Annotated in this window: 58 protein-coding genes (2 of these 58 only partly in view); 30 read left to right on the plus strand and 28 right to left on the minus strand. The window is 67.4% G+C overall.

From position 1 onward, the window contains the following. The 5 genes from CXY91_RS27215 to CXY91_RS27235 form a co-directional block, all read left to right on the plus strand. Positions 1-669, plus strand: the 3' portion of a protein-coding gene (locus tag CXY91_RS27215) for a dipeptidase (protein ID WP_158673605.1). Its footprint begins 474 nt before the window's first position; 669 of the gene's 1,143 nt are visible here — the last part of the coding sequence; its start codon lies off the left edge, out of view; the stop codon is at positions 667-669. Between the two features lie 134 nt (positions 670-803). After that, positions 804-3,320 carry a methyl-accepting chemotaxis protein gene (locus CXY91_RS27220; RefSeq protein ID WP_158673606.1) on the plus strand — a complete coding sequence of 839 codons (2,517 nt, stop codon included), beginning with the start codon at positions 804-806 and terminating at the stop codon, positions 3,318-3,320. Between the two features lie 127 nt (positions 3,321-3,447). Then, positions 3,448-5,625 carry a methyl-accepting chemotaxis protein gene (locus CXY91_RS27225; RefSeq protein ID WP_100965018.1) on the plus strand — a complete coding sequence of 726 codons (2,178 nt, stop codon included), beginning with the start codon at positions 3,448-3,450 and terminating at the stop codon, positions 5,623-5,625. A 76-nt stretch (positions 5,626-5,701) separates the two neighbouring features. Further along, positions 5,702-6,502, plus strand: a complete 801-nt coding sequence (locus CXY91_RS27230) for an RNA methyltransferase (protein ID WP_100965020.1) — start codon at positions 5,702-5,704, stop codon at positions 6,500-6,502. A gap of 94 nt (positions 6,503-6,596) precedes the next feature. Further along, entirely contained in the window at positions 6,597-6,923 is a 327-nt protein-coding gene (locus CXY91_RS27235; protein WP_100965022.1) for an Imm53 family immunity protein, read from the plus strand. 123 nt (positions 6,924-7,046) lie between these two features. Here the strand turns inward: CXY91_RS27235 and CXY91_RS27240 are convergent, their stop codons facing one another. Next, the gene (locus CXY91_RS27240; protein ID WP_158673607.1) at positions 7,047-9,263 is read right to left on the minus strand and encodes a TonB-dependent hemoglobin/transferrin/lactoferrin family receptor; all 2,217 of its coding nucleotides are present in this window, start codon (positions 9,261-9,263) and stop codon (positions 7,047-7,049) included. A 407-nt stretch (positions 9,264-9,670) separates the two neighbouring features. Between CXY91_RS27240 and CXY91_RS27245 the strand changes: the two genes are divergently transcribed. The 3 genes from CXY91_RS27245 (at position 9,671) to CXY91_RS27255 (ending at position 12,602) form a co-directional block, all read left to right on the plus strand. Beyond that, positions 9,671-10,987 (plus strand): flavin monoamine oxidase family protein, encoded by a 1,317-nt coding sequence (locus CXY91_RS27245; protein WP_100965026.1) that lies wholly within the window; start codon positions 9,671-9,673, stop codon positions 10,985-10,987. A gap of 96 nt (positions 10,988-11,083) precedes the next feature. After that, positions 11,084-12,094 (plus strand): hypothetical protein, encoded by a 1,011-nt coding sequence (locus tag CXY91_RS27250; protein WP_100965028.1) that lies wholly within the window; start codon positions 11,084-11,086, stop codon positions 12,092-12,094. A gap of 10 nt (positions 12,095-12,104) precedes the next feature. Next, a complete protein-coding gene (locus CXY91_RS27255) occupies positions 12,105-12,602 on the plus strand; it encodes a hypothetical protein (RefSeq protein WP_100965030.1) in 498 nt (165 codons plus the stop codon). On the opposite strand, the gene CXY91_RS27260 is transcribed toward CXY91_RS27255, so the two are convergent. Next, complete coding sequence (locus tag CXY91_RS27260) at positions 12,526-13,452, minus strand: bifunctional helix-turn-helix transcriptional regulator/GNAT family N-acetyltransferase (protein ID WP_100965032.1); 927 nt, start codon at positions 13,450-13,452, stop codon at positions 12,526-12,528. The two genes, CXY91_RS27255 and CXY91_RS27260, sit on opposite strands and share 77 nt — an antisense overlap. Before the next feature lie 148 nt (positions 13,453-13,600). Here CXY91_RS27260 and murI point away from each other — a divergent pair, with 148 nt between their 5' ends. Both murI and rpsD read left to right on the plus strand, forming a co-directional pair. After that, a complete protein-coding gene (murI, locus tag CXY91_RS27265) occupies positions 13,601-14,458 on the plus strand; it encodes a glutamate racemase (protein ID WP_100965169.1) in 858 nt (285 codons plus the stop codon). A gap of 185 nt (positions 14,459-14,643) precedes the next feature. Further along, positions 14,644-15,261, plus strand: a complete 618-nt coding sequence (gene rpsD, locus CXY91_RS27270) for a 30S ribosomal protein S4 (RefSeq protein WP_091841016.1) — start codon at positions 14,644-14,646, stop codon at positions 15,259-15,261. Between the two features lie 90 nt (positions 15,262-15,351). Here rpsD and CXY91_RS27275 read toward each other — a convergent pair whose 3' ends face one another. Together CXY91_RS27275 and CXY91_RS27280 are read right to left on the minus strand one after the other, a co-directional pair. After that, positions 15,352-16,320: a hypothetical protein gene (locus CXY91_RS27275; protein ID WP_158673608.1), complete on the minus strand. Its 969-nt coding sequence runs from the start codon at positions 16,318-16,320 to the stop codon at positions 15,352-15,354. A gap of 234 nt (positions 16,321-16,554) precedes the next feature. Then, on the minus strand, positions 16,555-17,493 hold the full coding sequence (locus CXY91_RS27280; RefSeq protein WP_100965036.1) for a heparin lyase I family protein: 939 nt from the start codon (positions 17,491-17,493) through the stop codon (positions 16,555-16,557). A gap of 199 nt (positions 17,494-17,692) precedes the next feature. On the opposite strand from CXY91_RS27280, the gene CXY91_RS27285 reads away from it, so the two are divergent. Beyond that, complete coding sequence (locus CXY91_RS27285; RefSeq protein ID WP_158673610.1) at positions 17,693-18,199, plus strand: DUF3060 domain-containing protein; 507 nt, start codon at positions 17,693-17,695, stop codon at positions 18,197-18,199. Positions 18,200-18,208: 9 nt separating this feature from the next. On the opposite strand, the gene CXY91_RS27290 is transcribed toward CXY91_RS27285, so the two are convergent. After that, positions 18,209-18,925, minus strand: a complete 717-nt coding sequence (locus tag CXY91_RS27290) for an MgtC/SapB family protein (protein ID WP_100965040.1) — start codon at positions 18,923-18,925, stop codon at positions 18,209-18,211. A 281-nt stretch (positions 18,926-19,206) separates the two neighbouring features. Between CXY91_RS27290 and CXY91_RS27295 the strand changes: the two genes are divergently transcribed. Beyond that, entirely contained in the window at positions 19,207-19,452 is a 246-nt protein-coding gene (locus CXY91_RS27295) for a hypothetical protein (protein WP_100965042.1), read from the plus strand. A 204-nt stretch (positions 19,453-19,656) separates the two neighbouring features. Here CXY91_RS27295 and CXY91_RS27300 read toward each other — a convergent pair whose 3' ends face one another. Then, positions 19,657-20,325 (minus strand): Spy/CpxP family protein refolding chaperone, encoded by a 669-nt coding sequence (locus CXY91_RS27300; RefSeq protein WP_158673611.1) that lies wholly within the window; start codon positions 20,323-20,325, stop codon positions 19,657-19,659. 241 nt (positions 20,326-20,566) lie between these two features. Here CXY91_RS27300 and CXY91_RS27305 point away from each other — a divergent pair, with 241 nt between their 5' ends. Genes CXY91_RS27305 through CXY91_RS27315 form a run of 3 tightly spaced genes read left to right on the plus strand, consistent with a single transcriptional unit; the run spans position 20,567 to position 22,781 of the window. Then, positions 20,567-21,565 (plus strand): P1 family peptidase, encoded by a 999-nt coding sequence (locus tag CXY91_RS27305; RefSeq protein WP_100965046.1) that lies wholly within the window; start codon positions 20,567-20,569, stop codon positions 21,563-21,565. Between the two features lie 32 nt (positions 21,566-21,597). Then, positions 21,598-22,386 carry an ATP12 family chaperone protein gene (locus tag CXY91_RS27310; RefSeq protein ID WP_100965048.1) on the plus strand — a complete coding sequence of 263 codons (789 nt, stop codon included), beginning with the start codon at positions 21,598-21,600 and terminating at the stop codon, positions 22,384-22,386. Between the two features lie 5 nt (positions 22,387-22,391). Further along, entirely contained in the window at positions 22,392-22,781 is a 390-nt protein-coding gene (locus CXY91_RS27315) for a DUF1801 domain-containing protein (RefSeq protein ID WP_100965050.1), read from the plus strand. Positions 22,782-22,963: 182 nt separating this feature from the next. On the opposite strand, the gene CXY91_RS27320 is transcribed toward CXY91_RS27315, so the two are convergent. Genes CXY91_RS27320 through CXY91_RS27335 form a run of 4 tightly spaced genes read right to left on the minus strand, consistent with a single transcriptional unit; the run spans position 22,964 to position 24,931 of the window. Further along, on the minus strand, positions 22,964-23,572 hold the full coding sequence (locus CXY91_RS27320; protein WP_092161998.1) for an ATP-dependent Clp protease proteolytic subunit: 609 nt from the start codon (positions 23,570-23,572) through the stop codon (positions 22,964-22,966). Between the two features lie 56 nt (positions 23,573-23,628). Continuing rightward, positions 23,629-23,970, minus strand: coding sequence for an SRPBCC family protein (locus CXY91_RS27325; protein ID WP_100965052.1), 342 nt, complete (start codon positions 23,968-23,970; stop codon positions 23,629-23,631). Then, positions 23,967-24,278 carry an ArsR/SmtB family transcription factor gene (locus CXY91_RS27330; RefSeq protein WP_091840987.1) on the minus strand — a complete coding sequence of 104 codons (312 nt, stop codon included), beginning with the start codon at positions 24,276-24,278 and terminating at the stop codon, positions 23,967-23,969. The genes CXY91_RS27325 and CXY91_RS27330 overlap by 4 nt, the downstream gene beginning before the upstream one ends. A gap of 56 nt (positions 24,279-24,334) precedes the next feature. Next, positions 24,335-24,931: a LysE family translocator gene (locus CXY91_RS27335; RefSeq protein ID WP_100965054.1), complete on the minus strand. Its 597-nt coding sequence runs from the start codon at positions 24,929-24,931 to the stop codon at positions 24,335-24,337. A gap of 98 nt (positions 24,932-25,029) precedes the next feature. On the opposite strand from CXY91_RS27335, the gene CXY91_RS27340 reads away from it, so the two are divergent. Together CXY91_RS27340 and CXY91_RS27345 are read left to right on the plus strand one after the other, a co-directional pair. Then, complete coding sequence (locus CXY91_RS27340; RefSeq protein ID WP_100965056.1) at positions 25,030-26,409, plus strand: aminotransferase-like domain-containing protein; 1,380 nt, start codon at positions 25,030-25,032, stop codon at positions 26,407-26,409. A 118-nt stretch (positions 26,410-26,527) separates the two neighbouring features. Next, the gene (locus tag CXY91_RS27345) at positions 26,528-28,057 is read left to right on the plus strand and encodes an acyl-CoA carboxylase subunit beta (protein ID WP_091840980.1); all 1,530 of its coding nucleotides are present in this window, start codon (positions 26,528-26,530) and stop codon (positions 28,055-28,057) included. A gap of 60 nt (positions 28,058-28,117) precedes the next feature. On the opposite strand, the gene CXY91_RS27350 is transcribed toward CXY91_RS27345, so the two are convergent. The 3 genes from CXY91_RS27350 to CXY91_RS27360 all read right to left on the minus strand — a co-directional run bounded on the left by CXY91_RS27350 (position 28,118) and on the right by CXY91_RS27360 (position 29,749). Continuing rightward, on the minus strand, positions 28,118-28,525 hold the full coding sequence (locus CXY91_RS27350) for a type II toxin-antitoxin system VapC family toxin (RefSeq protein WP_100965058.1): 408 nt from the start codon (positions 28,523-28,525) through the stop codon (positions 28,118-28,120). Positions 28,526-28,528: 3 nt separating this feature from the next. Further along, the gene (locus CXY91_RS27355; RefSeq protein ID WP_100965060.1) at positions 28,529-28,786 is read right to left on the minus strand and encodes a type II toxin-antitoxin system Phd/YefM family antitoxin; all 258 of its coding nucleotides are present in this window, start codon (positions 28,784-28,786) and stop codon (positions 28,529-28,531) included. Positions 28,787-28,852: 66 nt separating this feature from the next. Next, on the minus strand, positions 28,853-29,749 hold the full coding sequence (locus tag CXY91_RS27360; RefSeq protein WP_100965171.1) for a LysR family transcriptional regulator: 897 nt from the start codon (positions 29,747-29,749) through the stop codon (positions 28,853-28,855). 103 nt (positions 29,750-29,852) lie between these two features. On the opposite strand from CXY91_RS27360, the gene CXY91_RS27365 reads away from it, so the two are divergent. Further along, a complete protein-coding gene (locus CXY91_RS27365) occupies positions 29,853-30,842 on the plus strand; it encodes a zinc-dependent alcohol dehydrogenase family protein (RefSeq protein WP_100965062.1) in 990 nt (329 codons plus the stop codon). Positions 30,843-31,028: 186 nt separating this feature from the next. Here the strand turns inward: CXY91_RS27365 and fabF are convergent, their stop codons facing one another. From fabF to CXY91_RS27395, 6 genes are all read right to left on the minus strand, one after another. Then, complete coding sequence (gene fabF, locus CXY91_RS27370; RefSeq protein ID WP_100965064.1) at positions 31,029-32,294, minus strand: beta-ketoacyl-ACP synthase II; 1,266 nt, start codon at positions 32,292-32,294, stop codon at positions 31,029-31,031. An 11-nt stretch (positions 32,295-32,305) separates the two neighbouring features. Then, on the minus strand, positions 32,306-32,809 hold the full coding sequence (locus CXY91_RS27375; protein ID WP_100965066.1) for a winged helix-turn-helix transcriptional regulator: 504 nt from the start codon (positions 32,807-32,809) through the stop codon (positions 32,306-32,308). Positions 32,810-32,882: 73 nt separating this feature from the next. Beyond that, positions 32,883-34,025, minus strand: a complete 1,143-nt coding sequence (locus tag CXY91_RS27380; RefSeq protein ID WP_349236608.1) for an ABC transporter permease — start codon at positions 34,023-34,025, stop codon at positions 32,883-32,885. 5 nt (positions 34,026-34,030) lie between these two features. Further along, a complete protein-coding gene (locus CXY91_RS27385) occupies positions 34,031-34,963 on the minus strand; it encodes an ABC transporter ATP-binding protein (RefSeq protein ID WP_100965068.1) in 933 nt (310 codons plus the stop codon). Continuing rightward, entirely contained in the window at positions 34,960-35,916 is a 957-nt protein-coding gene (locus CXY91_RS31055; RefSeq protein WP_100965070.1) for an HlyD family secretion protein, read from the minus strand. The genes CXY91_RS27385 and CXY91_RS31055 overlap by 4 nt, the downstream gene beginning before the upstream one ends. After that, positions 35,913-36,584, minus strand: coding sequence for a CerR family C-terminal domain-containing protein (locus CXY91_RS27395; protein WP_100965072.1), 672 nt, complete (start codon positions 36,582-36,584; stop codon positions 35,913-35,915). Before CXY91_RS27395 ends, CXY91_RS31055 begins: the two co-directional genes overlap by 4 nt. Before the next feature lie 64 nt (positions 36,585-36,648). On the opposite strand from CXY91_RS27395, the gene CXY91_RS27400 reads away from it, so the two are divergent. Beyond that, on the plus strand, positions 36,649-36,993 hold the full coding sequence (locus CXY91_RS27400) for a hypothetical protein (protein WP_100965074.1): 345 nt from the start codon (positions 36,649-36,651) through the stop codon (positions 36,991-36,993). On the opposite strand, the gene CXY91_RS27405 is transcribed toward CXY91_RS27400, so the two are convergent. Then, positions 36,961-37,731, minus strand: coding sequence for an NIPSNAP family protein (locus CXY91_RS27405; protein ID WP_100965076.1), 771 nt, complete (start codon positions 37,729-37,731; stop codon positions 36,961-36,963). The two genes, CXY91_RS27400 and CXY91_RS27405, sit on opposite strands and share 33 nt — an antisense overlap. Before the next feature lie 53 nt (positions 37,732-37,784). Here CXY91_RS27405 and CXY91_RS27410 point away from each other — a divergent pair, with 53 nt between their 5' ends. The 4 genes from CXY91_RS27410 to CXY91_RS27425 all read left to right on the plus strand — a co-directional run bounded on the left by CXY91_RS27410 (position 37,785) and on the right by CXY91_RS27425 (position 40,221). Next, positions 37,785-38,441: a TetR/AcrR family transcriptional regulator gene (locus CXY91_RS27410; RefSeq protein WP_199777581.1), complete on the plus strand. Its 657-nt coding sequence runs from the start codon at positions 37,785-37,787 to the stop codon at positions 38,439-38,441. A gap of 187 nt (positions 38,442-38,628) precedes the next feature. Next, positions 38,629-39,027, plus strand: coding sequence for a nuclear transport factor 2 family protein (locus CXY91_RS27415; protein WP_100965080.1), 399 nt, complete (start codon positions 38,629-38,631; stop codon positions 39,025-39,027). 11 nt (positions 39,028-39,038) lie between these two features. Further along, positions 39,039-39,551 carry a DUF3237 domain-containing protein gene (locus CXY91_RS27420; RefSeq protein ID WP_100965175.1) on the plus strand — a complete coding sequence of 171 codons (513 nt, stop codon included), beginning with the start codon at positions 39,039-39,041 and terminating at the stop codon, positions 39,549-39,551. Positions 39,552-39,705: 154 nt separating this feature from the next. After that, on the plus strand, positions 39,706-40,221 hold the full coding sequence (locus CXY91_RS27425) for a winged helix-turn-helix transcriptional regulator (protein WP_091840944.1): 516 nt from the start codon (positions 39,706-39,708) through the stop codon (positions 40,219-40,221). 114 nt (positions 40,222-40,335) lie between these two features. Here the strand turns inward: CXY91_RS27425 and CXY91_RS27430 are convergent, their stop codons facing one another. The 3 genes from CXY91_RS27430 to CXY91_RS27440 form a co-directional block, all read right to left on the minus strand. Next, the gene (locus CXY91_RS27430) at positions 40,336-40,743 is read right to left on the minus strand and encodes a VOC family protein (protein ID WP_100965082.1); all 408 of its coding nucleotides are present in this window, start codon (positions 40,741-40,743) and stop codon (positions 40,336-40,338) included. Between the two features lie 138 nt (positions 40,744-40,881). Next, complete coding sequence (locus CXY91_RS27435) at positions 40,882-41,481, minus strand: Crp/Fnr family transcriptional regulator (RefSeq protein ID WP_100965084.1); 600 nt, start codon at positions 41,479-41,481, stop codon at positions 40,882-40,884. Between the two features lie 49 nt (positions 41,482-41,530). Continuing rightward, complete coding sequence (locus CXY91_RS27440) at positions 41,531-42,238, minus strand: GntR family transcriptional regulator (RefSeq protein ID WP_248307660.1); 708 nt, start codon at positions 42,236-42,238, stop codon at positions 41,531-41,533. A gap of 170 nt (positions 42,239-42,408) precedes the next feature. On the opposite strand from CXY91_RS27440, the gene CXY91_RS27445 reads away from it, so the two are divergent. The 4 genes from CXY91_RS27445 (at position 42,409) to dksA (ending at position 46,756) form a co-directional block, all read left to right on the plus strand. Continuing rightward, positions 42,409-43,383 carry a tripartite tricarboxylate transporter substrate-binding protein gene (locus CXY91_RS27445; protein WP_100965088.1) on the plus strand — a complete coding sequence of 325 codons (975 nt, stop codon included), beginning with the start codon at positions 42,409-42,411 and terminating at the stop codon, positions 43,381-43,383. A gap of 70 nt (positions 43,384-43,453) precedes the next feature. Beyond that, positions 43,454-44,530 carry a tartrate dehydrogenase gene (locus CXY91_RS27450; RefSeq protein ID WP_199777582.1) on the plus strand — a complete coding sequence of 359 codons (1,077 nt, stop codon included), beginning with the start codon at positions 43,454-43,456 and terminating at the stop codon, positions 44,528-44,530. A gap of 95 nt (positions 44,531-44,625) precedes the next feature. Then, positions 44,626-45,999, plus strand: coding sequence for an MBOAT family O-acyltransferase (locus CXY91_RS27455; RefSeq protein WP_100965092.1), 1,374 nt, complete (start codon positions 44,626-44,628; stop codon positions 45,997-45,999). 334 nt (positions 46,000-46,333) lie between these two features. Beyond that, complete coding sequence (gene dksA / locus CXY91_RS27460; protein ID WP_091840932.1) at positions 46,334-46,756, plus strand: RNA polymerase-binding protein DksA; 423 nt, start codon at positions 46,334-46,336, stop codon at positions 46,754-46,756. Positions 46,757-46,852: 96 nt separating this feature from the next. Here the strand turns inward: dksA and CXY91_RS27465 are convergent, their stop codons facing one another. The 5 genes from CXY91_RS27465 to CXY91_RS27485 all read right to left on the minus strand — a co-directional run bounded on the left by CXY91_RS27465 (position 46,853) and on the right by CXY91_RS27485 (position 51,489). Further along, positions 46,853-47,614, minus strand: coding sequence for an HpcH/HpaI aldolase family protein (locus CXY91_RS27465; protein WP_100965094.1), 762 nt, complete (start codon positions 47,612-47,614; stop codon positions 46,853-46,855). Between the two features lie 14 nt (positions 47,615-47,628). Then, entirely contained in the window at positions 47,629-48,411 is a 783-nt protein-coding gene (hpaH, locus tag CXY91_RS27470; protein WP_100965096.1) for a 2-oxo-hept-4-ene-1,7-dioate hydratase, read from the minus strand. Between the two features lie 91 nt (positions 48,412-48,502). Continuing rightward, positions 48,503-50,008: a 2-hydroxymuconic semialdehyde dehydrogenase gene (locus tag CXY91_RS27475; protein WP_100965098.1), complete on the minus strand. Its 1,506-nt coding sequence runs from the start codon at positions 50,006-50,008 to the stop codon at positions 48,503-48,505. A 27-nt stretch (positions 50,009-50,035) separates the two neighbouring features. Continuing rightward, positions 50,036-50,776, minus strand: coding sequence for an SDR family NAD(P)-dependent oxidoreductase (locus CXY91_RS27480; RefSeq protein ID WP_158673612.1), 741 nt, complete (start codon positions 50,774-50,776; stop codon positions 50,036-50,038). Further along, a complete protein-coding gene (locus CXY91_RS27485; RefSeq protein ID WP_100965102.1) occupies positions 50,773-51,489 on the minus strand; it encodes a GntR family transcriptional regulator in 717 nt (238 codons plus the stop codon). Before CXY91_RS27485 ends, CXY91_RS27480 begins: the two co-directional genes overlap by 4 nt. Before the next feature lie 255 nt (positions 51,490-51,744). Here CXY91_RS27485 and CXY91_RS27490 point away from each other — a divergent pair, with 255 nt between their 5' ends. The 3 genes in view from CXY91_RS27490 to CXY91_RS27500 are tightly spaced (at most 21 nt apart) and all read left to right on the plus strand, a layout consistent with a single transcriptional unit that may run on beyond the window. Further along, positions 51,745-52,947 carry an ABC transporter substrate-binding protein gene (locus CXY91_RS27490; protein WP_100965104.1) on the plus strand — a complete coding sequence of 401 codons (1,203 nt, stop codon included), beginning with the start codon at positions 51,745-51,747 and terminating at the stop codon, positions 52,945-52,947. Positions 52,948-52,968: 21 nt separating this feature from the next. Further along, a complete protein-coding gene (locus tag CXY91_RS27495; RefSeq protein WP_100965106.1) occupies positions 52,969-53,838 on the plus strand; it encodes a branched-chain amino acid ABC transporter permease in 870 nt (289 codons plus the stop codon). Then, on the plus strand, positions 53,835-54,181 hold the beginning of the coding sequence (locus CXY91_RS27500) for a branched-chain amino acid ABC transporter permease (RefSeq protein ID WP_100965108.1). It continues 673 nt past the right edge of the window; only the first 347 of its 1,020 coding nucleotides appear in the window; its start codon is at positions 53,835-53,837; the stop codon falls past the right edge of the window. Before CXY91_RS27495 ends, CXY91_RS27500 begins: the two co-directional genes overlap by 4 nt.

Raw genomic sequence — 54,181 nt, forward strand, 5'->3', positions numbered from 1 at the left:
TGCCACAACGACACTCATGACTGGTGCGACTCGGCCACCGACGCCCCGCGCCACAACGGGCTCGCCGCCTTCGGCAAGGAAGTCATCGGCCGGATGAACCGGCTCGGCATGATCGTCGACCTCGCCCATGTCTCGCCCAAGGTGATGCACGACGTGCTCGACGTCAGCACGGCCCCGGTGGTCTGGTCGCATTCCAACGCCTTCTCGCTCTGCGACCATCCGCGCAATGTCCCGGACGACGTGCTCGATCGGGTCGCAGGGAACGACGGGCTGGTGATGGCGACCTTCGTGCCCGACTTCATCAGCCAGGCCTCGCGCGACTGGCATCGCCCGGCCAAGGACCAGTACGGCAAGACGCCGGACGGGCTCGACTACAGGAAGGCCGAGGCCGAGATCGTCCGCACCGCCGGCCCTCGCCCGAAGGCGACGCTGGCTGAATATTGCGATCATGTCGAATACCTCGCCAAGCGGATCGGCCACGACCATGTCGGCATCGGCTCCGATTTCTTCGGCGGCCTCAATCCCGAGGGCCTCGAGGATGCCTCGACCTTCCCGCGCGTGATCGCCGAGCTGATCCGGCGCGGCTGGTCGGCCGAGAACCTCGCCAAGCTCGCCGGCGGCAACATGCTCCGGGTGATGCGCTCGGTCGCGAGCGCAGCGGCGCGCTGAGCGCGGCAATCGGCAAGGCCGAAATGAGGCAAAATTTTAAAGGTATGCTGGCAAGGCTGCCGGACCCGACATTGCGAACGGGGGCGGAGCGCTAACTCCTCCCTGTCCGCGCCAGAACAGCCCGGACAGTGCCAGTGAATCTTTTCCCCGCTTCGATCAGGAACTACCTCGTCGCCACTATGGCCTGCCTGTGCGTGCCCGGCCTCGGCGCGCTCGCCTTTCTCGCCGGGCAGGCTGTCGATGACGTCCTGACCAGCAGGCGGCTCGTCGAGCTGGTCGCCGCCGACGAAGCCCTCCTCAACGCCGGCAACACGATCCGCTCCAATCGCGGCCAGGCCCAGACCGCGATCCAGGTCGCCGACGATCCGGCGCCGACGCTGAAGAAGATCGAGCAGGCCAATCGCGACGCGCTCGCCAGCGCCATGACCCTGCTGCGCAGCACCGATCTTTCCGACCGCAAGGCGCTCGCCGACGCGATCGACCAGAAGGAGAAGGCGACTGCCGCCAAGCTGCCGGAGATGTACGCCGAGGCTGGCAAGCCGAAGGCGCAGCGCAGCCTTGCGGCGACGATGCCCTGGTACAACGGCGTCGGCGATATCGAGACCGCAATGACGACGGCCTCCGACGCGACCTCGACCGCAGTCCGAATGTCCGATCCGGCGCTCGCCGACCTGCAGAACTTCAAGGCGGCCGGCTGGCGTGTGCGCTCAAACTACGGCACGCAGTGCTCGGTGCTCCGCCCCGTCTTCGGCAGCAACAAGCCGATGGACGCCGCGCAACTGCGTCGGCTCGGCGAGATGCGCGGCGCGTCCGACTCCAGCGTCGCGCAGCTGACCCAGCTGGCGGCGCGCCCGGGCGTCAGCCCCGAGCTTGTGCGCAAGGTCGGCGCCATGAACAGCGAGGTCACCGCCGCCAACCGCCTGATGGACGAGCAGCTCGGCCGCGTCGGCCAGGGCAGCAGCCCGGTCGTCGCCGCCGAGGACTGGACCAAGCAGTGCAACGGCCCGTTCAACACCATCCTCGCGGCCGTCGGCCAGTCCTTCGACGAGATGGAGAACGTGACCCGGGCGACGCTGACGCGGGCCTGGACCCGGCTCGCGATCACCGGCGGCCTCTTCCTCGCTCTGCTTGCCATCTGCGTCGTGAGCTGGCGCGGCGTGCAGCGCCGTATCGCCCGGCCGCTGGTCCAGCTGCAGACCGCCTTGGCCGGCATGCAGGCCGGTGACTTCGCCCAGAAGATCCCCGCCCCGCCCTGCCCCGACGAGATCGGCACGCTGAGCGGCGCGCTCGAGGACTATCGCCAGAACGCGCTCGCGCTCGAAACCAACCGGCGCGACCGCGAGGTCGCCATGCTGGCCGACGCCGAGCAGGCGGCCAAGGTCCGCACCCTCGTCGGCGAGGTCGCAGGCATCGTCGCGGCGGCCCGCGCCGGCGATTTCTCCGGCCAGGCCGAGGCCGGCGATGTCGACGGCCCGCTGCGCGAGCTGGTCGAGGGCGTCAACGAGATCAACGCCGTCGTCGATGCCGCGACCACCGAGTTCGCCGATGCGATGCAGTCGCTCGCCGCCGGCGACCTCACCCATCGCGTGACGACCGGCTATCGCGGCCGCTTCGCCGCGCTGCAGGAGGCGATCAACCAGACCGCCGAGCGGCTCTCGACCACGATGCGGACGATCCAGGCCAACGCCTCCGATGTCGGCCTCTCCGCCCGCGAGATCTCGACCGGCGCCGACGATCTCTCCAAGCGCACCGAGGAGCAGGCCTCGTCGCTGGAGGAGAGCGCTGCGACCACCGAGGAGCTCGCCGCCTCGGTCAAGGCATCCGCGCAGTCGTCGCAGCAGGCCGTACGCCAGGCCGGCCAGGCGATGCAGGTCGCCCAGGATGGCGGCGTGATCGCCGGCGAGGCGGTCGCCGCCATGGCCCGGATCGAGGAGGCCTCGAAGAAGATCTCCGAGATCGTCTCGGTGATCGACGGCATCGCCTTCCAGACAAACCTGCTAGCGCTCAACGCCGCGGTCGAGGCCGCCCGCGCCGGCGACGCCGGCAAGGGCTTCGCGGTCGTCGCCTCCGAGGTGCGTACGCTCGCCCAGCGCTCCGGCGAGGCAGCCAAGGACATCTCCGGCCTGATCTCCTCCTCGAACAATGAGGTTGAGGCCGGCGTGAAGCTGGTCCGTCAGGCCGGCGATGCCCTGACCCGCATCGTCGAAGCCTCGCGCGGCGTCCAGACCACCATCTCCGAGGTCGCGACCGCCTCGGCCGAACAGGCGAACGGCATCGAGGAGATGAGCCAGACCGTCGCGCATATGGACGAGATGACCCAGGCCAACGCCGCGCTCGCCGAGCAGAGCGCCGCCTCGGCCAATGCGCTCGCAGGCAAGATCGCCGAGCTCAATGCACTGGTCGCGACGTTCAGGACCGGCGACGAGCTTGCGCCGGCTGCCAGGGCACCAGCCGCGGCCGCTCCCTATGGGCCCCCGCCCCTGCGCACCGCCGACCTCGCGGCGATCGCCACCGGCCAGGGCGCTGAGCCGCAGCGGCTGCGCAAACTCGCGGCTGCGATCGCCGAACAGAAAAAGGCAGCGCCGCGCCAGGCTCCCGCCCGCAGGCAGGTCAATACCCGCTCGGACGAGTCCGGCTGGGAAGCGTTCTGAGGTACACAGGCCGTCTCATCGAAAAAGCGGGCGCAGCCGCGAGGCCGCGCCCGTCTTCGTTTAGGGGAACATTAAGCCTGTTTTGGCAGGCTCTCGCCCGATCTCGACAGGCGTGAGGGCTATTGCGTTGTCTACCGAACACTCGCGCTCGGCCGCATCGCGCCTGACGATCCAGCTCCGGATCGCGCTGGTCAGCGTCGTCTTCGTTCTCGGCCTCGTGCTGATCGGCGCCGCATCCTGGACCGGCAGCGGCCGGCTCACCGCCGCCTTCGAGGATCACAAGGCCTATTCAGCCCTCGCCGCCCGCTCGCGCGAGGTGCGTGCTGCGAGCTTCGCGCTGAAAGCGCAGAGCCGCGATGTCCGCTTCCGCCAGGAAGCCACCGATCTCAAGGACTTCGGCACCGGTCTTGAATCACTGAAGGAGGCGATCGCGCGCCTCGGCAACGCCAATGGCGGCGAGCGCGTGCGCGACAGCATCGCCGCGCTCGATACGCCGATGAAGGCGATCGAAGCCGATTTCCAGGCGATCAGCACGATGCAGCTCGCCCTCCGTTCGGCTGCTCCGGACGGTCTCGCGGCCAGGTTGGAAGACGCCGCCGAGGCTCTGGAGACCAAGGTCCGATCCAACAGCATGGGCTCTGATTCGCCCGACCTTGCGCGCCTTCCCGGCATCCTCGCGGCCCTGCGCCGCATCGACGCCGCCTATCGACTCTCCCTCGACGAGAGCCTGCTCGGCCAATGGGAGGTCGAGCAGGGCCGCTTCGAGCGCGCGCTCGGCCGCCAGGGCGTTCCAGCCGAAGCCAAGGCCGAGATCGAGCCGGCCTTCAAGGCCTATGCCGAGATCGTTCCCGCCTGGAGCAAGGCCGAGAAGGACTTCATGCTTGCCGGCGACAAGCTCTCCGGCGAATTCGACCTGATCGCGCCGCCGCTGCAGGAGCTCGAAACCCGGCTCTCTACGGAGGAGGCCCAGGCGGGCGCCCGCCTCGCCGAAGCGCAGAGCTGGACGCAAGGGATCATCCTGGGGACGATCGCGGCCGCGCTGGTGCTCGGCCTGATCGCCGCCTACATCGTCGGCCGCACCACCGCCGTGCCACTGCGCCGCCTGCGCGATGCCATGCTGAAGCTCGCCGCCGGCGACTACGAGGTCGCGATTTCCGGCCTGTCGCGCCGCGACGAGATCGGCCAGATGGCGCAGGCCGTGCAGGTGTTCAAGGATAACGGGCTTGCCGTGCAGCGGCTGGAGGCCGAGACAAGCGAGGGCCGGGCCGCAGCCGAGCGCCAGAACCTCGCCATTGCGCGGCAGCGCGAGGAGGCCGCCGCGGCACAAGGCTCCCTGCTCGCCGAGCAGCGCGAAATCGTCGCCTTGCTGGCCGATGCGCTCGCCCGTCTCTCGCAGGGCGACCTCACCGTGCGGATCGAGGATGCCGTCGCGCAGGACTATGAGACGCTGAAGCAGGACTTCAACAGCGCGATCGAGCGCCTCGCCGCCACCGTCGACGCGATCAAGGCGACCTCGGCCGAGGTCGCGATTGCCGGCCGCGAGATCACCAGCGGCGCCGACGACCTCTCGAAGCGCACCGAGGAGCAGGCCTCCTCGCTGGAGGAGAGCGCCGCCACGACCGAGGAGCTCGCCGCCTCGGTCAAGGCCGCGGCCGACGCCTCGAGGCAGGCCGCCAATCTTTCCCACGAGGCGAGCGGCATCGCCCGCAAGGGCGGCGCCATCGTCGACGACGCGGTCCAGGCGATGACCCGGATCGAGGACGCCTCGAAGAAGATCTCCGACATCACCTCAGTCATCGACGAGATCGCCTTCCAGACCAATCTGCTGGCGCTGAATGCCGCGGTCGAAGCCGCCCGCGCCGGCGATGCCGGCAAGGGCTTCGCCGTCGTCGCCAGCGAGGTGCGCACCCTCGCCCAGCGCTCGGCCGAAGCCGCCAAGAGCATTTCCGCGCTGATCAAGGCCTCGAACACGCAAGTAAGCGACGGCGTCGAGCTGGTGCGCTCGGCCGGCGCCGTGCTCGGCCAGATCGTCGAGGCCTCGCAACGCGTCGCGACGACGGTCACCGAGGTCTCCTCGGCCTCGTCCGAGCAGGCCAGCGGAATCGACGAAATGAGCCAGACCATTGCCCATATGGACGAGATGACCCAGGCGAACGCCGCGCTCGCCGAGCAGAGCGCCGCCTCGGCCACGGCGCTGGGGCAGCAGATCGAGCGGTTGAACAGCCTGGTTGCGGCCTTCCGGACCCATGACAGCGGCCGGGGGGGCCCGGTCGTCGACTTCTCCCGCGAGCGCCGCCGCGCCTGATCCCGGCGCGGCGGTTGACGGGAGCGGCACAGCCGGCGCATGGCTGCGCGCTCTTTCAGGACGCAGCCTTGATCACATGACCGGTTCCGGCACCGACCGCACACGCCCGTCCATCGCGGGACAGGCCCCCATCGTCATCCTCGTCGAACCGCAGCTCGCGGAGAATATCGGCATGTGCGCCCGCGCCATGGCGAATTTCGGCCTGACCGAGCTGCGGCTGGTAGCGCCGCGCGACGGCTGGCCGAGCGGCGGCGGCCTGAAGAAGGGCGCGACGGCGGCTGCCTCCGGCGCCACCCATATCCTCGACAATGCCCGGCTCTTCCCCGATGCCGCCGCGGCGATCGCCGACCTCAACCATGTGCTGGCGACGACGGCGCGCGAGCGCGGCCAGATGAAGCGCGTCGTCACGCCGGCCGAGGCGATGCCCGGCCTCTCCGAGCGCATCGGCACAGGAGAACGCGTCGGCATCCTGTTCGGGCGCGAGCGCATCGGGCTGACCAATGAGGAGATCAGCTTCGCCGACGCGATCCTGACCTTCCCGGTCAACCCGGCCTTCGCCTCGCTCAACCTGGCGCAGGCGGTGCTGCTCTGCGGCTATGAATGGCTGAAGGCGAGTGGCGGCGAGCCGCCCTTTCGCGAGAACAACCCCTCCCCGCCGGCAAGCCGCGCTACCGTCCTGTCGATGTTCGACTATCTTGAAGGCGAGCTCGATCGCTGCGGTTTCTTTCCGCCCGGCAAGAAGCCGATCATGACAGCCAATCTGCGCGACATCCTGCACCGGCTCGACATGACCGAGCAGGAGGCACGGACCTTGCGCGGCGTGTTCAAATCATTGGCCGAGGGACCGAGAGCCGGCCGCGGAGAGCCGAAAGCCTGAAGGGGCATGCAAGACTACGCCGTCGCAGCCACAAAGCCCAGAAGTCCGCTTTCGACCCATTGCAGCCGTCAACCATGCCGAGCATACTTCGCGCATGGATGACGGCTTGAACTGGCTAATGGCGTGGTATTTTCGCCAATGCAACGGGCGCTGGGAACACTTTTATGGCGTTAAAGTCGAAACGCTGGACAATCCAGGCTGGTTGCTAAGGATCGCTCTTCGCGAGACTCCGCTTCACGGCCACAAGTTCATTCCCGTTGTCCACGGAACGGCCGCGGCTGATTTTGAAGAGTGGCAACAGACAGGTGGTTGGTGGACCGCCAAGGTAGAAGGAGACATGTTCGAGGCGGCCTGCGGACCGCTGGACCTAAACTCAGTCATCGCCGTATTTCGCCAGTGGGCAGAGGCGTCGAATCATTGAAGTTCTGTGTGTCCGCTTCCGACCCGTAACCGGCAGTCCCCGAGCCCCGCCCGAGCACGCCATCCCACAAAAAAGGCCGGCCCCGAAGGACCGGCCTAAGTCAGGCCTCGAAACCTCCGACGCTCAGAACTGGTATTTGAGCGTCGCCTTCACGGTGCGGCCGGGCTCGCTGTAGTAGTCGCGCGGCTGCGGGCGGGAGAGCGGCACGTTGGCGGCATCCCAGTACTTGCGGTCGAAGATGTTGTAGACGCCGATCTGCAATTCGAGGTCGGCGATCTCCGGCATCGGGCGCCACCAGGCCGACGCGTTGAAGAGCGTATAGCCCGGTGCCTTGAAGCCGGTTCCGGCCTGGACCGTCGAGACGTCGTCGCGCTTGCCGGCCATCTTTGCCGAGACCTCGGCGCCCCAGCGATCCGTGCCGTAGGCGATGGCGACGATGCCCTGCATCGGCGGGATCGAGTTGAGGAAAATGTCGTCGGTCTTGTTGCGGCCGCGGGTATAGGCGAAGGAGCCGCGCACCAGCCAGTTCGGCGCGAAACCGTATTGCCCGTTGACCTCGACGCCCTGGATCTCGGCGCGCGGGATGTTGCGCAGGCCGACGATGCCGCCCTGCGGGTAAAGCCCGCCCACGCCCGCGGCCTGCTGCTGGTACTGCTCGATATAGTTGCGGTAGCTGGTGTGGAAATAGGTGATCGAGCCGCCGAGCTGCTTGTCGCCCAAGCGAAGCCCGACATCCACGCCATTGCCTTCCTCCGGACGCAGGAGCGGATTGCCGGCGCGCAGATAGGTGCTTGGTCCGCCGAACCGGCCATAGAGCTCATCTGCCGTCGGCGCGCGGAAGCTCTTGGCCCATTGCGCGAACACGGTGACATCCTTCACCCAAGGCGCGTTCTTCAGGATGTCGTATTCCAGCCTGATGCGCGGCGACCAGGCCGAGTCGCTCGAGGACGGCGGCAGGCCGACCGGGCGCGAGCCGCCGGCCGAATAGGCCGGCGTCGACTGCGGCTTCTCCTCATACCAGTCGAAGCGCACGCCGGGCGTGACGCGCAGGCGGTTTTCAAGCAGGCCGATCTCGTCCTGGACGTAGACGCCGACGAGCCGCCCATCGATGTCGGGCTGGTCCGACTGGTTGGTGAAGAGGTTGTTGCAGGTGGTGAACGCCCCCGTATAGGAGCCGCTCGCCGGCCGCGCCGGGCAGTTGTCCACGCCGGAGGAATACTGCTTCAGCGACGACATGCGAAGCTCGGTGCCGAGAAGGACGCGATGCGAGAGCCCGCCGGTCTGCAGGTTCTTGATGACGTGGCCGTTGAAGCCGTAGGCGGTCTGCTCGTTCTCGTTGTCGCGGCCATAGGGCCCGACGATGCTGGTGTAGCGATAGGCGCTGACCAGGTCGTTGCGCTTCAGCCGCTGCCAGTAGAGATTGGCATGCGCCTCGTCGATGAGGAGGCCGCCGGGCTGCTTGTAGTCATAGGTCAGCGAGACGCGGTTGCGCTCGACATCCTCGCCGGTCTGATAGGCGCCCGGGCGGAAATTGCCGGTCAGCGACACCGTGCTGGTCCGGGTCTGGATCCGGTCGGCGCGCTTGAAGAACTCGCCGGTGATGCCGAAGCGATGGGCTTCGCCGACCTGCTGGTAGATCTTGCCGAGGAAGCTGTACTGATTGAAGTCGGCCGGGTTCGGCGCGGTGCGGGTGGCGCCGATCGACTTGTCATTGCCCTTGCTGTCGATCTCGTTGCCGTTGCGGAAACCGCCCTGCAGCATAACTGAAGTGCCGCCCATGCGGGCCGCCGCGGCAGCGCTGCCGAACCAGGCCCGATCGGTGCTGTCATAGCCGGTCTTGGCGAGCGCGCCATAGGAGCGGCCATTCCGGATGATGTCCTCGGGGTCGAGCGTGCGCACCGCCAGCGCGCCGCCCAGCGCGCCGCCACCCAGGGTGGCGCCGCCGCTGCCGCCGCGCAGCAGGTCGAGCGAGGACAGCGAGTCGAAGTCGAAGGCGTTTGTGCCGGCGCGGTTGATGCGGGTGTCGATCAGGAAGGGCTGGCGGATGCCGTCGATCGTCGTCAGCACGCGCGCGCCGTCGAGGCCGCGAATGTTGAGCGAGCCGTTCTGGCGATTGAAGGTGATGCCCGCCTCGACCCGGTTCGACAGGTCCGTCAGGCTCTGCACCTGCTGGCGGTCGAGCTCGGCGCGCGTCGTCGTCGTGGTCGTCGGCCCTTGCAGCAGCGGCGCAGCCTCACGCTCGCCCTGCACGTTGATCTGGTCGAGCTGCAGCTGCTCGGTGGCCGCAGGCGGAGCGGAATTGCGTTGCTGCTGCGCCAGCGCCGGCGCTGCCGCCAGCATCAAGGCTCCAAGCGCTACGCCCCGGCGCAGCCCACTGCCATTCGTCCCCATCGCCCATGTCCTGTCGCTGACAAGCAGATCGACCCGTCAAACTGACTTGCCAAGTCGAAATGCTTTTTATAATCCATGAAAACTAGGCCTTGCGCCTTACTTTCACCATCAGCGGTTATTAAATCCCAATTTAACTGTCAATAGACTCGCGCTTGCGTGATAGATTACTTATTTATTGGAATTCTAAACTGAATTTATCATTGGTCTAAACTGAAAGGCGGAGAGCGGCCGAGACGGACATGCGATCGGCCTCGCAAAGCTGTGATGGCCCTGCTCCCGCCACACGCGTGCTCGTGTATTGCAGCGCGAAAAGCGGCTGGCATCATCGGCCCGCGCAGACACACGGACTTTTCTTCATGCTCGACCGCCGGACATTGCTGACAGGCGCTGGCGCGCTGGCGATGAGCGCCGCCAGTGGGCACTCGCCCGCCCGCGCCGCCGAGCCGGACGCGGTGGTGATCGGTGCCGGAGCGGCCGGCATCGCCGCGGCGAAACAGCTCCAGGCCGCCGGGCGCTCCGTTGTCGTGCTCGAAGCCCGCGATCGCCTCGGCGGGCGCACCTTCACCGATTCCTCGCTCGGCCCGGCCTATGACGCGGGGGCGATGTTCATCCACTGGGCCGAGCGCAACCCGTGGACCGAGATCGCCCGCGAGCTCGGCGTACAGACCCCGAGCGAGAGCCGCGGCGGCGGCTTCCAGCTCTTCCAGAGCGGCAAGCCCATGCCCGCCGGCGACCGTGCCCGCCGCCGCGGCGCCTTCGGCGAGATCGACCGGCGGCTCGACAATGCCGACCTGGACGATCGCGACCTCTCGGTCGCGCAGGTGCTGGCCGATCTCGGCCCCGATCTCGCGCCGGTCGCGGCGTCCGGCATGCTGCTCTCGATCGGCGAGGAATCGGCGCGCATCTCGGCCCGCGACTATCAGCGGCTCTGGGCGGGCGAGGACTACGTCGTGCCGAGCGGCTACGGCAATCTCGTCGCCCGCTATGCCGAAGGTCTCGACATCCGCCTCGGCCAGCCGGTCACTGCGATCGACTGGAGCGGCTCGCGCGTCGCCGTCACCACCGCCGCGGGAACGCTGCGGGCCCGCGCCTGCATCGTCACCGTGCCGGTCGGCGTGCTGAAATCGGGCGCGATCCGCTTCACGCCCCAGCTTCCAGCCCGCACCCGTGACGCGCTCGCCGGCATCGGCATGGGCGCGCTCACCAAGATCGCGCTCAAGGTCGCAGGCGATCGCTTCGGCATCGTCCCGGGTACGACCTATTTCGAGGCCGGCTCGGCGGAGCGGCTGATCAGCTTCGATCTCTTCCCCGACGATCGCGACCTGGTCATCGGCTATTGCGGCGGCGATTTCGCCCGCGATCTCTCGAGCGCCGGCCCCGCTGCCGCCCGCGAGCAGGTCGTCGACCTGCTCGCCGCGATGGTCGGGACCGAGTTCCGCAAGGCGGCCGGCCCGGTCTCCTTCCCGGCCTGGTGGACCGACCCGTTCTCGCACGGCTCCTATTCCGTCTGCCGGCCGGGCCATGCCGATGCGCGCGAGATCCTGGCCGAGCCGATCGGCGGCAAGCTCTGGCTCGCCGGCGAGGCGACCGCCGGCGGCGGCGCCATGACCGCGGGCGGCGCGACTCTCGCCGGGCGCACAGCCGCCGCGGCGGTGGCCCGCCTCAAGGTCTAGGCGCTCCCGAGACCGGCTCTGGCACGGACAAGGCTTGCCCAACCCGGCAGGTTTTTGCCACCATGGCTGCGCTGGGGATCGATGCGGAGCCTGATAATGCGCCTGTCGCTCGTTCTTGCCGGTGTCCTGCTGGCCTCGCCTGTGCTGGCTGCCGGGCCTTATGCGAAGTTCTCGGTCGGCAACTGGGCCGGCGGCGCCTTCACCAACAACGAAACCGGCGTGTTCTCGCATTGCGCGGTCTCGGCAAGCTACAAGAGCGGCGTCACCATGCACGCCTCGCTCAATGGCAATTACGGCTGGAACCTCGGCTTCTCCAACCGCTCCTGGGGTTTGAAGCCCGGCACGGACGTGCCGATGGAGATGGCCTTCGACCGCAACGACATCGTCCGCATCAACGCCAAGGCAGTGCAGCCGCAGCTCGTCGTCGTCACCATGCCGGCGAACTCCAACATCGTCCGCGCCTTCCGCGGCGCGCAGTTCCTCGAAGCCAACATGCTCGGCGCGCGCTACACCTTTCGCCTGACCGCGACCGCCGAGATCATGCCGGCGCTGCTCGACTGCGTGAAGGCCAACGCCAGCCTGAAGGTCGCGCCCGGCACGCCGGCGCCCGCGCAGGGCGGCGGCACCACGACCGCCGCGGCAACCGATCCGGCGATCCAGCTCGAGGCGGTGACGCTCGCGACCAATTTCCTGCTCAAGGCACAACTGCCCGAGCCGAAGGTGCTGAGCGGCGCGGAGGCGCCCTCCGGCATCGGCGGCAACGGCGCCGGCTGGCAGGCCAAGGGCGCGACCGGGCTCGTGCGCGTCCTCTCCAATCCGAACCAGAAGGATGTCGACGTCGCCGCCGCGGTCTCCGCCGCCGACGCGCGCGGTTGCCAGGGCCGGTTCGCTTCGGGCCGGACCACCGACACCGTCGAAGGGGCGAGCGTGCTGCGCGGCTTCTCGTCCTGCGAGAATGGCGGCGATGCCAAGTATTCCGAGTTCTATGTACTGCCGCGCAAGCAGGGCGGCTTCGTGATGTTCTCGGTCGTGACGACGGGAGACGGCGCGCTGCACCAGCAGCGCCGCACCGACTTCCAGCGGGCGGCGCTGACCTCGGTGCAGTGACGGCGAACGCATGCTCTCCGGCTTCTCCCGCCTGTGGCGGCTCGATGGCAGGCTCGGGCGAGGCAGATTCGCGGGCTATCTGCTGCTGGCTTGCGCGCTGCTGCTCGTCGTCGCCGTCATCGCCGAGCGGCTTCTCGGCCTGACCTGGGCGGAAGACGCCGACCCCCGCCTCTTCGTCGAGCCAATCCCCAACGCCGCGATCCAGGTCCTGCTCTATTGGACGCTGCTGGCGCTTGCGATCCAGCGCATTCGTGACACCGCCTTTCCGGTCCTGCCTGTCATCGCCGTGATGGCTGCGATCGAGCTGCTCGAATATGCCGTGCTACCGATGCTGATGCAGGCGCGCCTGCCGGCGCCACTCGAAACGATGACGCCGGTCGGCGGCGCGCTCTCGATCGCCTACCTGCTGTTCCTGCTGCTCTGGCCGAGCGCTACAGATCGCGCTCCCAGTTCTGCCCAACCAGGTCCTTCCCGAAGGAGTGATGCTGCTCCTCAGCCACCAGCCTGAAGCCCTCGGCGATGTAGATGGCGCGGGCGGCGTGCAGGATGTCGTTGGTCCACAGGACCATGCGGCGATAGCCGGCCGCACGGGCGAAAGCGATCGCCTCGCGCACCAGCTGCTTGCCGAGGCCGAGCCCCTGCGCCCGCGTCTCGACCAGCACGAGCCGCAGCTTCGCCACCTCCTCGCTCTCCTGCACCACGAAAGCCGAGCCGACCGGCTCGCCGTCGAGCTCGGCGATAAAGCAGCGCTCCTGCCCCGGCTTGAACTCGCGCAGAAACTTCGCCGCGATTTCGGCGACCAGCGCCTCGAAGCTGATGTCCCAGCCATAGACCTCGGAATAGAGCCTGGCATGCGCCGAGATCACCCAGCCGATATCGCCCGGACGATGCTCGCGGATCACAACCGCCGGCTGCGGGCCGGCGGCGCCCGACAGCAGCGTCTGCGCCCGCTCCAGCGCGCAGACGAGGCTCGCCTGCTCGCCCGTGCCGAGTCGGCACAGGATCATGTCGGCCTGCCGGCGCGAGGCCTCGTCGAGCGGCGCGAAGGCGTCGTGCCCTGCGGCCGTCAGCTTTAGCTCATAGGCGCGCCCATCGCCGTCCGCCCTCGCCCGCCCCAGCCAGCCCAGTGCGGTGAAGCGCTTCAGCAATCGCGAGAGATAGGCCGGGTCGAGCCCAAGCTCACGCGCCAGTTCGCCGGCCCGCCAGCCATCGCGCTGCGCCAGCTCGTAGAGCACGCGCCCTTCCGTCAGCCCGAATCCGGAGCCATGCAGGTCGCCGCCCAGCGCTCCGATGAAGCGGGTGTGGAAACGGCCGAAACGGCGGATCGCCGCGATGGCAGGCGTGTCTGTGGCGGGCATGGCTGACCTACTCATCCCGCGATGAGAAATGCCAGTTAATGGACAGAGTCAACTAAATTATCAAACGGCGCGTAGCGAAGCGTTCACCGCTCCTTAACTCGCCAGGCGTCCAATCGAGAGCTTACCGGGCGCGACGGGTATGAGTGCGATGCGGGTCGATCTTCTGGCCGGAGCCGGCTATGCCGCGCCGGTGCTCTGCTTGCGAACCCCGACCATCCTCGTCTTCGATTCCGGTCTCGGCGGCCTCACCGTGCTGCGCGAGGTTATGCGCCAGCGCCCCGATGCCGACATCGTCTACGCTGCGGACGATGCCGCCTTCCCCTATGGCCGCCTCGGCGAGCAGGCGCTGGTCGATCGAGTACTGTCTGTGATGGAGCGTCTGGTCGACCGCTTCCATCCCGATCTCGTCGTCATCGCCTGCAACACCGCCTCCACTTTGGTGCTGCCGGCGCTCCGGGCCCGCTTCGCCATCCCCTTTGTCGGCACGGTCCCGGCAGTGAAATCCGCGGCGGAGCGCACGCGCAGCGGACTGATCTCGGTGCTGGCGACGCCCGGCACCGTCGCCCGCGACTACACGCACGACCTGATCGAGCGCTATGCCGCCGGCTGCGAGGTCATTCTGGTCGGCGCCGGCAACCTCGCCGCTCTGGCGGAAGCGGTGCTGAAGGGCGAGCCGGCCGACGATGCCATGATCGCCGCCGAGATCGCGCCCTGCTTCGTCGCCCGCGAAGGCCGGCGCACCGATGTGGTGACGCTCGCCTGCACGCATTACCCGCTGCTGCTGCCGCGCCTGCAGCGTCTCGCGCCCTGGCCGGTCGAGTGGATCGACCCCGCCCCTGCGATCGCGCGGCGCACGGAACAATTGCTCGGACCGGCGCAGCCGCGCCCGGAGGCGGCTTCGACGGTCGCCGTCTTCACCGACGGTACCAGCCTCTCCGGCCCGGCCCATATCGCGCTCGCCGGCTTCGGCCTGGCGCGCATCGACACCGAGCCGCTGCCGCTCTGACGCGGAAAGGTTTGACAAATCACGCCGGCAGTGCTTGTAAGCCGGCGTCGCGCGGCTCCTCATGGGGCCGCGTGGCTTTTTCCGCACCCGTGATCCGCTCGTCTTCTCGAGCCGGATCTGTCGCCCCGGAGACGGGGAGGAGGAGGGCGCGGTCCTCAACTCGCGAACCATAGAGGACACGCGACATGTCGAAGCGCCATGAGGCGAAATACAAGATTGACCGCCGTCTCGGTCAGAACATCTGGGGCCGCCCGAAGTCCCCGGTCAACCGCCGCGAATACGGCCCCGGCCAGCACGGCCAGCGCCGCAAGGGCAAGCCGTCCGACTTCGGCACCCAGCTGCGCGCCAAGCAGAAGCTGAAGGGCTACTACGGCTCGATCTCCGAGAAGCAGTTCCGCCGCTACTACGCCGAGGCGATCCGCCTCAAGGGCGACTCGGGCGAGAACCTGGTCGGCCTGCTCGAGCGCCGTCTCGACGCGGTGATCTACCGCGCCAAGTTCGTCCCGACCGTCTTCGCCGCCCGCCAGTTCATCAATCACGGCCACATCACCGTGAACGGCAAGCGCGTCAACATCGCCTCGTACCAGGTCAAGCCGGGCGACGTGATCGCGATCAAGGAGAGCTCGCGCCAGCTCGCCATCGTGATCGAGTCGGCCGCCCTCGCCGAGCGCGACGTGCCTGACTACATCGACGCCGACCACACCAAGTCGACCGCCACCTACACCCGCACCCCGACCCTGTCGGACGTGCCCTATGCGGTGCAGATGGAGCCGAACCTGGTCATCGAGTTCTACTCGCGCTGATCGTTCGGACCGGTTTGCACGGTCCGGCAGCTGTCAACGTTTCAGGAGAGGGCGAAACATCGCCCTCTCCTTTTTTATCGGCTCGCTGTCTCAGCGCTGCTGGTATTCCACGGCCGACCAGTCCCGCGGTGTCTTGATCCGGATTCCGCCGCCCTTCATCACGCCGATATAGACCGAGCCGGAAACCGGGTTCGGCGGGCTGCCGTCTCCGCCAAGCTGGAAGATCGCGCCACCACAGAAGCCGAACTTCCGGTTCGTTTCCGTCATTTCCTTGCGGAGTTCCTTCTCCTTGGCCACGATCGCCTTGGGATCGCTGTTCTGCTGCTTGAACTTGGCCATCGCGGCCCGGAATGCTTCGACGGGGAGGTAGCTGCCGCCGCCGGGGCGGAGCAGGACGCCGCCATTGAACTGCGGCCCGTATCCCTTGCTTGAATCAAATGCGCCGGCCCAGCTGGCCGACTGGCAGAGATCGACCTTCAGAGTACCGTTCGCCAGAAGCTCATAGTCGTTGATCATCTGGATGTGCTGGCCGTCAGCCTTCATCACGACGCTGTACTGCTCGATCTCGTCGACATCCTTGATCGGCGGAAACTTGGCCGTGTAGTCGAGCGGTCGCCCGCCGGGATAGCTCGGCTCGAGGCAGGATTCCGACATGTACGTCCCGACGAAGCCGATGCAGTCCATGCCGAAGACGCCCCTGTCGCAGAGCTCCTGCAGATAGTTGCCCTTCTTCAGCGGCTCGGCCAGCGCCTTGGTCTTCATGAGCTCCTCGCGCAGCTCGACGACGAGGCTCATGACATTGATGAAACCGTCGGGATCGCCCTGCCCGGTGAAGACGCGAGCATAGCCGTCGACCTTCGTCTTCGCTGCCAGATCGGTACGCTTCTTCACCGCGGCGGCGATTGCGTTCAGCAAGTCGGCCGGGCGGGCATTACCGCCATAGGCAGGATTAGCCGACATGTATCGCGTTATTGCGACAGTTCCATCATAACCAGGAACTGAAAGACTATGCAGGCGCTTGATGTAGTCGACCGGCGTGAACTGCGCGATGTTGCCCATGACGAGACTCCACGTGAAGCATATTCGGTCTCGATACGCAGCAGCCGTCTAACAAAGCCGTTTTTCCACGATCGATCCGCCCCGGACCCAACGGAATGCTAGAGCATCGAGCCGGAATGTGGACTCCTCATTTTGGCATGTCGCTCTTCCGGCAAGGAAGGGCCGCCGCCTCGCACCCGGTCGAGGGCGCGGGCGATCCTGCATGGTGGATGACCGCTCCAGCCGCGATGCGAGCTAGCGATTGGCCTGCACCATCGGCTGATCGGGACGCGTATCGGCGATCCCGTCCCAGCCCGGATGGCCGGCCGGGTCCTGCGTCCAGAAGGCGATGTCGTCGAACAGGATCGTCTGGCTGACATCCGGCAGCGCATCGCGATAGATGCCGAAGCGCGGCTGCGTGTCGATGAAGGGCTTGCCGTCCTTCACCGTGCCATAGCGCGGATAGCCGAGCACGCCGCGGAACTCGGGGCAGGCGCGCCCGTCGAGCCAGAGCCTGAGGCGGCTGTCGCCTGCCTGCTGGCTCGGCCGGATCATGACGTTGACGCGGTGCCAGCGATCCGGCTCGACCGGCCAGTCGCCGCAGAACTGCGCCTGGCCGACACTGTCGCCGCAGGTTTCGGTCCCCGCCGTCTTGGCCCGGAACACCGGCTTGCCGTTGTCCGAGTCGACCTCGATCTTGAACAGCGGGTTGGCGGCGTCGCAGATCTCCTCGCCGCCCCGGCCCTTCTCGTAGCGCAGGTCGATGTTCTGCTTGATCTGCTGGATCACCGTGCGGTTGCGCCGCGGCGCCCACGGGCTCTCGACCCGAAAACGGAAGCTGTACCAGCTCGTCGCATCGAAACGGATCAACTCGGCGGTCATCTGGACTTCCGAGCGCTCGGTCGGCGTCGAGCCGGGATTGGGGTCGTAGGCGTCGCCGGGCTTCACCGTGATCGCGAGCGCCGGCCTCTCCTGCCCGGCCCGCTCGCCTTCGACGCAGCGGATGCGATCGGCCCGCACCGCCTTGTCGAGCTGCCCGGAAATCTTCCAGTCTTTCGAGCTCAGGCAGTTCGTCACGAAGCTCGTCTGGAACGCAGGGAGCGGGCCGTCTGCGAGGCTCGCGCCCGGGGCAAGAGCCAAGCCGAAAAGGAGCGCCGCAGCTGCCAGGCTGCAGTCCTGCGCGATAGGCTTCATTCCGTCCCCACCTCTCTAATGCTCCGGAGCGGACGTTACCGTCGTTCCCACGCTGATCAACCTCCGATTGCGCCGGCGCACCCGACAGCGAACGCCACCCGCCTGCTCGGGAGCCTCCTCATCACGGCCATAGTTCGCCGTCAGGCAGGCTGATGGCAGCCGCCCTGGGCTGCCTGGTGGTCGCCAAAGGAGAAGGCCCTTGAAACCGACCCTTTCCATCCTGCTCGTTGTGCTCGCCGCCCCGACACTCGCTGTTGCAGGAGAAATCAGCATCGCCGGCGTCGGCCAGTCGCGCGACTTCACCTGCAATGGCGAAGATGTCGCCATCACCGGCCAGGGCCATACGGTCGAGCTCAAGGGAAGCTGCGGCGCGATCGGCATCCACGGCAGCGGCCACAAGGTCAGTTTCGAGGATTCGACCTCGCTCGCGGTCAGCGGCGCTCAGAACAAGGCGAACGGCGGCTCGACCGGCAGCCTCACCGTCGAGACGGCCGAGAACACGGTCTCGACCAAGGTCCACGCCGGCGAGACCGCGGCCGAGATCGATGTCTCAGGCGCCGATCATACGATCGATCTGGAGCTGACCGGACCGGCGAAGATCGAGGTCGGCGGCGTCAAGAACAGCCTGAGCTGGACGGCCGCCGCCGATGTCCGGGAACCGAGCATCTCGACCTCGGGCGTCGAGAACCGCATCGTCAGGCGCTGAGGGCAGCGCTCAATCGCTGGTGCTGCTCTCCCAAGTCGCGTGGGTCACGCCATCCACGCGTTCGATCCGCTCGACGACGGCATCGAGCTCCTTGCGCTCGACCGCCGTGCTGATCAGCGTCGCGACGATCTCGATGGCATCCTCGCCGCGCTCGACGGTCTTGACGTCGCCGACAGGATAGTTTGCCTGCTCGAGCAGCTCGACCATCTTTTCGCGCACCGAGGGCAGTGCCTCGGGATCGGTGGTGACGACGACCTCATAGGTCGCCTCCGAGGCCTTCTCGTTGATCGGGATGCGGTTGATCGCGTTGACCAGCGGCCGCAGCAAGGTGTTGCCGGCGATGACGAAGACCGTCACCAGCGCCCCTTCCGCCACCATGTCGGCGCCGGTACAGGCGCCGACCGCGGCCGCGCACCAGAGCGTCGCCGCGGTGTTGAGGCCGCGGACGTTCATCCCCTCCTTCATGATCACGCCGGCGCCGAGGAAACCGATGCCGGAGACGACATAGGCGATGACGCGGATCGCGCCATCCGCCCCGGCGAGCCGCATGGCAAGATCGACGAAGGCGGCGGCGCCGACCGCGACCAGCACGGTGGTGCGCAGGCCCGCGGTTCGCTGGCGATATTGACGCTCGGCCCCGATCAGCGCGCCCAGCACGAAGGCGGCAAGCAGGCTGACGACCGAATCGAGGAAGGGATAGAGCTCGAAGGTCTGGATGAAGCGCATGCGCCTGCCCCCGGTAACGGCGGCGCGCTTCCGACTGCCGCGACCGGCCGCCTATAGCGGGCAGGATGTGACGGTTCAATGAAGGGGACCCGATCTTGCCGGCAGGCGCGGTCGCTTGCGCCTCGGATATTGATTCAACCTCTCAGCCGAACGCGGCAACGCTCTGGCCCGATTCGCGAAATCGGCGCGCTGGACCGACGACCTGCGCATTCTGCCTCCGCGATGACGCTGCGTCGCGACTCAGGTTAGCATCCTTGTCCCGCCACAGGGATCATCCCGCCATGAAGACGCTCATCCTCGCTGCCCTCGCCATCGGCCTGTCCAGTGCCGCCGTCGCCCAGAGCCCGAGCTGCAATGCGCAGGCCGCAGAAAAGAAGCTCGCCGGTGCGGCCAAGACCAGCTTCGTGACCAAATGCGAGAAGGACGCCGGCGCGGCTTGCGACAAGCAGGCGGCCGACAAGAAGCTGGCGGGCGCCGCCAAGACCAGCTTCACGACGAAATGCGTCAAGGACGCTGTCGGCACCTGAGCAGTCCGAATACTCACCTCAAGCCCTCATCCTGAGGAGCAGGCTTCGGCTGCGTCTCAAAGGATCGTCCAGGAAGCTCCGGAACCAGCTGGAGCATCCTTCGAGACGGCCGCTGACGCGATCTCCTCAAGATTAGAGCTTGTGGGGCTCAAACAAAAAAGGGCGGCCCCCGGGGCCGCCCTTCTCATTTCCAACAGCGCGCAATCAGCCGCGATCGTCGTCGTCATGGCCGCGGTCGCGCCAGCGGCGCGGTCCCCGATCGTCATCGCCATAGCGGTCACGATCGCCGCCCCGGCCATGCCATTCCATCGAGCGCCCACGCATCTCGCGCATCCGCTCGCGGCCTTCCGACATCGCCTGGCGCACGGCCCGGCGTGCCACGGTCTTCTGCTCGTCCGACAGTGTCGACCAGAGCGGGCGCACCGCATCCGCCATCTCCTTGCTGCGGGCCGCGCGCTCGCCCTGGCGGTTCGCCATCATGTCGAGCCGCTCCATGATGTCGGCGTCGCGGAAGGTCTCGCGCTGCTCGCGCATCTTGGCGAAGCGCTCCTGGCGCTGCTCGGCATTGCGCTTGATCAGCGCTTCCAGCTTCTCGAAGGCCGGCACCTGCTCGGGCTTGAGCTTGAGGTCGGTGCGCAGCTGGGCGAGGCGCTCGTTCATCCGTGCGGTCGCCCGCTCGGCGCGGCGCTGGCGCCATTCCTCGCGCCGGTCGGTGCGCTCGCCGCGATCCGCACGATCACCGCGCGTCTCGTTCTGCTGCTGCCCCGGCGGATTGCTGCCCGGAGCGGGCGGGATCGGCTGCGGCTGTGCGATCGCCAGTGTCGCAGCGACAGCCGCAGCGCTGGAGGCGACGATGAGGGCGATACGTTTCATGCGAGGTCTCCGATTGTGGTGTCTACAACAACGGGTCGCTTTGCGGGTCTCGAAGCCGGGTCGCGATGTCGCCACGATGCCTCGGACGGCCTGACCCGGCCATGGCGCACGCATGACAAGATCGTAATGTCGGCACGACGCGCCGACGAGCGGTAAGTTCCATCAGGGTCGCCGCGCTACGCCGAATCGGCGCAGCATGCCGGCAATGATCACCGCGCCGAATCCGCAACGAGCTTCAGCCATGCGCAACCTCATCACCGACGTTCGTGGCGTCCTCGTGGGCAATGCCGAGGATTCCGCTGCCGCGACCGGGGTCACCGTCGCCCTGTTCGAGCGGCCGAGCATCGCTTCCGTCGCCGTGCTCGGCGGCGCGCCCGGCACGCGCGACACGGCCTTGCTCGAGCCGGGCATGACGGTCGAGCATATCGACGGCATCGTCCTCTCCGGCGGCTCGATCTGGGGCCTATCCGCTGCCGATGGCACCCTGAGCTGGCTGGCGCGGCAAGGACGCGGCTTCCCGATCGGCGGCTATCGCGTGCCGATCGTGCCGCAGGCGATCCTGTTCGATCTCGCCAATGGCGGCGACAAGCCCTTCGCCCGCGGCCAGGGCGAGGCGCCCTATCGCGCTCTCGCCGAGACTGCGAGCGCCGCCGCTGCGGCCGAGTTCACGCTCGGCAGCGTCGGCGCCGGCTTCGGCGCGACCACAGCCAATCTCAAGGGCGGGCTCGGCTCGGCCAGTGCGCGGGCCGCGACAGGCCAGGTCGTCGGCGCGCTCGTCGCGGTCAACGCGGTCGGCACGGCGACGATAGGCGACAGCCCGCATTTCTGGGCCGCGCCTTACGAGCAAGGCGCCGAATTCGGCGGCCGCGGCTGGCCGGCGACGATCCCTTCGGAAGACCTCGGCCTGCGCTTCAAGGGCGGGCCGGGCGCCAACACCACCATCGCCTTGGTCGCGACCGACGCCGTGCTGACCAAGGCACAGGCCAAGCGCATGGCGCTCTGCGCCCATGACGGGCTGGCGCGGGCCCTGCGGCCGGTCCATGCCCCGCTCGATGGCGACGTCGTCTTCGCCGCCGCGACCGGCCATAGCGGCGCGCCCTCCGACGCCTTCGCCCTGACCGAGCTCTGCGCCACCGCCGCCGACGTGCTGGCGCGCGCCGTGGCGCGGGCGGTATACTCAGCCAGCGCCCTGCCCTTTGCGGGCGCCAAGCCGGCCTGGCGCGACAGGTTCGGTGGCTGACCAGCGCTCGGCGTCGTGTTAGACCCCGGCCCATGTCGACCGATGATTTCCTTGCCCGCTTCGGCGCTGCCGGCCAGCGCCAGCCCGATCCCGTCGCCGCCGCCCAGCAGGCGATGCGCAACCCGCTGCCCAAGCGCTTCTACGAGAAAGCGGGCGTGCTGGAGCGTGACGACCTGTTCCATGTCGCGCTCGACGGCCGCACCGCCCGCACCCCGGCCCGCAAGCCGCTCGCCGTAGCATCGCGCACTGTCGCCGAAGCGCTGGCGGCGGAATGGGACGCCCAGACCGGTGAGATCGACCCGGCCCGCATGCCGCTGACCCGGCTGGTCAATTCGGCGCTCGACGGCGTGGCCGACCAGCATGAGGCGGTTCGCGCCGAGATCGTCCGCTATGCCGGCAGCGATGCGCTCTGCTATCGCGCCGGAGAGCCCGAAGCGCTGGTCGAGCGGCAGGATGCGGTCTGGAACCCGCTGATCGCGGCGCTCGAAGACCGTATCGGCGGCCGTTTCGTCATGGCGCAGGGCGTGATCTTCACGCAACAGCCGCAGACGGTGCTCGACGCCGTGGCCAAGCGCGTCGCCGTGATCACCTCCCCGGTCGCGCTCGCCGGCGCCCACAACGTCATGACGCTGACCGGCTCGACCATCCTGATGCTCGCGTTGACTGAGCGGCTGATCGACGCCGAGGCGGCCTGGGCCGCCGCCCATCTCGACGAGGACTACCAGATCGGGATCTGGGGTCAGGACGAGGAAGCGGCCGAGCGCCGCGCCATTCGCCGCAAGGAATACGACGCCGCCGTGCTGCTGCTGACGAAGGGCTAGAGGCGATGATCCCGGGCGCGCCCAAGGCTGACAACCCGGAAGACTATATCGCCCAGCTCGATGGCTGGCGACTCAAGGCGGTCGAGGCCCTGCGCGCTGCCGTGAAGGCGGCAGCTCCGCTCGACGAGCGGATCAAGTGGACGCATCTGGTCTATTTCTCGAACGGGCCCGTGCTGCTGATACGGGCCGAGGCGGAGCGCGTGCTCTTCGGCTTCTGGCGCGGCAAGCGCCTGCGCCATATCGAGCCGCGGCTGAAGCCGGGCGGCAAGTTCGAGCTCGCGACCATGGTGCTGCGCGCGGGCGATGCGGTCGATACGAAGATCGCGACCGAGCTCGTGCGTGCCGCGGTCGCTCTCAACCATGAGTTCGGCGACCCGAGCAAGCCGAGCGCCTGACGGTCTGCCCGGCCAAAGTCGCTCTGCTCATTTCATGTCATCCCGGACAAGCCGCGAAGCGGCGCCGATCCGGGACCCATGCCTGAGCCTTTCCGAGAGAGGTTCCGGAATGGGTCCCGGGCCTTACGCCCGGGACGACTCGCGCACGGGAAAAGGTCCCGAACCAACATCCCGCAAATACCTCATGCCTCCACTGCCGGAGCCTCGGTCAGCACGCGGTCGATCAGCCCCCAGTCCTTGCCTTCCTCGGCGGTCATGAAGCGGTCGCGGTCGAGCGTGCGCTCGACCTCTTCCTCGCTGCGTCCGCAATGCTCGGCATAGAGCCGGATCATCCGCCGCTTGGTCTTCTGGATCTCCTCGGCATGGATCAGGATATCGGACGCCTGCCCCTGCGCCCCGCCGAGCGGCTGGTGGACATGCAGGCTGGCATTGGGCAAGGCCGCGCGCTCGCCCGGCTCGCCCGCCATCAGGAGGAAGGAGCCCATCGAGCGGGCCGTGCCCATGCAGAGCGTATGCACGGGCGAGCGGATGTACTGCATCGTGTCGTAGATCGCGAGGCCGCTGGTGACCACGCCGCCCGGCGAGTTGATGTAGAAGTGGACCGGCCGCTTCGGGTTCTCGGCCTCCAGGAACAGCAATTGCGCGCAGACCAGCGCGGCGCTGGCATCGTTGACCTCGCCGTTCAGGAAGACGATCCGCTCGCGCAGCAGGCGCGAGTAGATGTCGAAGGAACGCTCCCCGCGCGTCGACTGTTCGACGACCATGGGGACGAGCTGCATCGTGCCGTGCATCGACGACCTCCTCAGTTCCGGATTGTTGATGGTGCTTGCGGACTGGGCCCGCGCCGTCAGGCGGCGCGCAGCATCAGCGGCTGGTTGCTGTTCGCAGGTGCCGGCGACGCGCTCAACCGCGTATCGGTCAGGCTATGGACGATCCGCAGCTCGGTCCCCGCGTCGTTCGGCGCGAGCTGGAAGGTCACGACGCTCTCTAGGAAGGGCGGCTCGTCCTCCCTCAAGCGGTAGCGCAGCTCTTCGCCCGGCACGCTGGACAACGCCTCGACCTGCGCCGGCAGCCAGCGCTCGCGGAAGGCGGGAATGCTGAGCGCCCGCCAGACCTTCTCGGGCGGCGCATCGAGCTGATATGCGAACACCAGCTCCTTGGTGTGCTCCTGCGTCTCGCTCTCGCTCATTGGTCCATGTCCCGCAGCAGATCCTTGAGAGCATCGATGCGCGCCGGCCAGTAGGCCCGGTATTTCGCCAGCCATTGCGCGATCAGGGCAAGCCCGTTCGGGTCGACCTCGTAATTGACGAAGCGCCCCTGCCGTTCCTCGCGCACCAGCCCGGCGGTCCGCAGCACGGCGAGGTGCTGCGACATCGCCGGCTGGCTGATCGCCATGCCCTCGCGCAAGGCACTGGCGTTCATGCCGCCGACAGCGAGCTTCTCGAAGATCGCCCGCCGGGTCGGATCGGCCAGCGCTTTGAAGATGTCCTGCTCCATGTCAGACACATAAGCATATACTTATTTCATTCGCAAGCGGCTGACGAGAGCGCCTGTCAGCTCGCCAGAATGGGGTAGAGCGAAGCAGCCAGCAGCAGCCCCATCACGACGTTGAACACGCGCTGCCGCGCCGGGTCGGAGAGCAGGCCGCGCAGCATCGTGCCGCCGATGGCCCAGACCGCGATGCAGGGCCCGTTCGCCAGCGCATAGGCGATCACGACGATCGCGAGATTGAGGAAGTAGCCCTCCGTCGGCGTGTAGGCCGCAACCGCTCCGACCGCCATGATCCAGGCCTTGGGGTTGACCCACTGGAACGCCGCGGCCGCCGGAAAGCTGAGCGGCGCCGCCGCCTCTGCGCCGGGCTCCAGAGGAGCCGAACGCGCGATCTTCCAGGCGAGATAAAGAAGATAGGCGCTGCCCGCATAGCGCAGGATGTCGTGCAGAACAGGGATCGCGCTGAACAGGCCCCCTAGCCCGAGGCCGACCGCAAGGACGAGGCCGGAGAAGCCGAGATTGATCCCCAGCAGCAGCGGCAGGCTGGCACGAAAACCGTGATTGGCGCCGGAGGCGAGCAGCAGCGTGTTGTTCGGCCCGGGCGTGATCGAGGTCACGAAGGCATAGCCGATGAAGGCGAGCAGCAATTGCGGTGTCATGTCCGGTCCAGCGTTAGCAAGCGTCGCGCCGGTGATTGTGGATGTGACACTTCTTGCATAGAGTGAAAAGTGTCCCGTGACGCAATTTGTTAGATCACATGCTCCTCGCTTCACCCTGGCGACCGCGCCTCGCGGAGGGCCGTGGCTCGGCCAGCGAAAGGCTGGTCGAGGCTCTCGCTCGCGATATCGCCGACGGCTCGCTGCCGTCGGGCGCGCGCCTGCCGGCTCACCGCCCCCTCGCCTGGCAGCTCGATATCGGCATCGGCACGGTGACCAAGGCCTATGCGCAGCTCGAACGTCGCGGCCTGGTGCGTAGCGTCCGCGGCCGCGGCATGTTCGTCGCCGGCTTGCCCCGAGCGGCCGGTCGCACGATCGATCTCAGCGTGAACGTGCCCCCGCAGCAGCTGAGCGACCGCCTGCTCGCCGCCAGCCTGTCCGACCTTGCAAGGCGGCTCGATGCCGACAGCTTCGGAGCCTATGCCGCGCCCGCCGGCAGGCTCGACCATCGCGCGCTGCTGGCCCGCTGGCTCGCGCCGACAGGCATTGCAGCTGCCCCCGAGCGGCTGCTGATCTGCCACGGAGCCCAGCATGCCCTGGCGATCGCATTCGCGATCACCTGTGGGCCGGACACCGAATTGCTGACGGAGGCGCTGAGCTATCCCGGGGCGATCGCCCTGGCCCGCCGACGTGGCCTGCGGCTGACCGGCCTCGCCATCGACGAGCAGGGCCTCGTCCCGCAGGCGCTCGACAAGGCCTTGCATGAGGCGAAAACGGCGGGGCGGCGCGCCGTGCTCTACATCACGCCGACCCTGCACAATCCGACCACGGCGACGATGGGCGAAGCCCGGCGCCAGGACATCGCAAGGCTCTGCCGCGCCCATGATGCCGTGATCATCGAGGACGATATCCACGCCGCCCTGGCCGAGCCGGGCACGATCGCGATCGCCGCGCTCGCGCCGGAGCGGACGCTGCATGTCTCCGGCCTGTCGAAGGTGCTGAGTCCGGGCCTGCGCATCGGCTCGCTGCTCGTCCCAGAGCCCTGGCTGACGCCTGCCCTCGCCGAACTTGCCGCGACCTGCACCATGGCATCCCTGCTCTCTTGCCTGATCATGGAGCGCTGGCTCAGCGAGGACACTGCAGCGTCGGTCACGCGCTCGATTCGCGATGAGGCGAGCCGTCGCGTCGCCCTGGCGCGCGAGCTTCTGCCGCCCGGGACCGCGTTGAGCTCGGGCAATGGCTTCCATGTCTGGCTGCCGATGGCACCGGAGCGGGCCACGGCGCTGCCGGCTCGCGCCGCCGCCTCGGGCATCCTTCTGCCAGCTCCCGAGATTTTCCTGGCCGATGCGCAGGCACCGTCATGGGGCGTGCGGCTCAGTCTCGGCGGCCCGAAGCTCGAGAGGCTGCAGGATGCACTCGCAGGCCTGCGGACCCTGCTTCTCGATGGCGGCAGCGGCCCGCAGAGCCGGGCGATGCCGTGACCGACACCGCGGTGCACAAAACGCCAGCCGCATGCTGCGAAGGCCGCAATGGACTTCGCCCGCAGCGCCGCTTAAGCGGGAACAGGACCTTTAAAGACTGCGCCCCGGGAGGCTCTTGATGAAGGACATTCTCGAACAGCTTGAAGACCGGCGCGCGGGCGCACGCCTCGGCGGCGGCGAAAAGCGCATCGCGGCGCAGCACAAGCGCGGCAAGCTCACCGCCCGCGAGCGCATCGAGCTGCTGCTCGACAAGGACTCCTTCGAGGAGTTCGACATGTTCGTGCAACACCGCGCCGTCGATTTCGGCATGGACAAGGCCGAGAAGATCCCCGGCGACGGCGTCGTCACCGGCTGGGGCACGGTCAATGGCCGCACCGTCTTCGTCTTCTCCAAGGACTTCACCGTCTTCGGCGGCTCGCTCTCCGAGACCCACGCCCAGAAGATCATCAAGATCCAGGACATGGCGCTGAAGATGCGCGCGCCGATCGTCGGCCTGTTCGACGCCGGCGGCGCCCGCATCCAGGAAGGCGTCGCGGCGCTCGGCGGCTACGGCGAGGTCTTCAAGCGCAACGTTCAGGCTTCGGGCGTCATCCCCCAGATCTCGGTGATCATGGGTCCCTGCGCCGGCGGCGACGTCTATTCGCCGGCGATGACCGACTTCATCTTCATGGTCCGCGACACCAGCTACATGTTCGTCACCGGCCCGGAGGTGGTGAAAACCGTCACCAACGAGACGGTGACCTCGGAAGAGCTGGGGGGCGCCAAGGTCCACACCAGCAAATCCTCGGTCGCCGACGGCTCGTTCGAGAACGATGTCGAGGCGCTCTTGCAGGTGCGCCGCCTGATCGACTTCCTGCCGGCCAACAACACCGTCGGCGTGCCGGAATGGCCGAGCTTCGACGTGCCCGATCGCGTCGACATGAGCCTGGACACGCTAGTCCCGGACAATCCGAACAAGCCATACGACATCAAGGAGCTGATCCTGAAGGTCGTCGACGAGGGCGATTTCTTCGAGATCCAGGAAGCCTACGCCAGGAACATCGTCACCGGCTTCGCCCGCATCGAGGGCCGCACCGTCGGCATCGTCGCCAACCAGCCGATGGTGCTGGCCGGCGTGCTTGATTCCGACGCCAGCCGCAAGGGCGCCCGCTTCGTGCGCTACTGCGACGCCTTCGAAATCCCGATCGTCACGCTGGTCGACGTTCCCGGCTTCCTGCCCGGCACGGCGCAGGAATATGGTGGCCTGATCAAGCACGGCGCCAAGCTGCTCTTCGCCTACAGCGAATGCACAGTCCCGCTGGTCACGATCATCACGCGCAAGGCCTATGGCGGCGCCTATGACGTCATGGCATCCAAGCATATCGGCGCCGACGTCAACTATGCCTGGCCCACCGCGCAGATCGCGGTGATGGGCGCCAAGGGCGCGGTCGAGATCATCTTCCGCGGCGGCGATGCCGAGACCATCGCGCGCCAGACCAAGGAATATGAAGACCGCTTCATGAGCCCCTTCGTTGCGGCCGAGCGCGGCTATATCGACGAAGTCATCATGCCGCATTCGACCCGCCGCCGGATCGCGCGGGCCCTCGCCATGCTGCGCACCAAGAGCGTCGAGCGTCCCTGGCGCAAGCACGACAACATCCCGCTCTGAGCGGAACCTGACGCCGGGGCCGCCTCACATCAGCCCCGGCAAACCGAAGCTGATCACCGCTCAGGTGGCTGCAAACGGGTTGAGGAGCGGGACGTTCAGCCCCTCGAAATCGCGGGTGTTGCGCGTGACCACCGTCAACCCGTGGACGGAGGCGGTTGCTGCGATCATCGCGTCCTCGATGATCTCACCCGACTTTCGGTGCATCAGCCTTGCCCAGGCGCGAAAGACGTCGGCATTCATGTCGAGGACGTTGTAGGTCCGCGCGACCTGATCCAGCCAAGCCTCGATCTCCGCCGCCTTGGCAACGTCTTGCTCACGAGTCATCTCGATACCGGCCTGTATCTCTCCGATGGTGACCGCGGACAGATGCAGGTCGGCATCGGCCACGCCATCCAGCCAAGCCAGCACGGCGCCATACGGCCGCAGGCGGCGCAGTTCGGAGACGACATTGGTATCGAGGAGATAGATGTTTCACACCAGCTCCCCGGGCTCGCGCCGGCGGAGCCGGCCACGCCCGAGCAAATCCAGATCGACCCTAGCCTCGTCCGCGAGCAACAAGTCCTTCAATGTCGGCTTCGCACTTCGCTGAAGCCGCTCCCACTCCTTCAGCGGGACCAGAACCGCGGCGTCAGCACCTCGCTTGCTGACAATCTGGGGGCCTTCCTTGAGACAGGTCTCGAGCAACTCGCTGAAGCGCGCCTTCGCATCCTGCACCGGCCAGCTCTTCATCCCGCCCTCGACGCTCAAATCAACCTAGTCAGATAACTAGTCTTTTCTAGCCGCTGCGCAAGCGCCTCACATCAGTCCCGGCAGCTCCGCGGCCAGCGCGTCGATGGCGACGCGCACCTTCGGCGGCAGGTGCGGCGTCTGCAGCCAGAGCGCTTGGACGTCATAGGGTAGTCGCCCCTCGCCCGGCAGCAATTCGACGAGCGCGCCGGCTTTCAGGCGTTCGCGCACCAGCCAGGACGGCAGCCAGGCGAGCCCCATGCCGAGGAAGGCCGCATCGGCGATCGCCTCGAGATCGTCGAACCGCAAACGATGCCGCGGCATCACCTCCACCGGCGGCCCATCCTCGCAAGGGAACAGCCAGGGACGCACGCCACCGGAACGGCGATAGATCAGCGCGTCATGACCAGCGAGATCGGCCAGCCGCGTCGGCGTTCCATGGGCGTCGAGATAGGAAGGCGCAGCGCAGACGATCATGCGCTGGCGGGCGAGCCGGCGCGTCACGAGGTTCGCCGCATCGTGCAGCTCGCCGGTGCGGATGGCGAGATCATGCCCGCCTTCGGCGAGATCGACGAAGCCGTCACCGAAGGCGAGGTCGAGTTCCAGCTGCGGGTGCCGGCGGGCAAGGTCGAGCAGGATCGGCATGACGCAGCACCGGCCGAACAGCACCGGCAGCGCCACCCGAAGCTTGCCGCGCGGCTCGCCGAATTGGTCGGCGGCGAGCGCATCGGCCGCCTCGGCCTCGGCGAGGACGCTCCGGCAGCGTTCGCAATAGGCAAGGCCGAACTCGGTCAGGCTCTGCCGCCGCGTCGTGCGGTTGAGCAGGCGCACGCCGAGCCGCTCTTCCAAAAAACGGACATGCTTGCCGACCATCGGCGCGGACAGGCCGAGCGCCGCTGCTGCCGCTGCGAAGGAGCCGAGATCGACCGCCCTGACGAATACGGCCATGCTGGTGAGGCGGTCCATCATCCGAAATCAATGGTTCCGATTGTCGATCGTGGAGCGGAATTTATCGCAGGACGGCGCGCTGCCATAGCTCATTCATTCGCTCTGTTTTGGAGTCATGAGCATGGCCCGCACGATCCGCTTTCACCGCCATGGCGGCCCCGAGGTTTTGACCATCGAGGACATCGACGTCCCACCGCCCGGCCCTGGCGAAGTCCGGATTCGGACCAAGGCGCTCGGCCTCAACCGGGCCGAGGTTCTGTTTCGCTCGGGAAGCTATATCGAGCAGGCGCGGTTTCCATCCGGCATCGGCCTCGAAGCCGCGGGCCTGATCGAAAGCGTCGGCGCCGGCGTCGAAGGCCTCTCGCCGGGCGATGCCGTCAGCCTGGTGCCACCGCGCTCGATGGTGAGCTCGCCGGTGCATGGCGAACTGGTCACCGTCCCGGCCGAATTGGTGGTGAAGCACCCGCCGACGCTCGGCTGGGAGGCGGCTGCGGCGAGCTGGATGCAGTACCTGACCGCCTATGGCGCGCTGGTCGACATCGCACGGCTCGCGCGGGGCGAGCATGTGGTGATCACCGCCGCGTCGAGCAGCGTCGGCCTCGCCGCGATCCAGATCGCCAACCGGATCGGCGCGATCCCGATCGCGGTGACGCGGACTTCGCGGAAGGCGCAGGCGCTGCGCGAGGCCGGCGCCGCCCATGTCGTCGCCCTGGCCGAAGATGGCTTGGAAGCCCGATTGAAGGAGATCGCAGGCGAAGACGGCGTCAGGGTGGTGTTCGACGCGGTCGGGGGCCCAGCCTTCATCCCATTGACCGCCGCGATGGGGCGCGGCGGCATCCTGTTCGAATATGGCGGCCTCAGCCCGCAGACGACACCCTTCCCGCTCTTCAACGTCCTGAGCAAGAGCCTGACGCTGCGCGGCTATCTCGTCCACGAAATCGCAGGCGACCCGGCTCGGCTCGCCGCCGCCAAGGCCTTCATCCTGGACGGCCTGAACGACGGCTCGCTAACGCCGATCATCACCCGGACGTTTCCGTTCGAGGAGATCGTCGAGGCGCATCGCTATCTCGAATCGAACGAGCAGTTCGGCAAGGTCGTGGTGACGCTTTGAGGGTCTGAATCGCCAACCCGCCAGGCTTCGCCATCAAAACGGATGTCATCCCGGACAAGCCGCGAAGCGGCGCCGATCCGGGACCCATTCCTGAGCCTTTCCGATAGAGCTTCCGGAATGGGTCCCGGGTCTGCCTGCGGTCGCCCGGGACGACTCGCGCTTTTTTTTGCGAACTCCGGAACCCTCTCAGGTCCAGCGCCTGAACACCACGCTGGCATTGACGCCGCCGAAGCCGAAGCCGTTCGAGATGGCGTGCTCCATCGCTATCGGTCTCGCCGCCTTCGCCACGAGGTCGAGCCCGGCGGCATCCCCGTCCGGGTTCTCGAGATTGAGCGTCGGCGGCGCGATCTGGTCACGCAGCGCAAGAATGGTGAAGACCGCTTCCAGCCCGCCGGCGGCGCCGAGCAGATGGCCGGTCGCCGATTTCGTCGCGCTGATCGCGATGCCGCCTTCGCTGCCGAACACCGCCTTGATCGCGGCGAGCTCGCCGCGATCGCCGACCGGCGTCGAAGTCGAATGGGCGTTGAGATGGGCGACATCGCCGGGCTTGAGACCCGCCTGCTTCAGCGCCGTCTCCATCGCCCGGCGTGCGCCCGAGCCATCCTCGGGGCCGGAGGTGATGTGATAGGCGTCGGCGCTGGTGCCGTAGCCGGTCAGTTCGGCGAGGATCGTCGCGCTGCGCGCCTGCGCATGTTCCAGCGCCTCGATCACCAGGATCCCGGCGCCCTCGCCCATGACGAAGCCGTCGCGGTCACGGTCGAAGGGGCGCGAGGCCTTCTCCGGCTCGTCGTTGAACCCAGTTGAGAGGGCACGCGCCGCGGCGAAGCCGCCGAGCGAGACGAGATCGACGCAGGCCTCGCTGCCGCCGCAGAGTGCGATGTCGACCTCGCCGGCCCGGATCATCCGCGCGGCATCGCCGATCGCCTGGACGCCGGCGGCGCAGGCGGTGACGGGCGCGCCGATCGGCCCCTTGAAGCCATGATCGATCGAGACATGGCCGGCCGCGAGATTGACCAAGAAGGACGGCACTGTGAAGGGCGAGAGCCGGCGCACGCCGCGCTGGTCGGTCGTCCGCACCGCCTCGGCGATCGCCGGAAAGCCGCCGATGCCCGAAGCGATCACGGTCGCGGTGCGCTCGCGCTCGGCTTCGTCCTGCGGCTGCCAACGGGCCTGCCCCAGCGCCTCCTTGGCCGCGACCAGCGCGAACTGGATGAAGCGATCCATCTTGCGCTGGTCCTTCGGCGCGATCGCGACATCGGGATCGAAGCCGCCCTGATTGTCCTCGGCCTTGCCAGGCACGATACCCGCGATCTTGGCCGGTAGCGTTTCGGCGACAGCATCCGGCAGGCGGCGCAGACCCGAGCGGCCGGCGAGCAGGCGCTGCCAAGCGAGCTCGGTGCCGCAGCCCAAAGGCGAGACGACGCCCAGTCCGGTGACGACGATGCGGCGCATGGCGGCTCCTATTACGATCTGGCTCGGGTAGCGGCCTGGCGCGCCGCGAGGCGTTCGCGCAGGTCGTTGCTGGCGCGCGGCCCGGCGATGACGGTGGCGCTATCCGCGGTGACAGGCTTCAGGGTTGCGGCATCGACGACGATCGGCGTGATCGGCCGGCCGGTCCCGCGCTCGGCCAGCAGCAGCGAGGCGCCTTCCGGCGCGAGATGCCGATTGGCGAACCCGATCAGCGCCACGATGACCGGGAAGACGTCGCGGCCCTTCTCGGTCAGGACATATTCGTAGCGCTTCGGCCGCTCGCTATAGAGCCGCCGCTCGAACAGCCCGCTCTCGGTGAGCTGCTTCAGCCGGCGCGTCAGCATGTTCGGCGCGATGCCGAGGCTGCGCTCGAACTCGTCGAAACGGGTGAGCCCCTGCAGCGCATCGCGCAGGATCAGGATGCTCCACCACTCGCCGACGGTCTCGACAGCGAGGGCGCAGGGGCATTCGGTGAGGGGAGCGAGCTTGGGCTGCATGGCCCAGGCTCGCTACCGCAGTCACTATTTTTTTGCAAGCTACAATTCCGCAGAGCGGACGTTGCGCTCCGCGTCAATCCAGCGTGCTCCTGAACCGCAGCAGCGCGATCCCGGCATAGAGCGGCACGAAGATAGAGAGGTAGAACACCTCCAGCCCGATATCGCCGAGATCAGCCCCCTTCAGCATGATGGCGCGGACGACGCGCAGGAAATGTGTCAGCGGGAAGATCTCGCCGAGCCACTGCGCCCAGAGCGGCATGCCGGCATAGGGGAACATGAAGCCCGAGAGCAGCAGCGACGGCAGGAAGAAGAAAAAGGTCAGCTGCATCGCCTGGAGCTGCGTGCGCGCCATGGTCGAGATCGTGTAGCCGAGCAGCACCAGCGCCAGCACGAAGATGGTGACGCAGGTCAGGAGCAGGCCGAGGCTGCCGAGGAAGGGCACGCCGAAGAGCAGCTTCGCCGCCGAGAGCACCACCGCGACCTGGACGCTGCCGACCGCGAGGTAGGGCAACACCTTGCCGAGCATGATCTCGCCGGGGGTCGCCGGCATGGCGAGCAGGTTTTCCATGGTGCCGCGCTCGATCTCGCGGGTCAGCGCCATCGCCGTCATCATCACCATGGTCATCTGCAGGATGACGCCGAGCAGGCCGGGCACGATGTTGTACTGGGTGATGCCCTCGGGATTGTAGCGCCGGTGCACCACGAAGGAGAGCGCGCTCTCGCTTTGCTCGCGCTTCAGCTCATCGGTGCCAAGCGCCCGGGTCAGCGCCCGGCTGGCGATGGTCTGCAGCGCGCCGACCGCATTGCTCGACGCCGCCGGATCAGTCGCATCGGCCTCGACCAGGATGCGCGGCTCGTCGCCGCGCTCGACCCGCATGCCGAAATCGCTGGGAATGGTGACGAGGAAGGAGATCGCGCCGCGCGCCATCAGGCTTTCGGCCTCGGCCGCGCTCTCGGGGCGCCTGGCGAAGCGGTAATAGCCGGAGACCTCCAATGCCGCGACGACCGAGCGGGTGTAGCGATCCTGGCCCAGCGCCAGAACCGCCGCCGGCAAGCCCTTGGGATCATTGTTGATCGCGTAGCCGAACAGCAGCAGCTGGACGATCGGCACCACCAGCATCATCGCGAAGGTGATGCGGTCGCGCCGCATCTGCACGAACTCCTTGGCCAGCACCGCGCCGAGCCGGCCGGGCGAGAACAGGGATGCCAGCGCCATCGTACTCATGCCGCCCTCCCCTCGGCCTGGGACTTCGCCATGAACTGGATGAAGACGTCCTCCAGACTGGTCGCGTCGGGCTCGACACGGATGCCGGGACGGTCCTTGAGATGCGCCAGCGCGGCTTCGAGCCTAGCCTTGTCGGTGCCGACAACGTGCAATGTCGTCCCGAAGGGCGCGACCTGCTCGACGCCATCGCTCTTTGCCAATTCGGCGATGTCGGCCGGCTTCAGTGCGCCATGGACGACATAGGTCGATAGGCCCGAGCCTTTCACCACCTCGTCGACCGTGCCGGTCGCCAGCATGCGGCCATAGGCGATGTAGCCGATGCGGTGGCAGCGCTCGGCCTCGTCCATGTAATGGGTCGAGACCAGCACGGTCAGCCCGTCGCCGGCGAGGCGGTGAATCTCATCCCAGAACTCGCGCCGCGCCTTGGGGTCGACGCCGGCGGTCGGCTCGTCGAGCAAAAGCAGCTTCGGCTGGTGCATAATGCAGGCGGCGAGTGCGAGGCGCTGCTTCCAGCCCCCCGACAGCGTGCCGGCGAGCTGGTCCTTGCGCGAGGTCAGGCCGAGACTGTCGAGCGTGCGCGCCACGGCATCCTCGACTGGCTTCAGCGCATAGAGCCGGGCGACGAAGGTCAGGTTCTCCTCGATCGTCAGGTCCTCGTAGAACGAGAACTTCTGGGTCATGTAGCCGACCTGGAGCTTGATCTGCGCGCTCTGCGTCCTGACATCGAGGCCCAGCACCTTCCCCTCGCCGGCATCGGGGGTCAGCAACCCGCAGATCAGCCGGATCGTCGTGGTCTTGCCGGAGCCGTTCGGACCGAGGAAGCCGACGATCTCGCCTTCCCTGACCGCGAGATCGACATTGTCGACGACCGTGCGCTTGCCGAAGCGCTTGGTCAGGCCGCGCACGTCGATGACGTTGCGCTCGCTCACCGCCGCCCCCGCAGCATGACGTCGACGATCTGCCCAGGCTGGAGCCGCGTCGCAGGGGCGCCCTCGGGCCGCGCCTCGACGAGATAGACCAGCTTCTGCCGCGTTTCGGCCGAATAGATCACCGGCGGGGTGAATTCCGGCTCCTGCGAGACATAGGACACGGTGGCCGCCATCCCGTGCGGACAGCCCGAGCAGCGCACGTCGAGCTGCGTGCCGACGCTGGTGCCGAACAGCAGTGCCTCCGGCACGTAGAGCATCAGCTTGACCGCACCGTCGGGCAGGATCGTCAACGCCGGCGCCGACGGGCCGGCGAGCTCGCCGGGATGGCGGATGAGGTCGGTGACGATGCCTGCCCCCGGCGCCGTCAGCTTGCGCTGGCCGAGCCGCCATTTCGCCTGGTCGAGCGCGGCCTGCGCCTGCGCCACCTGGTTCTGCGCCGCCTTGATCTCCTCTTCGCGCGCCGCCAGCCGGGCGACGGCGAGATTGGCGGCGCTCTGGCGCACATTCGCCGCGGCGACGTCGCGCGCGGTCTGGGCCTGATCGAGATCGGCCTGGGTCGAGACGCCGCGCCGGAAGAGATCCTGCCGCCGCTCCAGCGCCCGCTCGGCCTCGCGCTCCTGCGCCTTGGCGGAGACGGCTGTCGCCTCGATCACCGCGATCTCCTCCGGCCTTTTGCCGCTGAGCAGGTTGGCGAGTTGCGCCTGCGCCTGCACCAGCCGCGCCTCGCTCTCGGCGACGGCGTTGCGGGCATCGTCGGCCTGCAGTTCGGCAAGCAGCGCACCGGGCGCGACGCGCTCGCCGCGGCGGACCGAGACGTTCTCGATCCGCGCCGTGTCGATCGGGCCGAGGCGGACATATTCGCCCTCGACATAGCCGACGACGCGAGTGGTCGGCGGCGCGCAGATTCCGAGCGAAGCGGCGATGGCGAAGGAGCAGATGAAATCGAGAATCATGACGCCTCTCCCCTGCAGGCGAGGATGCTGGCGCGAACCGAGCGCCTGACGGTTTCGGCTATGGCGCGCGCCTCCTCCGGGCCGATCGCGTCCCAGCCCAGGCGCCGGGTGACCGCCGGCCGCGCGATGCGGAAATAGAAGACCTGGCCGATCGCGGCGAAGACGGCGAGCTTGGTTGCCGGCGCCTCCGGGTCCATACCCGTCGCTGCAGCCCAGACCTTGCAGACCCGGCGATGCACCGGTTCGAACAGTCCGCCATAGATCGTCTCGAAGGCCGGGCTCGGCGTCAGCATCTCGCGCACGACGAAGCGAGCGACGACCTCGCTCTCCGGAACCGTCGTCAGGAAGGCGACGACCCGGTCGATCAGCGCAAGCAGCTGCTCGGTGGCGACGTCGCGATCCGCCGCATCGATCGTGATCGAGACCGTGGGAGCCCCACCTGCCAGCACGGCCTGCATCCGGGCGATGATCGCCTCGGCGCAGGCCTGCCTGAGCCCATCCTTGCCGCCGAAATGATAGGCGATGCCGGCGCTGTTGACCTTCGCCGCCTGGGCGATCTCACGCGTCGAGGTCGCATCGAAGCCATTGCGGCCGAACAGGTCGAGCCCGGCGCGGATCAGCGCCTGCCGCGTGCCCTCGGCGTCCTTGAGAATGGATGTACGTGCCATGGCGAGGCCGATAGCATGGCTTCTCAATTTAATCAATCGATTGATTGAATCGAGGAGAGCGTTGTTGGATCCGGGCGTCCTTGTATCGATCCGCAAAGAGATTCTCTCCAGCCTGCGCGGTCCGCCAGTGCGACGCAGCCGGTCCATCACCTGGCCCGAGGCGCCGCTGGGGCAGCTTCATCGGGACATCTTTCTGCAGCCGAGCGGCATCACCGCGGGTCTCGCGATGCCGCCGCGGCTATCGAAGCCGAGCCGGCGCAGGCATCGCACGGAGACGGGGAAAAACTCGCCCCCCCTGCGGCTGTCCATCGAAGCGGTGGCGCAGGTATTGTCCGGCCACACGAACATCGTCGTCGCCGCAGCGCAGGCCCAGCCGCTAGCCACTTATTCTCACCTGCGCCGCCCGTGAGCTGGGCATCGCCTTCCAGCGATGGCGCGAGCGCCCGGTGGGGATGAGCCGCGCCGTCTCGATCGGGCGCCATAGCCGTCGGTCCAGAGCGGGAAACACCGTCTCCCGCCACGCTGCTGCCTGCTCGAGCCTGGACTGATAGGCTGTTTCGGCCGCCGCGTCCGCAAAGGCCGCGATCCAGACAAACACGGGTTCGCCTTCGCGCACGGGGAGCCGGGGAAACGAATTCCTCTCTGCTGCGGTGACGAAGGTCGCGTCGATCCTGGCGCCCGCCTGCTCGAGGAGCGGTCTCGCCTCTGTCTCGAAAAAGATCGCGAATTCCTGCTCGCGGCCGGGGGCGAGTGAGCAGATCGAGATGGTGATCAGACCTTTTCCGGCCGTGCCCGATGCGTCTTCTCGGTCGGCGCCGGATCTTGGGAGCAGTGCCGGATCGAGCCTGCCGGGAGCAAGCAGCAGCACATTGTCCGAGTTGACCATCGTCGCATTCGCCGCAGGGCCGAAACGGTTCCAGACGTCGCCGGTGTAGAAGGTTGCGAGAGCTTGTGCGCGCGCATCGATGCTCTCGAACGAGCGGAGCCAGACGAAGGCGTCTGGATCGCCGATGTCGCGGTAAATCGCTGGGACGTCCATTCCGACAGCTTCCTGGGTGTGGACGAACTCGCGCTCGAAGAGGGTGAGCAGCTCGTCGAAAGCGCCCGGCTTCAGCCGATAGCGCCGCAGCTCGAAAAGGATCGACACCGGATTCCTCCAAACAGGTCATTTGTCCTGTTTTACAGGACAGTTGACCTGTTTTGTCAATCGCCTATTTTTCGGAGAGCTCGATATCGGACGAACGGGAGAAGGGCATGGGACGCCGAGCACAGCGCAACGATCCCGATGGCCTGCGCAACGCGATCATCGACCAGGCGTTCGAGGCGTTCACCGTCCATGGCTTCGGCTCGACCTCGATCGGCGACGTGAAGGCCGCAATGGGTGTGTCCGGCGGGGCTTTCTCGCATCATTTTCCGACGAAGAAAGCATTGGGCCTCGCCGTCATTCGCGAGCGTGTCGCAGCGTCGATCGAAGCCACCTGGATCGATCCGCTCCGCCGCGCACCCAGCGCCATTGCCGGCCTCGATGCGGTGTTCTTGTCGGTGCTCGACGAGCTGGACGCCAACGGCAAGGTGTCCGGCTGCCCGCTCGGGAACCTGGCCGTCGAACTCTCGCGGCAGGACGACGATCTCAGGCTGGAAATGGATGCGATCTATGCGCGATGGCGCGCGGTCATAGCCGAGCGCCTTCCCCATCGCGCTTCCGAAGACCCGGCCGGGCCCGGCGACGCCGCCGGCCTCGCAGCGCTCGTCGTGGCGACATTCACGGGCGGAATCACGATGGCGAAGGCCTCGCAGACCTCCGAACCACTGCGGCGAAGCTGGCAGAGGCTTCGCTCCTTGCTGGCCGCAAGCTGAGCGCCACGCCTGAGGCGGTCCCAGTCCGGCTAGCCGATGCCATGTCGCGCACGCCAGCGCCACGGTCCGAAACGCGCGTCCGCGGTCGGCCGACATTTACTTTTCTTTTCATAGTCACTTGATTCTATGAAAATCATAGGTAGCGTTCTGGAGCGCGGACGCCCGCGCTCGAACCCCGGAGGACGCCTTGTCCACACATGCCGATTTGAACGTTGCGGAGATCGCGGAGCGATACGCGGCTGCCTGGAAGTCCCATGATGTCGATGCCATCCTCGCCCTGCATGCCGAGGACTCCACCTTCCAGGCCCATGGCCGTGTCGGCCAAGTTCGAGGTCGCGATGCACTGCGCGCCGAGTTCTCGCAGGTTTTCCAGCGTTACCCCGAGTTCGGCGTGGAGACGCACCGGCTCTTGCTCGGTGACCGTCACTGGACGCTCGACTGGACGCTGACGTTCAAGCCGGACGGGAAGGATCGCCGAGGCTTCCGAGCCCTTGATGTCGTCGAGGTCGACCACAACGGGCTCGTCAGGAGCAAGGACACCTTCTTCAATTTCGCTGAGGTCAAGGCGGCGTTCGAAGCGGCATGATGGACACGGCCATGAACCAAGAAGCATCTGCCGCCGACCGCGTGGCGCCGTTGTTCGATCGGCCGCTGGTCGACGCGCTGCCGGTCGAGCACCTGTTCGATCTCAGCATCGATCTGGAAATCGGCCAGGTGATCCCGACGCCGGTCGGCACGCGCTTGACCTTCGTGGTCAAGGGCGGCCGCCTTGAAGGGCCTCGGCTGCGTGGCCAGATGCTGCCGGGCGGCGGCGACTGGGTCTCCCTCGGCGCCGACGGCATCAGCCGCATGGATGTCCGCGCAACCCTGCGCACCGATGATGGCGTTCTCATCCACTACGAGTCGCACGGCCTCCTCAAATTCCCGGCGGATGGCCGTCAGCGCCTGGCCAGGGGCGAGCGGATATCCTTCGACGAGAGCTATGTGCGCCCGACGCCCAGGTTCGAGACGTCGGACGAGCGCTATGCCTGGCTTTGCGGCATCGTCACCGTCGGCTACGGCGAATACGGTCAGGGCCGCATCGATCATCGGATGTACCGCATCCTGTGAGGCGCAGCTTCGCAGCGCATGGACAGCGCTGCGCAGTGTCCAGTGCCGAGCTGCGCCCTCGCATGGACGATGGCTGCGAGCGAGCCCGCGATTGTTGGCTGATGTATTGCCAAGCCGACCTTGATCCCTATGGTTTTCATATTGGGAGCGACCGATGGATAGCTGCACGATGGAAGCCGGAGCATCGGGGGCCGATCAGACGCTCTGTCCGGTCGCACGCGCCCAGGCGCTCGTCGGGGATCGCTTCACCGTGGTGATCCTGCGGGAGCTGTTCATGGGGAATGGCCGCTTCGAGCAGCTGCAGTGCCAGGCCGACGTTACCCCGCAGATGCTGGCGACCCGGCTGAAGAAGCTGGAGACGCTGGGCTTGCTGGAGCGGCGCGCCTACAGCACGCGGCCGCTCCGGCACGAATACGTCCTGACCCCCATGGGCCTGGCGTTTCATCCTGTCCTGCTGGCGCTGCGGGCCTGGGGCGAGACCTGGCTCAAATCCGGCGAGGAGAAGGTCGCGGTCCGCTATGTGCACAATCCGTGCGGTGCCGACCCTGGCCTTGGACCGACCTGCCAGAACTGCGGCGAGGTGATGCGCCGCGACGATCTCACCTCGACCCTCGACGAGGCCTATGCGGCTGAGCGGGACAAGCGATGGGCGGACTTCAAGCCGCGGTGATGCGACTTGTTCACCGGCCGCCTGGCACCGGATTGAAAGAAGCCCGGCGGTCCCCCGCCGGGCTTTTCGACCGGTTTGGCTATTGGAAGGTCCTTACAAGAGCGAACCTGCGTCTCAGCCCGCTGGGATCGCCGCCGGATCCATCCACACGGCCTCCCAGACATGGCCGTCGGGGTCGGCCAGGCTGCGATTGAACAGGAAGCCGAGATCCTGCTGTGGATTGACGTCGGCGGTGCCGCCATGGCTGGCCGCCGCCTCGTTCATCCGGTCGACCGCCTCGCGGCTCTCGCAGGAGACCGCCAGCATCACCTCGCTCATGCCCGCCGGCGGAATCGGGCGGCTGGTGAAGCCCTGCCATTTGGCATGGGCAAGCAGCATCACATGGATCGCCTCGCTCCAGACCATGCAGGCGGAGCCTTCGTCGCTGAACTGGGGGTTGTTGACGAAGCCCAGCGCCTCGTAGAAGGCCCTGGCACGCGCCAGTTCCGCCACCGGCAGGTTCACGAAAATCATCTTGACCATTTGCCATCTCCCGCGAGCGTCGCGCTGCGCGCCACGCTCTGTCCGACAAGCGCCGCGATGACCGTCATCCCGGCTGCTTGATGGCGAGTGCTAGGGGCGATGCGGCGCCGGCGAATTGATGTTTGGTAAGAAAACGCCTCAGCCGCGCTCCATCCGGCCGTAGGCGATGGCGCGCCGCAGGCGGCTGAGGCTTTCCGGAGTGATGCCGAGCCAGGCAGCGATGTGGTGCTGTTTCAGCCGCCGGTGCAGTTCCGGCTCGCGGCGGATGAAGTCGCGATAGCGCTTCATGGCATCATCGTGTCGGAACGAGATCTCGCCCGGCTCCTTCTCGATGATCCAGTGCCGTTCCATGTAGCGGATGTAGAAGGCGGCGATATCGGGGAACGTCGCGGCGAGCGCCCTGAAGGCCGCGAAGTCGTATTCGAGGACCGTGCTGTCCTCGATCGCGGTGATGGTGAACAGGCTCGGCTCGCCCAGCAGCGTGGCGCTGACCGAGGCGGCGATGCGGTTCTCCGGAAAGAAGTATTTGACGATCAGGTCGCCATCCGGGCCGACATAGTGCTGGTAGAACAGGCCCTCGACGACGAAGGCGTAGCTGGTCGGGACATCTCCCGCCCTGATGAAGATGTCGTCCTTTCGATAGTGCCTGGGTCGCAGAAGGGCAGTCCAGGCGCGCTCGGCCGCCTCCGACAGCGCGGCATAGGTCCGGATTTTCGCAAAGAAGGCATCCGTCGTCATTCGGCGGTCCCGCAGGCGTGCGGCATCGTTCAGGGCGAATGCCGACGGCTCAAAGTTGCCGCAGGCCGATATGCTCGATCAAGGGCACGATCTCGTCGCGGGCGGCGACGCGGTGCCCCCTCGCGCTGCGATGTGCCTCCGCCGCATCGCCTGAACGCACTGCCGCGATGATCGTGCGATGCGCCTGCGCCGAGCCGGTGGGCCTGGCACGCAGCTTCAGCGTCAGCATGCGGGCGCGATGGGCCTGGTCGGTCACCGTCTGGGCGATGCGGCGCAGGCGGCCATTGCCGCAATGTTCGACCAGCAGGCGATGGAACAGCTCGTCGGCTTCGGCCCAGCCCGGCAGGTCGCCCTGAGCCAGCGTTGCGTCCATCGCGGCCGTCGCCGCCTCCAGTTCGTCGGCAGCGGTTGCGCGGGTCGCCTCCGGCAACCCCGCCAGCAGCTCGGCCGCCATCGACTCGACCGCAATCACGACCTCGTAGATCTCGCGAATGTCCTGTGGCGCCAGCGGGCAGATCAGCACCCCGCGCTTGGAGAGGACGCGGACCAGACCATCCTCCTGCAAGCGGATGATCGCTTCGTGCACCGGCGTGCGGCTCATGCCGAGGCGAACCGCGATCTCCTGCTCAGAGCCCTGATAGCCCGGCGGGAAATCGGTGTCGCGAATCGCCTGCTTCAGCGCCGCATAGGCCTCGTCGACCAGCGAACCGCGCCTGGCTCCAACTTCGACGATATCGGGACGCGCAAGCTCGGCCATGGTTCCTCCACGGCCGATTGAGCACATTTGATTATTTCCATGCAAGCAAGAATGGAAACTTGACAGCGCGCATCCCTGTCGCGACGATCAGCCATGCAAACTTCCATGGAAGACAAATGGGAGAGCAGATCGAAGCGCCGCCGATCGGCGCTCGCACAGGGAGAGAACCGATGAAGCGAATACTGCTGACGCTGGCGCTCGGGCTGGCGGCGACGTCTCCGGCGATGGCTCAGGCGCCCTACCCGACCCGCGCGATCACCCTGGTCGTGCCTTTCGCGGCCGGCGGCACCACCGACATCGTCGCCCGGCTGATGGCCGACCATATGGGCCGCACGCTCGGCCAGTCCGTCGTGGTCGAGAACGTCGCCGGCGCCGGCGGCACCACGGGCGCGGCCCGCGTCGCGAAGGCGACGCCGGACGGCTACACGCTGCTGATGGGCAATCTCGGCACGCAGGCGGCCAGCGTCGGGCTCTATCCCAAGCTTGCCTATGACCCGCGTACCGATTTCGAGCCGGTGATGAACTCGGCCTCGACGCCGATGCTGGTGGTCGCCAAGAAGGACCTGCCGGTCAAGGATTTCCGCGAATTCGTCACCTATCTCAAGGCCAATGCCGAGAAGCTGAACTATGGCTCCGGCGGGGTCGGCTCGACCTCGCATCTGACCTGCCTCTTCCTCGACTCGCTGCTCGGGACCAAGCCGCAGCACGTCCCCTTCCGCGGCTCAGGTCCGGCGCTGAACGCGCTGCTCGGCGGCCAGGTCGATTATGTCTGCGACCAGACCGTCGCGATCGTTCCGAGCGTGCAGGCGAAAGAGGGCAAGGGCCTGGTCGTCGCGGTCAAGAGCCGTCTATCGGTCATTCCCGATGTCCCGACCTCGGCCGAGCAGGGCCTGCCGCAGTTCCAGGCCACCGGCTGGAACGCGATGTTCGCACCCAAGGGCACGCCGAAGGAGATCGTGGACAGGCTGAACGCCGCCGCCCGCGCCGCGCTCAAGGACGAGCCGACGCGCAAGCGCTTCCTCGATCTCGGCGCCGAATTGCCCGACGAGGCCGGGCAGACCCCGGCGGCGCTCGCCGAGCTCGTCCGCAGCGAGATCGACAAATGGATGCCGGTCATCCGCAATGCCGGCGTGACGGCGCAGTAGCCACCAGGGCGGCGTCCCGTCCTATAGGGCGCCGAACTCTCACAGCAACACGACAGCATCGGACATAAGCATGCGCACGCACAGGATCGCTGCCATCGGCGGGGACGGGATCGGCCCCGAGGTCATCGCCGCCGGGCTCCAGGCCCTGGATGCCTGCGCCGAGCGCGATGGCGGCTTCCGCCTCGACATCGAGGCCTTCGACTGGGGCTCCGACTATTACCGCAGGCATGGCGTGATGATGCCGTCCGACGGGGCAGACCAGCTCCGCTCGTTCGATGCGATCTATTTCGGAGCCGTCGGCGCGCCCGACATTCCCGACCATCTGACGCTCTGGGGCCTCAGGCTCGCCATCTGCCAGCCGCTCGACCAGTACGCCAATGTCCGCCCGACCCGCATCCTGCCGGGGATCACCAGCCCGCTGCGCCATGTTTCAGGCCCCGAGCTCGACTGGGTGATCGTGCGCGAGAACTCCGAGGGCGAGTATTCCGGCGTCGGCGGGCGCGTCCACAAGGGCCTGCCCGAGGAGGTCGCGACCGATGTCGCGATGTTCACCCGCGCCGGCGTGACGCGGATCATCCGCTACGCCTTCGAGATCGCCCGCTCGCGGCCGCGCAAGCTGCTGACTGTCGTCACCAAGTCGAACGCCCAGCGCCACGGCATGGTGATGTGGGACGAGATCGCCGCCGAAGTGGCGCGCGAATTCCCGGATGTCGCCTGGGACAAGATGCTGGTCGACGCGATGACAATGCGCATGACGTTGAAGCCGGAGACGCTCGACACCATCGTCGCGACCAATCTCCATGCCGACATCCTCTCCGATCTCGCCGCGGCGCTGGCCGGCTCGCTCGGCATCGCGCCGACCGCGAATCTCAACCCCGAGCGCAAGACGCCCTCGATGTTCGAGCCGATCCATGGCTCGGCCTTCGACATCACCGGCAAGGGCATCGCCAACCCGGTCGCGACCTTCTGGACCGGGGCGATGATGCTGGAGCATCTCGGCGAGAGAGCCGCGGCGGCGCGGCTGATGCGCGCGGTCGAGCGCGTCACCGCCGACCCTGCCCTGCACACGCCCGATCTCGGCGGCACCGCGACGACGGCACAGGTAACGCAGGCCGTCTGCGAGGCGCTCAGGGGCGACAACATCTGAGCGACGGGCGCGGGCGAGTGTGGCGTGCGACGTCCTGACCATGACAGGGCGGCGATAATCGTCTAAGGCGGCGCTCTCCCGCCCTCGCCCGCTCGATGCTGTTCAACTCCTTCGCCTTCCTGCTCGGCTTCCTGCCGCTCGCACTCGCCCTGCACTGGCTGGTCGAGCGCTTCGCGCCGGCCTGGCGGCTGCCGCTGCTGGCGGTGCTCTCTTTCGCCTTCTATGGCTGGTGGGACTGGCGCTTCGTGCCGCTGCTCGGCTTCTCGATCCTGCTCAACTGGCTGATCGCCGAAGCCTTCCAAAAGACCAGGGCCGGCGGCCTGATCACGCTCGCCATCGCGATCAATCTTGCGATCCTGGCGCTGTTCAAATACTTCAACTTCTTCGCCGATCTCGCTGCGATGATTCCGGGATTGCCCACGACGAGGCTCGACCTCGCGCTGCCGCTCGGCATCTCCTTCTTCACCTTCCACCACGTGATGTACCTGACCGATCTGCGCCGCGGCGAAGCCCCGCGCTACGATCTCGTGCGCTACGCGCTCTACATCGCCTTCTTCCCCCAGGTGCTGGCCGGGCCGCTGGTGCGCTGGCGCGAGATCATGCACCAGTTCGACGAGCGGCCTTACCTCAGGTCCGATGCGGCCGAGCGCATCGCCCGCGGCATCATGCTGCTGACGATCGGCCTGGCGAAGAAGGTGCTGATCGGCGACCCGCTCTCCGACTATGCCAATCCGGTCTTCGCGGCGGCGGCAGCCGGCGAAGTGGTCAGCATGGCGCAGGCTTGGCAGGGGACGCTGGCCTTCACCTTCCAGATCTATTTCGACTTCTCCGGCTACACCGACATGGCGCTGGGCCTTGCCCTGCTCTTCGGCATCGTGCTGCCGCAGAACTTCGATGTGCCCTATCGCGCGACCAGCCTGCAGGATTTCTGGCGACGCTGGCACATGACGCTGTCGCGCTTCCTGCGCGACTATCTCTACATCCCGCTCGGCGGCTCGCGGCACGGCCTGCCGCTCCAGCTCTGGGCGCTGTTCGCCACCATGGCGCTCGGAGGCCTCTGGCACGGCGCCGGCCTCAACTTCGTCGCCTGGGGCATGGCGCATGGCGTCGTGCTCGCCATCGGCGTGCTCTGGCGGCGCGCCGGGCTGCCGATGCCCAAGCTGCTCGGCTGGGCGCTGACCTTCCTCTTCGTCGCCCTCTGCTGGGTGCTGTTCCGCGCCACCTCCTTCGATGCGGCGCTGGCGATCTACAAGGGGCTCCTCGGCCTCTCGCCCATCGGCTCCGGCTTCAAATGGCGCGCCTTCCTGCCGGCGATCGCGGTCGCGATGATCGGCCCGACCGCCTGGGCAGCGGTGCACAAGGCGACGCCGGCGCGCTGGCTCGCCGTCCTCACCGCCATCCTCTTCGTGCTGGTCCTGTTCAAGATCGGCGACGACGCCAATTACGAGTTCATCTACTTCCAGTTCTGACGCGTCCCGGCGGCGGCACCAGGATGCTGCGAAGCGCGTCGCGAGCCGGCCATGCACCCTGCCAGGCGACCCGCACGCTCCCGCCCGGAGAATCGAGAGCCGGGCAACGATTCCGGCCAGACCCGGCCATCCCGACAGGCTCCGGCACGGCCTGGCACCGGCATCGCCACTGCGATACCGGATTGCGCTGATTTTCCAGCGCTTTGCCAGCTTGTTCACGGCTGCGCGAAAGCGATTGTTCCCGGTGTGACCAATCGCTATAAGGGCGCCAAATCGGCGGCCTCGACACGGCAAAGCCGGCGAGGCCATCGAACGCTCATGCAGAAGGCCTGCCATGTCGAAGCAGATTAGTCTTGCCCCTGACTACAAGCCCTCCGACAGCGAGCCGTTCATGAACGAGCGGCAGCGGGAGTATTTCCGCAGCAAACTGCTCGCCTGGAAGGACGAGATTCTCAAGGAGGCCAAGGAGACCCTGGTCACCTTGCAGAGCGAGAGCGAGAACCATCCGGACATCGCCGATCGCGCCTCCTCCGAGACGGATCGCGCCATCGAGCTGCGCGCCCGCGATCGCCAGCGCAAACTGATCTCGAAGATCGACGCCGCGCTCTCCCGCATCGAGGACGGCTCCTACGGCTATTGCGAGGAGACCGGCGAGCCGATCTCGCTGAAGCGCCTGGAAGCCCGCCCGATCGCGACGCTTTCGCTGGAGGCGCAGGAGCGCCACGAGCGTAATGAGCGGGTGTTCCGGGACGATTGAGGAAAGCGCGCATCGCGCTCATGCAAAGAGGCCCCGCAGGCAACTGCGGGGCCTCTTTGCATGGAAGGCTGATGTCCGTCAGGATGGGGGTGCTGCCTATCGGAACGTCTTCGCCAGCGCGTCGGCGTGCTTGGTCAGCAGGCCGAGATCCGAGCCGACCGCGACGAAGCGATAGCCCCATTCGATATAGCGCCGTGCATCGGCCTCGGACGGCGTCAGAATGCCGGCCGGCTTGCCGACGGCCGTAAGCCGTTCGACCGCGCCCTTGATGGCGGCCTGGACTTCGGGATGTCCGGGGTTGCCGATATGGCCGAGCGAGGCGGAAAGATCGGCCGGGCCGATGAAGACGCCGTCGACGCCATCGACCGAGGCGATCGCCTCGAGCTGCGCCAAGGCCTCGCCGGTCTCGACCTGGACGAGCACGCAGATCTCGGCATCGGCGCGCTTGAGATAGTCGGGCACGCGGCCATAACGGCTGCCGCGCCCGCTCACGGTGATGCCGCGGATGCCGGCCGGCGGATAGCGGCAGGCGGCGACCGCCTTGGCGGCTTCCTCAGCAGTCTGGACGAAGGGCACCAGCACGGCCTGCGTGCCGATGTCGAGCAGGCGCTTCAGCAGCACCGGATCGTTCCAGGCCGGGCGCACAATCGGCGTCGCAGTGCCGGCCTGCAGCGCCTGGAGCTGGGCGAGCACGGCCGGTGGCTCGTTCGGAGAATGCTCGGTGTCGACCAGGATCCAGTCGAAACCGCTATGGCCGATGATCTCGGCGACGATCGGGCTGCACAGGCTGCTCCACAGCCCGATCTGCAGTTCGCCGCGGGCGAGCGCGGCCTTGAAGGCGTTGCGGGGCAGATCCATTGGCGAGCGATCCTTCAGACGAACTGCACGGAGACGCTGCCGAGCGGCCCGAAATCGGCATGCAGCGTGTCGCCCTTGTTTGCCCAGACCGGCCGAGTGAAGGAACCCGACAGCATCAGGTCGCCCGGCTGCAGGGTGATGTCGAAAGGCGCGAGCTTATTGGCGAGCCAGGCGATCGCCATGGCGGGATGGCCGAGCACGCCGGCGGCGAGGCCGGTCTCCTCGATCTCGGAGTTGCGGTAGAAGATCGCGCCCACCCAGCGCAGGTCGACATCTTCAGGCCGGACCGGCCGCCCGCCCAGCACGATGCCGGCGGCGGCGCCATTGTCGGCGACCGTGTCGAAGATCTTGCGCGGCTCGGTGACGCGCGCATCGATGATCTCGATCGAGGGCACGACATACTCGGTCGCCCGCAGCACGTCGATCAACCCGATGCCCGGGCCCTTCAGCGGCTCCTTCAGGATGAAGGTCAGCTCCGGCTCGACGCGCGGCACGCAAAAGTTCTCGAACTTCACCTTGGCACCGTCGTTCAGGAGAAGGTCGTCGAAGAGATAGCCGTAATCGGGCTCGTCGATCTTCGAAGAGGCCTGCATCGCCTTCGAGGTCAGGCCGATCTTGTGGCCGATGATGCGGGCGCCGGCCTTGACCCGCTCCTGCGCCACCGCCGAGGAGATCGCATAGGAATCGGCGATCTCGATCTCCGGGAACATCTGCGAGGGCCGCTCGCCCTGCTTCTTGGTGCGATTGCTCTCGAGCAGGGAGCGCACCACCTGCGCGCGCTGGGCTTCGGTCAGCATGGACGTTTCCTGTGACTTGTTGCGCTGATCGCGCTTGTGGAGACGGCGATCGCTTGCGAGCGCCGGGTGCGATGGAGAAAGCGAAGAGCCCTCAGAGCTTGACGCAGACGTTGCGCAGCTCGGTGTAGAACTCCATCGAGTGCACGCCGCCCTCGCGGCCGATGCCTGATTGCTTCGAGCCGCCGAACGGCGTGCGCAGATCACGCAGGAACCAGGAGTTCACCCAGGTGATGCCGACCTCGACCTGCGCCGCGACGCGATGTGCCCGCGTCAGGTTCTGCGTCCAGATCGAGGTGGCCAGGCCGTAGGGGCTGTCGTTCGCCAGCGCGATCACGGCATCCTCCTCGTCGAAGGGCACGATGTTGCAGCAGGGCCCGAAGATCTCCTCGCGCATCACCGCCGAATCCTCCGCAAGGCCCGTCCAGATCGTCGGCTCGACGAAGGAGCCGGCGGAATACGGCGCCGCCAGCTCGGGGATGCCGCCGCCGGTGACGATCTCGGCACCCTCCGCCCTCGCCTTGGCGTAGTAGGACAGCACCTTGTCGCGATGGACCTGGCTGATCAGCGGGCCGAGCGTGGTCGAGGCCTCGAAGGGGTTGCCGGGCTTCAGCTTCTGCGCTGCCAGCTTCAGCCGCTGCGTGAACTCAGCGAAGATCGGCCGCTCCACATAGACGCGCTCGGTACCCAAGCAGACCTGGCCGCAATTGGCGAAGACGGCGCGACCGACGCCCTCGATCGCCTTGTCCATGTCGCAATCGGCGAAGACCAGCGAGGCGTTCTTGCCGCCGAGCTCGAGCGAGACGGGACGGACGCCCCTCGACGCGGCGCGCATGATCGCCTCGCCCGTCCGGGTCTCGCCGGTGAAGGTGATGCCATCCACCAGCGGATGGCTGGTCAGGTACTCGCCGGCGCTGTCCTCGCCGAAGCCGTGCACGACATTGTAGACGCCGGGGGGCACGCCGGCCTCGTTCATGATCTCGCCGAGCAGGGTCGCCGTGGTCGGCGTCTCCTCGGAGGGCTTGACCACGACGGTGTTGCCGCAGGCGAGCGCCGGCGCGACCTTCCAGGTCATCAGCAACAGCGGCAGGTTCCACGGGCAGACCACGGCGATGACGCCGCGCGGCCCGCGGATCGCATAGTTCAGCGCCCCTGCCCCGTCAGGCGTCGCCATGCGGAAGGTCTCGGTCGAGAGTGTCAGCACCTGGTCGGCGAAGACGTTGAAGTTCGCGGCGCCGCGCGGAATGTCGATATGCGAGGCGAGGCTCTTGGGCTTGCCGGTGTCGAGCACCTCGGCGGCGAGGAAGTCGTCGAAGCGGGCCATGATCCCGTCGGCGACCTTGCGCAGGGTGGTGGAGCGCTGCTGCTCGCTCATCTTGCCCCACGGGCCCTTGAGGGCGCGCCTGGCCGCCTTGACCGCGTCGTCCACCGCGGCCGAGTCGGCCTCCGGCACGAGGTTGATCAGCTCACCAGTCGCCGGGTGGCGGTTCTCGAAGCTGCTGCGGCCGGCCGGCACGAAGCGCCCGTCGATGAAATGCGACAGGCGGGCGGTCTCGGCGCTGGCGGCAGCGCCCTGGTAGCGCGGAACGGCGCTGTTCATCGTCTCACTCCCGGTCTGGTCATGTCGTCATGGGCGCATCATCGCGCCGCCGTTCACGTCGAGGATGGCGCCGGAGACGAAGCTCGCCGCCGGTGAGCAGAGGAAAGCGATCGGCCAGGCGATCTCCTCCGGCCGGGCGGCCCGGCCGAGCGGATGCTTCGCCAGCGCCGCCGAGAGATCGTGGACGCCGACCATGGCCGTGTCGGTGATCCCCGGCGCGACGCCGTTGACCAGCACGCCCTGCCCTCCGAAGCGGGCGGCGAGCCAGCGCACCAGCGTGTGCAGGCCACCCTTCGACGCCGCGTAATGCGGGCCGACGCCGGGGAAGGAGCCGCCGGTCGCCGCGACGATCGAGCCGACGAGGACAACTCGCCCGCCCCCACGCACCGCCATGGCGGGCACGAGCTCGCGCGCCAGGCGCATCGGCGCCATCAGGTTGAGCGAGAGCGTCGTCTCGGCGACCTCGTCCCAGCCATCGTCATCCCAGTCGAGCGGGCGGTAGATGCCGGCGCCGAGGACGGCGGCATCGATCGCCCCGGCCTGCTCCGACAGGCGCCGGGGCGCGTCATTGTCCAGCAGGTCGATGACGATCTCGCGGGCGGCGCCCGCCTTCTCGCCGAGCCCCGCGATCGTCGCCTCGCAGGAGATGCGGTCGGTGAGGACGAGCCTGGCACCAAGAACCGCCAGAACCTGCGCTGTCACCGCGCCGATGCCGCCGGCCGCGCCGGTGACCAGAATCGTCTGGCCGCTCAGATCAAAACCGCTCACGCCTTGCCTCCGGAAACCTGGTCGTCGTCCCGCGCCAGCGCGGCCATCGCCTTGCGCACCTCTTCGGCCGTGCGGGAGAGATGCAGTTCGGTCATCCGGCAGGCCCGCAGCGCGTTGCGCTGCATCGTCGCGTCGTAGATGGCGCGGTGCTCGTCATGGACGTTGCGCCAACCGCGCGAGACGTTGAGCGAGACGCGGCGATAGCGCTCGGACTGCTGGTAGAGCAGGTCGCGCAGCTTGATCAGCATCGGCGAGCCGGCGGCCGAGACCAGAGCGGCGTGGAAGGCGCGGTTGCGCGCTTCCCAGGTTTCAAGCTGTTCCGGCGGCAGCGCCTCGCTGGTATGCGGCAGATGCTCCTCGACCGCCGCCAGCGCCTCGAACGCCGCCGCGACGTCGCGCTCCCACGCCGCATCGCCATTTCGGATCGCGGCGTTGAGCGCCTCGGTCTCGATCAGGGCACGGACGCGGGAGACGTCGTCGAGTTCGTCGAGCGAGAGCGGCGCCACCCAGAAGCCGCGCTGCCCTTCCGAGACGACGAGCAGGTCGCCCATCAGGCGGGCGAGCGCCTCGCGCAGCGGCGACATGCCGACCTCATAGTCCTGCGCCAGACCTTCGAGCTTCAGCTTGCTACCGGCCGCGAGCCGGCCGTTGACGATATCGCCGCGCAATTGGCGGTAGGTCCTGTCGGCGAGGGTCTTGTCGGATGTGGACATTCCGAAGCACGCAGCTCCTGTTGTCGATAGCCCTCTCTAGCATCAAATTTCGAAATTACAATCCTGATAGCAATGACCATGGCCGACCAAAATCTCTTTAGTTCCTATAATTAGAGGGATTCTCCATAAGAGATCGCACGGAGGCGGATTCAGTCCGTCGAAAAAATATCGAAATAATATTGACAGGCCAAAGCCGTTCTGATCGGATGCCGGCCAATCGAGTGGCACCAAGATCGCCCCGTTGGAGGACGTCCCATGACCAAGCGCTTTCCGCTGTCCCGCCGCAGCCTCCTCGCGACTGCGGGCGCCACCGCCCTCTCAGGCGCGATCGGCGCGCCCGCTTTGGCGCAGGGCGCCAGCAAGCCGCTGAAGATCGGCATGGTGACCTCGCTGTCGGGGCCGTTCACGGCGCTCGGCGAGAGCATGCGCGCCGGCATGCAGATGTTCCTGGCCGAGAATGGCGGCAAGCTCGCCGGCCGCGCCGTCGAATTGATCGTCGAGGACGATCAGGCCAAGCCCGACGAGGGCGTGCGCAAGTTCCGCAAGCTCCTCGGGCAGGACAATGTCGACATCGTCTCCGGGGTGATCTCCTCGGCGGTAGCGCTCGCCGTCCGCGACGTGGTGACGGAGGCCAAGGCACTGACCTTCATCTCGGCCGGCTCGGCCAACGACCTCGCGCGCAAGGCGGCGAGCCCCTTCGTCTTCCGGCCGACCAAGACCAACTGGATGCTCGGCCACACCGCCGGCCAGTGGGCTTTCGAGAAGCTCGGCAAGTCCGGCTGCCTGACCATCGCCGCCGACTACGCCGCCGGCCGCGAATCCGTCGGCGATTTCGTCGCGAGCTACCAGCAGCAGGGCGGCAAGGTCGGCAAGCAGCTCTGGGCGCCGCTGGGCACCACCGATTTCGGGCCGCTGCTGACGACGATCGCGGCCGAGAAGCCGGAGTTCATCTTCTCCTTCTTCGCCGGCTCGGACGCGGTGCGCTTCCTGCGCCAGATGCGCGAGTACCGCCTGCACGGCAAGGTCAAGCTGATCGGCAGCGGCGCGTTGTTCGATCAGGAAGACGTGGTTTCGGCCGTCAAGGAAGCGGCGCTCGGCGGGCTCAACACCTGCAACCAATCGCCGACGGCGCCGAGCTCGGCCGCCTTCACCAAGGCCTATCAGGCCGCCCGCAACGCGATGCCCGGCGAGATGGGCACGGCCGGCTATGTCACCGGCCAGGTGATCAAGGCCGCAATCGAGCGCGTCCAGGGCGATCTCTCCAACAAGGAGAAGGTCAAGGAGGCGCTGCTCGCCAAGGAGGTCGAGACGGTGTTCGGGCCGATGCCGTTCGATCCGCGCAACAACCAGGCGATCCTCGACATCTACGTCAATGAGATCAAGGACAGCACCGGCGGCCCGGTCAACCAGGTGATTCACACCTACAAGGCCGTGCGCGATCCGGGCCCGGTGGCCTGAGGTCTACGAAGGAGCTTTCCCGTGGGCTTCTACGCCGTCCAGAGCCTGAACGCGCTGTCGTTCTCGATGTTGCTGCTGCTGACCGGGCTCGGCCTGTCGGTGGTGCTCAACCTGATGAATTTCGTCAACCTGACCCACGGCTCCTTCTTCCTGCTCGGCGCCTATGTCGGCGTCTACTGGCTGGCTTCGGGCGCGCCCTGGTGGCTCGCCTTTCCGGTCGCCTTTGTAGCCGCCGGCCTTGCCGGCTTCCTGCTGGAACGCTTCCCGTTCCGGCAGTTCTACGCACGAACCCATCTGATGCAGGTGCTCTTGACCTACGGCCTGTCGGTGATCTTCGCCGACCTGATGCGCTGGGGTTTCGGCGCGCAGATCCTCTCGGCGGAAATCCCGGAAGCGCTGCGCGGCGTCGTCTTCATCATGGACATGCCGTTCCCGATCTACCGGCTCTTCATCATCGGCTTCGGCGCGGCGCTCGCCTTCGCGCTCTGGTTCGTGATCGACCGCACGATCTGGGGCGCGGTGGTCAGGGCCTGCGTCACCGATCGCGGCTTCGTCGAGACGCTCGGCCTCGACACGCGCCGGATTTTCACGGCGGTGCTGGTGATCTCGGCCGGCCTCGGTGGCATCTCCGGCGCGCTCGGCGCCGGCATCCTCTCCGCCTATCCCGGCCTCGACGAGGAGGTGCTGATCCTGGCGCTGATCGTCGTCGTTGCCGGCGGGCTCGGCACCTTCCGCGGCACCGTGCTGAGCGCGCTGCTGCTCGGCTTCGCCATGACCTTCTCCAAGGTCTGGGTGCCGGAATTCTCCAACGTCGTCGCCCTCGCCGTCATGGCCGCGCTGCTGGTCGCGCTGCCCGAAGGCCTGGTCGCCAGGAAGATGAGGCAGGTATGAGCTCGATCACCGACGGGACCGGCCGCGTGGAAGCGCGCCCCGCCAGTGAGCGGCGCAGCCTGCCGATGGCCGCGAGGCTGGCATTGCTTGCGCTCGCCGCTGCGGCTCCCCTGCTCTTCGCCGGCGACTACCAGCTGCGTTTCCTCGCCGAGATCCTGATCATCGGCACCGCCGTGCTCAGCCTAGATTTGCTGGTCGGCTTCGGCGGGCTGGTCTCGCTCGGCCATGCCGTCTTCTTCGGCGGCGCGGCCTATGCCGCCGCGATCGCCGCGCAGACGCTCGGCGCCGATGTCGTGGTGATGCTCGCGGTCGGCATCGCCACCGGCATGGCGGCGGCGCTGTT

It is taken from the genome of Allobosea sp. FBZP-16, from assembly GCF_002831785.1.
Taxonomy (GTDB): domain Bacteria; phylum Pseudomonadota; class Alphaproteobacteria; order Rhizobiales; family Beijerinckiaceae; genus Allobosea; species Allobosea lupini.

Bases quoted from the DNA above. Each gene is read 5' to 3' on its own strand.
- CXY91_RS27230 (WP_100965020.1), top strand. From the start codon at position 5,702: ATGACCGGTTCCGGCACCGACCGCACACGCCCGTCCATCGCGGGACAG.
- CXY91_RS27235 (WP_100965022.1), top strand. From the start codon at position 6,597: ATGGATGACGGCTTGAACTGGCTAATGGCGTGGTATTTTCGCCAATGC.
- CXY91_RS27240 (WP_158673607.1), bottom strand. From the start codon at position 9,263: ATGCTGGCGGCAGCGCCGGCGCTGGCGCAGCAGCAACGCAATTCCGCT.
- CXY91_RS27245 (WP_100965026.1), top strand. From the start codon at position 9,671: ATGCTCGACCGCCGGACATTGCTGACAGGCGCTGGCGCGCTGGCGATG.
- CXY91_RS27250 (WP_100965028.1), top strand. From the start codon at position 11,084: ATGCGCCTGTCGCTCGTTCTTGCCGGTGTCCTGCTGGCCTCGCCTGTG.
- CXY91_RS27255 (WP_100965030.1), top strand. From the start codon at position 12,105: ATGCTCTCCGGCTTCTCCCGCCTGTGGCGGCTCGATGGCAGGCTCGGG.
- CXY91_RS27260 (WP_100965032.1), bottom strand. From the start codon at position 13,452: ATGCCCGCCACAGACACGCCTGCCATCGCGGCGATCCGCCGTTTCGGC.
- murI (WP_100965169.1), top strand. From the start codon at position 13,601: ATGCGGGTCGATCTTCTGGCCGGAGCCGGCTATGCCGCGCCGGTGCTC.
- rpsD (WP_091841016.1), top strand. From the start codon at position 14,644: ATGTCGAAGCGCCATGAGGCGAAATACAAGATTGACCGCCGTCTCGGT.
- CXY91_RS27275 (WP_158673608.1), bottom strand. From the start codon at position 16,320: ATGGGCAACATCGCGCAGTTCACGCCGGTCGACTACATCAAGCGCCTG.
- CXY91_RS27280 (WP_100965036.1), bottom strand. From the start codon at position 17,493: ATGAAGCCTATCGCGCAGGACTGCAGCCTGGCAGCTGCGGCGCTCCTT.
- CXY91_RS27290 (WP_100965040.1), bottom strand. From the start codon at position 18,925: ATGCGCTTCATCCAGACCTTCGAGCTCTATCCCTTCCTCGATTCGGTC.
- CXY91_RS27295 (WP_100965042.1), top strand. From the start codon at position 19,207: ATGAAGACGCTCATCCTCGCTGCCCTCGCCATCGGCCTGTCCAGTGCC.
- CXY91_RS27300 (WP_158673611.1), bottom strand. From the start codon at position 20,325: ATGAAACGTATCGCCCTCATCGTCGCCTCCAGCGCTGCGGCTGTCGCT.
- CXY91_RS27305 (WP_100965046.1), top strand. From the start codon at position 20,567: ATGCGCAACCTCATCACCGACGTTCGTGGCGTCCTCGTGGGCAATGCC.
- CXY91_RS27310 (WP_100965048.1), top strand. From the start codon at position 21,598: ATGTCGACCGATGATTTCCTTGCCCGCTTCGGCGCTGCCGGCCAGCGC.
- CXY91_RS27315 (WP_100965050.1), top strand. From the start codon at position 22,392: ATGATCCCGGGCGCGCCCAAGGCTGACAACCCGGAAGACTATATCGCC.
- CXY91_RS27320 (WP_092161998.1), bottom strand. From the start codon at position 23,572: ATGCACGGCACGATGCAGCTCGTCCCCATGGTCGTCGAACAGTCGACG.
- CXY91_RS27325 (WP_100965052.1), bottom strand. From the start codon at position 23,970: ATGAGCGAGAGCGAGACGCAGGAGCACACCAAGGAGCTGGTGTTCGCA.
- CXY91_RS27330 (WP_091840987.1), bottom strand. From the start codon at position 24,278: ATGGAGCAGGACATCTTCAAAGCGCTGGCCGATCCGACCCGGCGGGCG.
- CXY91_RS27335 (WP_100965054.1), bottom strand. From the start codon at position 24,931: ATGACACCGCAATTGCTGCTCGCCTTCATCGGCTATGCCTTCGTGACC.
- CXY91_RS27340 (WP_100965056.1), top strand. From the start codon at position 25,030: ATGCTCCTCGCTTCACCCTGGCGACCGCGCCTCGCGGAGGGCCGTGGC.
- CXY91_RS27345 (WP_091840980.1), top strand. From the start codon at position 26,528: ATGAAGGACATTCTCGAACAGCTTGAAGACCGGCGCGCGGGCGCACGC.
- CXY91_RS27355 (WP_100965060.1), bottom strand. From the start codon at position 28,786: ATGAAGAGCTGGCCGGTGCAGGATGCGAAGGCGCGCTTCAGCGAGTTG.
- CXY91_RS27360 (WP_100965171.1), bottom strand. From the start codon at position 29,749: ATGGACCGCCTCACCAGCATGGCCGTATTCGTCAGGGCGGTCGATCTC.
- CXY91_RS27365 (WP_100965062.1), top strand. From the start codon at position 29,853: ATGGCCCGCACGATCCGCTTTCACCGCCATGGCGGCCCCGAGGTTTTG.
- fabF (WP_100965064.1), bottom strand. From the start codon at position 32,294: ATGCGCCGCATCGTCGTCACCGGACTGGGCGTCGTCTCGCCTTTGGGC.
- CXY91_RS27375 (WP_100965066.1), bottom strand. From the start codon at position 32,809: ATGCAGCCCAAGCTCGCTCCCCTCACCGAATGCCCCTGCGCCCTCGCT.
- CXY91_RS27380 (WP_349236608.1), bottom strand. From the start codon at position 34,025: ATGGCGCTGGCATCCCTGTTCTCGCCCGGCCGGCTCGGCGCGGTGCTG.
- CXY91_RS31055 (WP_100965070.1), bottom strand. From the start codon at position 35,916: ATGATTCTCGATTTCATCTGCTCCTTCGCCATCGCCGCTTCGCTCGGA.
- CXY91_RS27395 (WP_100965072.1), bottom strand. From the start codon at position 36,584: ATGGCACGTACATCCATTCTCAAGGACGCCGAGGGCACGCGGCAGGCG.
- CXY91_RS27420 (WP_100965175.1), top strand. From the start codon at position 39,039: ATGAACCAAGAAGCATCTGCCGCCGACCGCGTGGCGCCGTTGTTCGAT.
- CXY91_RS27425 (WP_091840944.1), top strand. From the start codon at position 39,706: ATGGATAGCTGCACGATGGAAGCCGGAGCATCGGGGGCCGATCAGACG.
- CXY91_RS27430 (WP_100965082.1), bottom strand. From the start codon at position 40,743: ATGGTCAAGATGATTTTCGTGAACCTGCCGGTGGCGGAACTGGCGCGT.
- CXY91_RS27435 (WP_100965084.1), bottom strand. From the start codon at position 41,481: ATGACGACGGATGCCTTCTTTGCGAAAATCCGGACCTATGCCGCGCTG.
- CXY91_RS27440 (WP_248307660.1), bottom strand. From the start codon at position 42,238: ATGGCCGAGCTTGCGCGTCCCGATATCGTCGAAGTTGGAGCCAGGCGC.
- CXY91_RS27445 (WP_100965088.1), top strand. From the start codon at position 42,409: ATGAAGCGAATACTGCTGACGCTGGCGCTCGGGCTGGCGGCGACGTCT.
- CXY91_RS27450 (WP_199777582.1), top strand. From the start codon at position 43,454: ATGCGCACGCACAGGATCGCTGCCATCGGCGGGGACGGGATCGGCCCC.
- CXY91_RS27455 (WP_100965092.1), top strand. From the start codon at position 44,626: ATGCTGTTCAACTCCTTCGCCTTCCTGCTCGGCTTCCTGCCGCTCGCA.
- dksA (WP_091840932.1), top strand. From the start codon at position 46,334: ATGTCGAAGCAGATTAGTCTTGCCCCTGACTACAAGCCCTCCGACAGC.
- CXY91_RS27465 (WP_100965094.1), bottom strand. From the start codon at position 47,614: ATGGATCTGCCCCGCAACGCCTTCAAGGCCGCGCTCGCCCGCGGCGAA.
- hpaH (WP_100965096.1), bottom strand. From the start codon at position 48,411: ATGCTGACCGAAGCCCAGCGCGCGCAGGTGGTGCGCTCCCTGCTCGAG.
- CXY91_RS27475 (WP_100965098.1), bottom strand. From the start codon at position 50,008: ATGAACAGCGCCGTTCCGCGCTACCAGGGCGCTGCCGCCAGCGCCGAG.
- CXY91_RS27485 (WP_100965102.1), bottom strand. From the start codon at position 51,489: ATGTCCACATCCGACAAGACCCTCGCCGACAGGACCTACCGCCAATTG.
- CXY91_RS27490 (WP_100965104.1), top strand. From the start codon at position 51,745: ATGACCAAGCGCTTTCCGCTGTCCCGCCGCAGCCTCCTCGCGACTGCG.